The organism is Azotobacter armeniacus, assembly GCF_054779355.1.
Window position 1 is genome coordinate 16,936 of sequence record NZ_BAAGYK010000026.1, and the last position, 55,029, is coordinate 71,964.

At 66.8% G+C, this 55,029-nt stretch carries 53 protein-coding genes, 1 pseudogene and 2 CRISPR repeat arrays (1 of these 56 only partly in view); of the genes and pseudogenes, 25 read left to right on the forward strand and 29 right to left on the reverse strand.

The window, feature by feature from the left end:
• Positions 1-86: 86 nt before the first annotated feature.
• The 6 genes and pseudogenes from ACYVD0_RS05590 to ACYVD0_RS05615 all read left to right on the forward strand — a co-directional run bounded on the left by ACYVD0_RS05590 (position 87) and on the right by ACYVD0_RS05615 (position 5,556).
• Entirely contained in the window at positions 87-347 is a 261-nt protein-coding gene (locus tag ACYVD0_RS05590; protein ID WP_460425947.1) for a transposase, read from the forward strand.
• 425 nt (positions 348-772) lie between these two features.
• Positions 773-1,003 carry a hypothetical protein gene (locus tag ACYVD0_RS05595; protein WP_460425889.1) on the forward strand — a complete coding sequence of 77 codons (231 nt, stop codon included), beginning with the start codon at positions 773-775 and terminating at the stop codon, positions 1,001-1,003.
• Between the two features lie 181 nt (positions 1,004-1,184).
• Positions 1,185-1,415: a hypothetical protein gene (locus ACYVD0_RS05600; protein ID WP_460425890.1), complete on the forward strand. Its 231-nt coding sequence runs from the start codon at positions 1,185-1,187 to the stop codon at positions 1,413-1,415.
• 512 nt (positions 1,416-1,927) lie between these two features.
• A pseudogene (locus tag ACYVD0_RS05605) lies at positions 1,928-3,232 on the forward strand (IS1380 family transposase).
• A gap of 443 nt (positions 3,233-3,675) precedes the next feature.
• Positions 3,676-3,906, forward strand: coding sequence for a hypothetical protein (locus ACYVD0_RS05610; protein WP_460425891.1), 231 nt, complete (start codon positions 3,676-3,678; stop codon positions 3,904-3,906).
• 450 nt (positions 3,907-4,356) lie between these two features.
• Positions 4,357-5,556 carry an FHA domain-containing protein gene (locus ACYVD0_RS05615; protein WP_460425892.1) on the forward strand — a complete coding sequence of 400 codons (1,200 nt, stop codon included), beginning with the start codon at positions 4,357-4,359 and terminating at the stop codon, positions 5,554-5,556.
• Here the strand turns inward: ACYVD0_RS05615 and csm6 are convergent.
• The gene (gene csm6 / locus ACYVD0_RS05620; protein WP_460425893.1) at positions 5,490-6,722 is read right to left on the reverse strand and encodes a CRISPR-associated ring nuclease Csm6; all 1,233 of its coding nucleotides are present in this window, start codon (positions 6,720-6,722) and stop codon (positions 5,490-5,492) included. The two genes, ACYVD0_RS05615 and csm6, sit on opposite strands and share 67 nt — an antisense overlap.
• Before the next feature lie 156 nt (positions 6,723-6,878).
• On the opposite strand from csm6, the gene csx16 reads away from it, so the two are divergent.
• Positions 6,879-7,184: a CRISPR-associated protein Csx16 gene (gene csx16, locus ACYVD0_RS05625; RefSeq protein WP_460425894.1), complete on the forward strand. Its 306-nt coding sequence runs from the start codon at positions 6,879-6,881 to the stop codon at positions 7,182-7,184.
• On the forward strand, positions 7,169-8,020 hold the full coding sequence (locus ACYVD0_RS05630; RefSeq protein WP_460425895.1) for a hypothetical protein: 852 nt from the start codon (positions 7,169-7,171) through the stop codon (positions 8,018-8,020). The genes csx16 and ACYVD0_RS05630 overlap by 16 nt, the downstream gene beginning before the upstream one ends.
• 65 nt (positions 8,021-8,085) lie before the next feature.
• Positions 8,086-8,675: direct repeats of the CRISPR family, unit length 36 nt; unit sequence GTCCTAATCCCTTATCAAACAGGGCTCAATTCAAAC.
• Between the two features lie 155 nt (positions 8,676-8,830).
• Here the strand turns inward: ACYVD0_RS05630 and cas2 (ACYVD0_RS05635) are convergent.
• The 11 genes from cas2 (ACYVD0_RS05635) to cas10 form a co-directional block, all read right to left on the reverse strand.
• Positions 8,831-9,106, reverse strand: coding sequence for a CRISPR-associated endonuclease Cas2 (gene cas2, locus ACYVD0_RS05635; RefSeq protein WP_460425896.1), 276 nt, complete (start codon positions 9,104-9,106; stop codon positions 8,831-8,833).
• Positions 9,103-9,891, reverse strand: coding sequence for a CRISPR-associated endonuclease Cas1 (locus ACYVD0_RS05640; RefSeq protein ID WP_460425897.1), 789 nt, complete (start codon positions 9,889-9,891; stop codon positions 9,103-9,105). The genes cas2 (ACYVD0_RS05635) and ACYVD0_RS05640 overlap by 4 nt, the downstream gene beginning before the upstream one ends.
• A complete protein-coding gene (cas1, locus tag ACYVD0_RS05645) occupies positions 9,863-10,858 on the reverse strand; it encodes a CRISPR-associated endonuclease Cas1 (protein WP_460425898.1) in 996 nt (331 codons plus the stop codon). Before cas1 ends, ACYVD0_RS05640 begins: the two co-directional genes overlap by 29 nt.
• A 23-nt stretch (positions 10,859-10,881) precedes the next feature.
• Positions 10,882-11,166: a CRISPR-associated endonuclease Cas2 gene (gene cas2, locus ACYVD0_RS05650; protein ID WP_460425899.1), complete on the reverse strand. Its 285-nt coding sequence runs from the start codon at positions 11,164-11,166 to the stop codon at positions 10,882-10,884.
• A gap of 178 nt (positions 11,167-11,344) precedes the next feature.
• Positions 11,345-11,729: direct repeats of the CRISPR family, unit length 36 nt; unit sequence GTCTTAATCCCTTATCAATCAGGGCTCAGTTCAAAC.
• Positions 11,730-11,806: 77 nt separating this feature from the next.
• Entirely contained in the window at positions 11,807-13,021 is a 1,215-nt protein-coding gene (locus ACYVD0_RS05655) for a PDDEXK family nuclease (protein ID WP_460425900.1), read from the reverse strand.
• A complete protein-coding gene (cas6, locus tag ACYVD0_RS05660) occupies positions 13,022-13,939 on the reverse strand; it encodes a CRISPR system precrRNA processing endoribonuclease RAMP protein Cas6 (RefSeq protein ID WP_460425901.1) in 918 nt (305 codons plus the stop codon).
• Positions 13,936-15,546 (reverse strand): RAMP superfamily CRISPR-associated protein, encoded by a 1,611-nt coding sequence (locus ACYVD0_RS05665; RefSeq protein ID WP_460425902.1) that lies wholly within the window; start codon positions 15,544-15,546, stop codon positions 13,936-13,938. The genes cas6 and ACYVD0_RS05665 overlap by 4 nt, the downstream gene beginning before the upstream one ends.
• Positions 15,543-16,529, reverse strand: a complete 987-nt coding sequence (gene csm4, locus ACYVD0_RS05670; protein WP_460425903.1) for a type III-A CRISPR-associated RAMP protein Csm4 — start codon at positions 16,527-16,529, stop codon at positions 15,543-15,545. Before csm4 ends, ACYVD0_RS05665 begins: the two co-directional genes overlap by 4 nt.
• Before the next feature lie 10 nt (positions 16,530-16,539).
• Positions 16,540-17,250: a type III-A CRISPR-associated RAMP protein Csm3 gene (gene csm3, locus ACYVD0_RS05675; RefSeq protein WP_460425904.1), complete on the reverse strand. Its 711-nt coding sequence runs from the start codon at positions 17,248-17,250 to the stop codon at positions 16,540-16,542.
• 30 nt (positions 17,251-17,280) lie between these two features.
• Complete coding sequence (gene csm2 / locus ACYVD0_RS05680; protein WP_460425905.1) at positions 17,281-17,733, reverse strand: type III-A CRISPR-associated protein Csm2; 453 nt, start codon at positions 17,731-17,733, stop codon at positions 17,281-17,283.
• 18 nt (positions 17,734-17,751) lie between these two features.
• A complete protein-coding gene (gene cas10, locus ACYVD0_RS05685) occupies positions 17,752-20,388 on the reverse strand; it encodes an HD domain-containing protein (protein ID WP_460425906.1) in 2,637 nt (878 codons plus the stop codon).
• Positions 20,389-20,718: 330 nt separating this feature from the next.
• On the opposite strand from cas10, the gene ACYVD0_RS05690 reads away from it, so the two are divergent.
• Positions 20,719-21,084 (forward strand): aminotransferase class V-fold PLP-dependent enzyme, encoded by a 366-nt coding sequence (locus ACYVD0_RS05690; RefSeq protein WP_460425907.1) that lies wholly within the window; start codon positions 20,719-20,721, stop codon positions 21,082-21,084.
• 44 nt (positions 21,085-21,128) lie between these two features.
• Here the strand turns inward: ACYVD0_RS05690 and ACYVD0_RS05695 are convergent, their stop codons facing one another.
• The gene (locus tag ACYVD0_RS05695) at positions 21,129-23,645 is read right to left on the reverse strand and encodes a heavy metal translocating P-type ATPase (RefSeq protein WP_460425908.1); all 2,517 of its coding nucleotides are present in this window, start codon (positions 23,643-23,645) and stop codon (positions 21,129-21,131) included.
• A gap of 385 nt (positions 23,646-24,030) precedes the next feature.
• On the opposite strand from ACYVD0_RS05695, the gene ACYVD0_RS05700 reads away from it, so the two are divergent.
• The gene (locus ACYVD0_RS05700; RefSeq protein ID WP_460425909.1) at positions 24,031-24,321 is read left to right on the forward strand and encodes a hypothetical protein; all 291 of its coding nucleotides are present in this window, start codon (positions 24,031-24,033) and stop codon (positions 24,319-24,321) included.
• A gap of 220 nt (positions 24,322-24,541) precedes the next feature.
• Here the strand turns inward: ACYVD0_RS05700 and ACYVD0_RS05705 are convergent, their stop codons facing one another.
• The 8 genes from ACYVD0_RS05705 to puuE form a co-directional block, all read right to left on the reverse strand.
• On the reverse strand, positions 24,542-25,633 hold the full coding sequence (locus ACYVD0_RS05705) for an enoyl-CoA hydratase/isomerase family protein (RefSeq protein ID WP_460425910.1): 1,092 nt from the start codon (positions 25,631-25,633) through the stop codon (positions 24,542-24,544).
• A complete protein-coding gene (mmsB, locus tag ACYVD0_RS05710; RefSeq protein ID WP_460425911.1) occupies positions 25,630-26,526 on the reverse strand; it encodes an HIBADH family dehydrogenase in 897 nt (298 codons plus the stop codon). The genes ACYVD0_RS05705 and mmsB overlap by 4 nt, the downstream gene beginning before the upstream one ends.
• 18 nt (positions 26,527-26,544) lie before the next feature.
• Positions 26,545-28,056, reverse strand: a complete 1,512-nt coding sequence (locus ACYVD0_RS05715; RefSeq protein ID WP_460425912.1) for a CoA-acylating methylmalonate-semialdehyde dehydrogenase — start codon at positions 28,054-28,056, stop codon at positions 26,545-26,547.
• A 195-nt stretch (positions 28,057-28,251) separates the two neighbouring features.
• Positions 28,252-29,442 carry a urate hydroxylase PuuD gene (locus ACYVD0_RS05720; RefSeq protein WP_460425913.1) on the reverse strand — a complete coding sequence of 397 codons (1,191 nt, stop codon included), beginning with the start codon at positions 29,440-29,442 and terminating at the stop codon, positions 28,252-28,254.
• A gap of 37 nt (positions 29,443-29,479) precedes the next feature.
• Positions 29,480-29,980: an ureidoglycolate lyase gene (locus tag ACYVD0_RS05725; protein WP_460425914.1), complete on the reverse strand. Its 501-nt coding sequence runs from the start codon at positions 29,978-29,980 to the stop codon at positions 29,480-29,482.
• Positions 29,981-30,111: 131 nt separating this feature from the next.
• Positions 30,112-31,107, reverse strand: a complete 996-nt coding sequence (alc, locus tag ACYVD0_RS05730) for an allantoicase (RefSeq protein WP_460425915.1) — start codon at positions 31,105-31,107, stop codon at positions 30,112-30,114.
• A gap of 9 nt (positions 31,108-31,116) precedes the next feature.
• Positions 31,117-31,632 carry a 2-oxo-4-hydroxy-4-carboxy-5-ureidoimidazoline decarboxylase gene (gene uraD, locus ACYVD0_RS05735; RefSeq protein WP_460425916.1) on the reverse strand — a complete coding sequence of 172 codons (516 nt, stop codon included), beginning with the start codon at positions 31,630-31,632 and terminating at the stop codon, positions 31,117-31,119.
• A complete protein-coding gene (gene puuE / locus ACYVD0_RS05740; protein ID WP_460425917.1) occupies positions 31,629-32,558 on the reverse strand; it encodes a polysaccharide deacetylase family protein in 930 nt (309 codons plus the stop codon). The genes uraD and puuE overlap by 4 nt, the downstream gene beginning before the upstream one ends.
• A 122-nt stretch (positions 32,559-32,680) precedes the next feature.
• Here puuE and uraH point away from each other — a divergent pair, with 122 nt between their 5' ends.
• A complete protein-coding gene (gene uraH, locus ACYVD0_RS05745; RefSeq protein WP_460425918.1) occupies positions 32,681-33,031 on the forward strand; it encodes a hydroxyisourate hydrolase in 351 nt (116 codons plus the stop codon).
• A 77-nt stretch (positions 33,032-33,108) separates the two neighbouring features.
• On the opposite strand, the gene guaD is transcribed toward uraH, so the two are convergent.
• The 7 genes from guaD to ACYVD0_RS05780 form a co-directional block, all read right to left on the reverse strand.
• Entirely contained in the window at positions 33,109-34,416 is a 1,308-nt protein-coding gene (gene guaD, locus ACYVD0_RS05750; protein ID WP_460425919.1) for a guanine deaminase, read from the reverse strand.
• 145 nt (positions 34,417-34,561) lie between these two features.
• The gene (gene xdhC / locus ACYVD0_RS05755; RefSeq protein ID WP_460425920.1) at positions 34,562-35,404 is read right to left on the reverse strand and encodes a xanthine dehydrogenase accessory protein XdhC; all 843 of its coding nucleotides are present in this window, start codon (positions 35,402-35,404) and stop codon (positions 34,562-34,564) included.
• A gap of 93 nt (positions 35,405-35,497) precedes the next feature.
• A complete protein-coding gene (xdhB, locus tag ACYVD0_RS05760) occupies positions 35,498-37,891 on the reverse strand; it encodes a xanthine dehydrogenase molybdopterin binding subunit (RefSeq protein ID WP_460425921.1) in 2,394 nt (797 codons plus the stop codon).
• Positions 37,884-39,332: a xanthine dehydrogenase small subunit gene (gene xdhA / locus ACYVD0_RS05765; protein ID WP_460425922.1), complete on the reverse strand. Its 1,449-nt coding sequence runs from the start codon at positions 39,330-39,332 to the stop codon at positions 37,884-37,886. Before xdhA ends, xdhB begins: the two co-directional genes overlap by 8 nt.
• Positions 39,333-39,515: 183 nt before the next feature.
• On the reverse strand, positions 39,516-40,463 hold the full coding sequence (locus ACYVD0_RS05770; protein ID WP_460425923.1) for an adenosine deaminase family protein: 948 nt from the start codon (positions 40,461-40,463) through the stop codon (positions 39,516-39,518).
• 125 nt (positions 40,464-40,588) lie between these two features.
• Positions 40,589-41,629 (reverse strand): aldo/keto reductase, encoded by a 1,041-nt coding sequence (locus ACYVD0_RS05775; protein WP_460425924.1) that lies wholly within the window; start codon positions 41,627-41,629, stop codon positions 40,589-40,591.
• A gap of 148 nt (positions 41,630-41,777) precedes the next feature.
• Positions 41,778-42,017: a hypothetical protein gene (locus ACYVD0_RS05780; RefSeq protein ID WP_460425925.1), complete on the reverse strand. Its 240-nt coding sequence runs from the start codon at positions 42,015-42,017 to the stop codon at positions 41,778-41,780.
• Between the two features lie 347 nt (positions 42,018-42,364).
• On the opposite strand from ACYVD0_RS05780, the gene ACYVD0_RS05785 reads away from it, so the two are divergent.
• Positions 42,365-42,676, forward strand: a complete 312-nt coding sequence (locus ACYVD0_RS05785) for a hypothetical protein (protein WP_460425926.1) — start codon at positions 42,365-42,367, stop codon at positions 42,674-42,676.
• Between the two features lie 23 nt (positions 42,677-42,699).
• Here the strand turns inward: ACYVD0_RS05785 and ACYVD0_RS05790 are convergent, their stop codons facing one another.
• Entirely contained in the window at positions 42,700-43,545 is an 846-nt protein-coding gene (locus ACYVD0_RS05790; protein ID WP_460425927.1) for an SIR2 family protein, read from the reverse strand.
• Between the two features lie 490 nt (positions 43,546-44,035).
• Between ACYVD0_RS05790 and gstA the strand changes: the two genes are divergently transcribed.
• From gstA to ACYVD0_RS05855, 13 genes are all read left to right on the forward strand, one after another.
• The gene (gstA, locus tag ACYVD0_RS05795) at positions 44,036-44,644 is read left to right on the forward strand and encodes a glutathione S-transferase family protein (protein ID WP_460425928.1); all 609 of its coding nucleotides are present in this window, start codon (positions 44,036-44,038) and stop codon (positions 44,642-44,644) included.
• 323 nt (positions 44,645-44,967) lie between these two features.
• The gene (locus ACYVD0_RS05800; RefSeq protein ID WP_460425929.1) at positions 44,968-45,306 is read left to right on the forward strand and encodes an HMA2 domain-containing protein; all 339 of its coding nucleotides are present in this window, start codon (positions 44,968-44,970) and stop codon (positions 45,304-45,306) included.
• Positions 45,293-45,988: a ferritin-like domain-containing protein gene (locus ACYVD0_RS05805; RefSeq protein ID WP_460425930.1), complete on the forward strand. Its 696-nt coding sequence runs from the start codon at positions 45,293-45,295 to the stop codon at positions 45,986-45,988. The genes ACYVD0_RS05800 and ACYVD0_RS05805 overlap by 14 nt, the downstream gene beginning before the upstream one ends.
• 1 nt (position 45,989) lies before the next feature.
• On the forward strand, positions 45,990-46,367 hold the full coding sequence (locus ACYVD0_RS05810) for a hypothetical protein (RefSeq protein ID WP_460425931.1): 378 nt from the start codon (positions 45,990-45,992) through the stop codon (positions 46,365-46,367).
• On the forward strand, positions 46,364-46,702 hold the full coding sequence (locus ACYVD0_RS05815; RefSeq protein ID WP_460425932.1) for a hypothetical protein: 339 nt from the start codon (positions 46,364-46,366) through the stop codon (positions 46,700-46,702). The genes ACYVD0_RS05810 and ACYVD0_RS05815 overlap by 4 nt, the downstream gene beginning before the upstream one ends.
• 4 nt (positions 46,703-46,706) lie before the next feature.
• Positions 46,707-47,225 (forward strand): hypothetical protein, encoded by a 519-nt coding sequence (locus ACYVD0_RS05820; protein WP_460425933.1) that lies wholly within the window; start codon positions 46,707-46,709, stop codon positions 47,223-47,225.
• Positions 47,225-49,402 (forward strand): heavy metal translocating P-type ATPase, encoded by a 2,178-nt coding sequence (locus tag ACYVD0_RS05825; protein WP_460425934.1) that lies wholly within the window; start codon positions 47,225-47,227, stop codon positions 49,400-49,402. Before ACYVD0_RS05820 ends, ACYVD0_RS05825 begins: the two co-directional genes overlap by 1 nt.
• A gap of 27 nt (positions 49,403-49,429) precedes the next feature.
• Positions 49,430-49,660 carry a FeoA family protein gene (locus ACYVD0_RS05830; protein ID WP_460425935.1) on the forward strand — a complete coding sequence of 77 codons (231 nt, stop codon included), beginning with the start codon at positions 49,430-49,432 and terminating at the stop codon, positions 49,658-49,660.
• A complete protein-coding gene (gene feoB / locus ACYVD0_RS05835) occupies positions 49,657-51,999 on the forward strand; it encodes a ferrous iron transporter B (RefSeq protein WP_460425936.1) in 2,343 nt (780 codons plus the stop codon). The genes ACYVD0_RS05830 and feoB overlap by 4 nt, the downstream gene beginning before the upstream one ends.
• A gap of 11 nt (positions 52,000-52,010) precedes the next feature.
• A complete protein-coding gene (locus ACYVD0_RS05840) occupies positions 52,011-52,235 on the forward strand; it encodes a FeoC-like transcriptional regulator (RefSeq protein WP_460425937.1) in 225 nt (74 codons plus the stop codon).
• Positions 52,236-52,263: 28 nt separating this feature from the next.
• Positions 52,264-52,821 (forward strand): hypothetical protein, encoded by a 558-nt coding sequence (locus tag ACYVD0_RS05845; RefSeq protein WP_460425938.1) that lies wholly within the window; start codon positions 52,264-52,266, stop codon positions 52,819-52,821.
• Positions 52,818-53,969, forward strand: coding sequence for a glutaredoxin family protein (locus tag ACYVD0_RS05850; RefSeq protein WP_460425939.1), 1,152 nt, complete (start codon positions 52,818-52,820; stop codon positions 53,967-53,969). Before ACYVD0_RS05845 ends, ACYVD0_RS05850 begins: the two co-directional genes overlap by 4 nt.
• A gap of 148 nt (positions 53,970-54,117) precedes the next feature.
• Positions 54,118-55,029: the 5' portion of a catalase gene (locus ACYVD0_RS05855; RefSeq protein ID WP_460425940.1), read on the forward strand. The gene runs 450 nt beyond the window's last position; only the first 912 of its 1,362 coding nucleotides appear in the window; the start codon lies at positions 54,118-54,120; its stop codon lies off the right edge, out of view.

Here is a 55,029-nt window from a genome sequence, read left to right on the forward strand (position 1 = left end):
AGGGACTGGTTCAGGCCGGATCTGGCCCTGACCTGCTTTCCCGGTTGCTCGGCGCTGCCCTTGGCTGAGCTGGACATATTCCGCACCTGCCAGTCCTCGATACACACCACCTATGCGGAGTCGCTCCGGTCATTGCCGTCAGCATCGTTGCCGAGATCGGCGACTTCTCGCGCTTCGAGTCGCCGCGAGACCTCATGGCCTACCTTGGCCAGGTGCCCGGCGAACATTCGAGCGGGGCGTCCATACGGCCCCGCGGTATCACGAGGCAAGACAACCGCGTACTGCCTCCCTGTTGTACGAGGTGGCCTGGTGCTACCGGTTCGTGGCGAAGGTCAGTGCAACGATGAAGGCACGGTTGCCTGCGGATATTCCGCAACGCGCAAGCGACATCGCCTGGAAGGTGCGGATCCGGCTCTGCGGGTGTTACCGCAAGCTATTCGCCCGAGGCGCCAGTGGCACATTACTTATACAGCTATAAAAATAATATAATATAACTTTAATCTCTTAAAGTTCTCTTCTTCATCCGTTCGTCGGCAATGGGGAAACTTTAAATGTCATCCCATTCTCAAAATGATTGACAGAACCGAGATGAGTTATCTGTTCAATCAGTTAGCATCAATGCAGCTCACAGATTAAACAGGTAGAGATACAGGCAGCCAAGGCAAATCAATTGTACCGGCTGCTTTAGAGAACTATTAATCGATAGAAAACTATTAATCGATCGGCTTGCCCTTAATAAAGCAGGCAGTAACATGAAAAAACAGGGGGCAGCATGAGTGTCGGAGGAACAGGCAGGAAAGGAGGTGGTGCTATTGCCTTTTTTTATGGCAAAAACTTGATTAAACAAAAAGGTGACTATAATAAAAAAGGACAACACGCTCGAGAATTCATCAAGCAAAGGAAAAAATCAAATAGCGAAGAAAAAGTTCATGGGGGGTTGCACATAAGCAACTGCACAATGACCGTCGATGAGGCATACCGCAAGGGCGGTGAGGTCACTTAGGCGGCTCACAATCACGATTTCCATCAGGAAATCGGATACGAGGGCGGCGAGGTAGTGCAAGGGCAGCCAATGTGTCAGGGGGCTGCTTGAGCGAGAAAAAGTCAAAATTAACTTAAGCCCACGCCCAAACACTCGAACGAACTGAATCAGGAGTTCATCATGGCTACTCGTCAACCGGAAAATGAAAACCAACCAGGCCAACGTGGCCAAGGCCAGAGCGCAGGCCAGCAAGGCGGTCAACAAGGCCAGCAAGGCCAGCAAGGTGGGCAACAAGGCCAGCAAGGCGGTCAACAGGGCCAGCAAGGCGGTCAGCAGGGCCAGCAAGGCGGTCAACAAGGCCAGCAAGGGCAACAAGGCCGGCAAGGTGGTCAACAAGGCCAGCAAGGTCAACCAGGTCAGCGTAGCAACCTGACCGAGGAAGAGCAGCGTAGACAGAGAGAGGAAGAGCAGCGTAGAGCTCAGGGCGGCAGCCAGGGAGAGCAGGACCAGACCAAGAGGCACTAATAGCTTGCCGGGTTGATTCAATCAGCCAGTAGTTTTCTGGCAAATGGCAGGGTGAATGGTCCCGAGCAGCGAATCGGGACCATTCACCCTGGAACAAGTTAAGCTCCCATGGCGGATGTTTGACGCCCGCTACCGAAAGCGAGCACAGCGCCGTTTTCGGTGGCCCCCTCTCATTCTTCACCAACTCTCCTGTCACTTTCCGCACCTGTTCGGCGTGGGCCGCGATTCGGGTTCGGTCCTGTGTGTTCGCCAAGGTTGCCCGCAAGGGCAGCAACTGAGCCGGGGTATCCACCGCGACGGAAACCCTTGCTAGCCTGGATTTCTCACGGCTGCATAAGAGGGTCTCTAAACAGAAACGGCTGAAAGCCTTATGATTCCTGTCGCCAAACAGAGCCCCATAAGTCTTCAGCCGCGCACAAAATGCCACCAGAAAAACTCCACTTTTTCGCCTCTCTCTCGTCGGCTCGTCGAGGCCTCTTTCTCCGGTGGTCACATCACTTCGGACGCGGGGCTGTTGTTGCTGCGCGAGGTCGACCGTCAGCATGGCCTGACCCGCCGGTTGGCCAGGATCGTTCCCGGTCGGCGTGCTCCTGGCCGTATCCGGCACCCGTTGTCGATGCTGCTCGCCCAACGCATCTACGCACTGGCCGCCGGCTACGAGGACCTCAACGATCATGACGGCTTGCGCCATGACTACGCGCTGCAGACTGCGGTCAACCGCCCGCAACCGCTGGCCGGCAAGTCCACCCTGGGGGTCTGGAACAGCAAGCCGATCGCGAAACGGTGGTGCAAGCCCATCGCCTGCTGTGGGAGCACTTCATCGCTCAGCATGACCAGGCACCCGCCGAGGTCATGCTCTATTTCGATGCGACCGATGTGCCGGTGCATGGCGATCAGGAGGGCCGCTTCTTCCACGGCTATTACGACCACTACTGCTTCCTGCCGCTGTATGTCTTCTGTGGCCGCCATCTGCTGGTGAGCTATCTGCGCCCGAGCAACATCGACGGCGCCCGGCACAGCTGGGCCATCCTGGCGCTGCTGGTGAAGTTCATCCGTCGCGTCTGGCCCGCTACCCGCATCGTGTTTCGCGGCGACAGTGGCTTTTGCCGGCATCGCCTGCTCGACGGGTGCGATCGCAAGCGGGTGGACTATGTGGTGGGGCTGGCTCGCAACCCGCGCTTGCAGAGGATGGCGGCTCCTGCCATGCAAGCGGTGGCCGACGCCTACCAGGCAACCGGACAGAAGATGTCTGGCGTGTATCGCTTCCTCTACCGGGCCGGCAGTTGGCGCCGGCGCCGCATCGTCGTATCCCGCCTGGAGCAAGGCGGGCAGGGCGCCAATCCACGCTTCATCGTGGTCTCCCGCTTCGTGGAGGATGCCGCCCGGCAGTACTACGAAGACTACTGCGCCCGTGGCGAGATGGAAAACCGCATCAAGGATCAGCAACTGGATCTGTTTGCCGATCGCACCTCCAGCCCGCGCTGGTGGAGCAACCAGTGGCGGCTGATGCTGTCGGCCTTCGCCTATGTCCTGTTCGAACGGTTGCGGGATCATCTCAAAGGCACCGAACTGGCCCGCCAGAGCATCCACAACCTGCGCCTGAAACTGCTCAGGAACGGTGCGGTGATCATTCGCAACAGCCGACGCATCCGGGTGTTGATCAGCGAAGCCTATCCGCACCGGGAACTCTTCGCCGGACTGATGGCCCGTCTCAAGCCGGCCTGACCAGGCGGGCGCCTCCGGCCCGGCGCAAGGGGGAAAAGGGGGCGCTGCGCCTGGTCAGCAGGAATTGAGCGAAAAGCGATCATTTTGTGGCATGGAGGGAAAGATGCCGGCTTGCCGCCGCTTCAACAGCCTATGACTGCCGGCTTCATGAGAAATCCGGGCTAGGCGCTGGGAAGGACCTTCCCGCTTTTGAGAGTGGTGAAAAGTAACTCAAGGACTATCTTACTTAGTGCTTCCCTCAACTTTTGGGGATGCACCTGCAAGATGTTTGGATCGCCGTCTATTCATTGAAGCTGCGCCTGAGAGGCCGGCAGCAGTATCCAATCAGTATGCCTTACAGAAACGGATAAAACTATGCGTGCCCTATTTTCGTGGCAAGCGGAAATTCTCTGACTATGTTGCAACAGCTGTTACAGTAACTCCCATCAAGGAAGAAAGAAAAAATGGACAACGGCATCCTCAGCGACACACTCAACAGCATCATCGGTACCACCGACCATGGTCTCTTCAGTGGCGACGACGGCTTACTCAGCGGCAACACGGCTGAGAGTAACTTGCTCAGCGGCAACACGGCTGAGAATAATTTGCCCGAGATTGTAGCTCTTGGGGTTTCCACCAATTTTTCAATTTCTGGGGTTTTCACCGATATCCCGGAATTGGATTTTAGCGTCTGACGCCAATGAGGGGCATCATAGCCCTTCTTTGCGGTATATCTTGGCGAGTACATGAGTGACAGTTCGATTGTATATTGAATGAATAAGGTAATCTCCCCGGCTTAGCCGGGGAGCGCCTTGGGTACTTACCTCAAATTCAAGGAATACGGCCTGTCCCGTGTGCCGGAAGCCTGGGAGCGGCTGCAGCTCGACTGATCGCGCAGGGCGAGGCCGAGGAGGGCCTGCCGGCGCGGCTATCGGCTGCCAGGCGCTGTCCAAACTGTGCGCTCCTTCACCTTCCCGGTGTCGTGCCCGGCAACCGGCTGCCTGGGTGGTGGCGGCGCGGTATGCTGCTAGCAAATGGCCATCTTTTCATCGATCCCACTCGCCAACGCCTTCATCGAGACCTTTTTACAGCCATGTCGATCACCACGTCTCCCGATCCCGGCCTGGGATATGCGACGGGGCCGGGTGCGCGAGCACAACGAAGACGCGCTGCTGTGCTGCCCGAGGCTGCGCCTGTGGGCGGTGGCCGATGGCATGGGCGGCCACCGGCGCGGCGAGGTGGCCAGCGCCCTGGCGCTGGATACCCTGTGCCGGCTGACCAGCCGCTGTCAGGACCTGCGCGGCGCCATCCAGGGCGCCAATGCTGCCATCCTCACGGCCGGCGAGGCCGAGGAGGGCAGTCACGGCATGGGTACCACCCTGGTCGCGGTGCGCTTTGCGGGTGCGGATTTCCAGCTCGTCTGGGTTGGTGACAGCCGCGCCTACCGGATTGGCGCCGACTCCATCGAGCAGCTGACCTGCGATCACAGCTGGGTGCAGGCGATGATCGACGCTGGCCGGCTGACCCCCGAGGAGGCTGGCCGCCATCCCCGGCGCAACGTCGTGACCCAGTGCCTTGGCCAGAGTCGCCAGGCATTCGAGGTGGAGCTGGTGCAGGGCCGGCTGGGCAGCGGCGAGCTGCTGTTGCTGTGCAGCGACGGCCTGACCCGCGAGCTGAGCGACGCGCAGATCCAGCAGCTGTGCGCCGGAGCCGCCACCCTCGACGCTCTGGTCGGCATGGGCGGCAACATCATCCATGACATCGATCAACTGGCCGACGGTCGCCACTACTTGGCCATGGAGTACCTTCCCGGTGGCGACCTGGCCAGCCACAAGGGCGAGCTGTGCTTCGGCGACCCCGAACTGTCGCGCCGTCACGGCGAGTTCTTCCTCAAGGGCGATGTACTGGAAATCAAGGACCTGGCTTCGGCCAACGGCCTCTACGTCAACCGCAAGCGGATTGAAAACGCCGTCCTGCAGCCCGGCGACCAGGTGCGCATGGGCTCGGTGACCCTGCTGGTGATCGGCCCCAAAGTCGAGGTGCAGCAGACCGAGGACGCCACGCTGTTCATGGAAGCGGCCGACCTGCCCAAGCCGGAGAAACCCAAGGCGAGCGGCCGCTCGCCTGTCGCCAATCCCCTGCACACCGCCGCCCGGGCTGCGGCCGCGCCCCAGCCCGAGCAGGCCGGCTCCAGCCGGGGCTGGTGCTGGCCCTGCTGGCCGGCGGAGCGCTGCTGGCGGTGGCGGCGGGGCTGGTGGTGCTCTTTCGCTAGGAGCTGTCACCGGGTTTCGAACGATGCGGCTTCGCTGATGCGGATCTGCCCTTCGCAGAGCGGGATGCCATAGCCGCCGCCCGGTACGCGGTTGCCGGGCTGCAGGCGTTCGCCCGTTTCACTCCAGATGATTTCCGGCAGCAGCCAGCGGGTGATGCTGCCGGGCAGGCGGCGTTCGAAGCTGCTCTGCAGGGTGTTCTTGCGCTGGTCGAACCAGCGGGCCGGGATGCCGTCGGCAATCGCCGACAGCGTGGAGTCCTTGAAGCGGCCATGCAGCTCGTTCCAGTCCTCCAGAACCGCGAACTGGTCGGCGGTCGAGCCTCCCGCGGGCAGGCCGCAGAGCGGCAGAAGCTCGTCCAGCAGGCACTTGAGCAGCCCCGTGCAGGGCGTGCGGTGAGCGGGGCGGGTGATGTCCTTGTGGCCCTCCAGCGTGGCGCGCACGCACAACGCATAGAAGGCCAGCTCCAGCAGTCCCGGCTCGATGGCGGCCAGCGTCTGGCCGAGTTCGTCCGTGACGGTCACCCGTGCCGCCTGCAGATCGAGATGCAGGTGCAGCAGTTCAGGCTGGTCGCCTAGGTTGATCAACCGCACCAGATCGCGGAAGCGGATCTCCGTACCCACCTCCTGCAGCAGGCCGGGCAGGCTGTGGCGATGGCGGATGAACGGAATGTCGGCCAGCTCCACCTGTGCCTGGGCCGGCTCCAACCGGCTGCCGTCGGGCAGGCGGATGGCGGCCTGTTCGCGGCTCGGGTAATAGAAATCCGGATGGCCTTCGAAACTGGGGCTGACCAGCACATGGCTGAGCTTGTCCTGGGCGCGGCCGAACAGGCTCATGGCATAGCCCAGGTAGAAGGTCATGGTCTTGCGGCCCCCGGCAAGCGAGGCGTGCAGGCTGCTCCGCGGATCGGCCGTGAGGTCGCGCACCCTGGCCAGGATGAAGTCCGCCAGAGCCTCGTGATCCTCCAGGTTGCGGGCGTCGTCGACCGGCTGGCCATCCGGCGTGCTGACCACCCATGACTGCCGCTCGTCCAGCACAGGCAGCGGCCTGCGCAACTCGTTGCATAGACGGGCCAGATGCCCGTGCTCCAGCAACCCCTGGCGGGCCTTGGCGGCGCCGATACGGGTGGTGATCAGCTCGATCCGCGAAGGCCAGGGCAGGCCTTCGCGGTGGATGGCATACAGCGTTTCGGTGATCACCTGCGGCGACATGCCGGTCACCGCCAGCAGTATGGATTGCATGGGCTGTTCGAGCTCCTCCGCCGCCCGCCTGCGGCAGGGCGGCACCAATCTCCGTGCGCCGGAGCGGGCGTCCGCTCTGGCTGTGCCGGCAAGCTTGCCAGATAGCTGGCGTGGCGGGCAAAGGGCACAATCGGCGTCTTTGCAGAGGAGTTCAGCATGACCACCTGGTTTGTCAGCCGCCATCCCGGTGCCCATGAGTGGCTGCAGTCGCAGGGGGTTCGCGTGGATCGGCGCGTCGAGCATCTCGACACCGGCCTGGTCGAGCCCGGCGATCTCGTCTGCGGCAGCCTGCCCGTGCATCTGGCGGCGCTGCTGTGCGCACGGGGCGCGCGCTACATGCACCTGATCGTCGATCTGCCGGCACAGGCGCGCGGCCGCGAGCTGACGGCGGACGAGCTGCGCGCCTATGGCGCTCGGCTGGCCTGTTTCGAGGTGAAGGAGATAGCATGCGGCGCCGAGTGAAGCGCTGGCTGCGCGACCTGCCGACCGTGGCATTGTCGCTGTTCAGCCTGATGGCGCTGGGCTGGGTGACCGACGGCCTGAACGGCACCCCGGTGCTGCCGGATCTCTTCTCCCCCTGGTGGCCGGAGCTCTATGAGCGGCAGGCAGTGGGGCCGCATGCCCAAGGGTTGGGATTCTGGCTGTGGCTGTTGCCCCTGGCACTGCTCGTGCTGGTGCTGCTGGCTTCGTCGATGGCCGCTCTCGGGCGATTGCGCCGTCCGCTGGTGCAGGAGGTGGCGGCACCGCAGTCGGTGCGGCCGCGCCGGGTGCTGGTGGCCATGCTCTCGCGTCTGGACCCGGTTCCGCTGGAGGCGTTGCGGCAGGCGCTGGCATCCTGGCCGGCCGAGGCGCGCAGCCTGGAGAACCTGTTCGCCCACCTGGCGGGGCAGCCGGCCTGGAATGGCGAACCCCTGCTGCGCGGGGTGCATGCCCATCTGCAGCGCCTGGAGCGCCTCTACCTGCTGGTGACGCCGGAGTCGCAGGCGAGTTCCGGGCCGCTGGTCGAGCTGCTGGGCGAACTGATCCCAGGGCTCCGCATGGACGAATGCCCGGTCCGGGACGGCAGCGATCTGCACCGTATCTACCAGGTGCTCATCCGCCTGGAGCGGCGGCTGGACGGCGAGGGCATCGCGGCCGACGAGATCGTCATCGACGCCACCGGCGGACAGAAGCCCTACAGCATGGCAGCGGCCTTCGCCACGCTGCACAACGAACTCAGCCTGCAGTATGCCCGTTGCGACGAGCGTGGCTGGTGCGTGCAGGAATATATGGTGGAGGCCATCCGCCCGAGCCGCTGACCATCGCCTCCCGCCTGTAAAAAAGGAAGCCCATCCAGGCTATTGGCCGGATGGGCTTTTTGCGTTTCGGCATCCCTTATCAAACAGGGCTCAATTCAAACTTCGTGCTCGACGAGTACGACACGCTCGATCCGGCGTCCTAATCCCTTATCAAACAGGGCTCAATTCAACCCCGGAATTTGTTCTTCCGCCCCGCCGGCACTGTGTCCTAATCCCTTATCAAACAGGGCTCAATTCAAACAGAAAGGAATCACACCATGCGCATGCGGACTTGTCCTAATCCCTTATCAAACAGGGCTCAATTCAAACCAGCCCTTGACCCTTATTGGGGAGACATCGCCCGGTCCTAATCCCTTATCAAACAGGGCTCAATTCAAACAAGTGTTCGCCATCATGCTGCTGGACAGCAAGCAGTCCTAATCCCTTATCAAACAGGGCTCAATTCAAACAGCCGGACGACAAAGATTCGGCCATCCCGTCAACGTCCTAATCCCTTATCAAACAGGGCTCAATTCAAACTTTGCCGTCTTCGAGCCTGGTCCCTTTCCCTTGTCCTAATCCCTTATCAAACAGGGCTCAATTCAAACCAGACGGGTAGCACATTCGGCAAAGACATCCGGTCCTAATCCCTTATCAAACAGGGCTCAATTCAAACCCCAACTAGCCAATTTTCCCCTTTACAATCAATAGGTTGCAAAGGGGGTTGCCGGGAATTCGGTTTTTCGAAAAATTGCTCATTTTTTAAACAGCTCGGCATCGGTATCGACCGTCCCCGAGTCTGCCCTGTTGCCGGGCGGCAGGCAAGGGCGGTCAGCGCAGGGCGAGGATTTCATGAGGCAGGACGGCTTCGCCGAGGCGCTGGATGCTTTGCGGATCGCGCAGGCGGTAGACGCGCACGTCGTCCTCGGTCGCGTCGATCAGCCGGGCGATGCGCACGATCAGGGCGTCGAGGTCGTCCCGTGTGGCGGTCAGCACGAAGACCGAATACTGGTAGGGCACGGCGACCTTGCAGCAGGTGCGGAAGACCCGCACCAGGCGCCGTGGGTCGCAGATGTCGTAGCACAGCAGGTAGGTGGCGGGCGTCATGGTTGATGGGCCTCCAGTGGGGCGTCCTGAAAGAGCGCGGTGCGTTCCAGCTGCTGCTCCAGCAGGCGCAGGGCGCGCTCGATGCGCAGGTCCATGCCCCAGCCTTGCCAGGCGCGCAATAGGTTGGCGTGCGGGGAGCCGTCTGGGCTGCGACTGCTGTCGCTCCAGTATTCGAGCAACTTCAGCTGCGCCAGGTTGACCAGCGGTTGCTCCAGCGCGTCCACCAGCTGGCCGACCGGCTGGCTGAACAGGGACAGCCGGCGGGCCAGCAGGGCATCCTCGATGGCGCTGCGGGCCAGGGCGTGCAGTGCCGGCTGATGCTGGCGCAATTGTCCGCGCAGGCCGAGGCGGGCGGCCAGCTGGCCGGCGAGGTTGGCCAGCCGTTGTCGGCGCAGGGCCGGCGTGCCGTGGCGCATGCCCAGTTCGGCATACCAGTGGGCCAGCAGGTTGTCGTGCCAGTCCTGCCAGGCCTGCTGCAGGTCGGGGTCGCAATCCTTCGCCTCCAGCCAGTGATGCAGCGGGGAGGGCAGGCCGCCGGGATGCAACAGCTGGGCGATCAGCTTGCCGTTGGCAGTCAGAAAGCTCACCGGGATGCCTTCGCCCGAGCACCAGAGCAGGGTGGCGAAATGCGGCGCGGGGTCGCCGCTGCAGAGAATGCGGCTGAGGCGGCGCAAGGGGAACCATTGCTCGCTGCGTCCGCGCAGGGCCAGGCGCAGGGCCGGGCCGTCGCGGCGCAGGCTGGCCACCCGGTCCAGCTCAATCAGCAGTGTCCGTCTGGTACTCATCGGTCAAGCCCTCGGGAAGTTGCAGGGGAAGTGCCAGCAGCTCTTCGGCCCAGGCGCTTGCGGTCTGGCGCATGGCCTTGCGCCATTCCCGCGCCTGGACTTCCCAGGCTGGGTAGAAGACCTGCCGGCCCTGCTTGTCCAGCAGGCAGGTGCCGGGCTGGGGCTGGCTGAAGTGCTCGGGCCGCAGCTGTCGCTCGCGCAGCAGCTCCCAGGCCCAGGCGTCGGCGGGGCAGCGCCAGAGTTCGACCAGGTCGCAGGCCAGGGATTCGCGCGACCAGGCCGGCCGGTGCAGGAAGCCCAGCGACGGGTCTAGGCCGGCGCTGCACAGGGCATGTACGGCATCGCCGTGGAGCATGCTGTAAGCCAGCGAAAGCAGGGCGTTGACCGGGTCCGGCGGCGGTCGGCGCTGGCGGCGGGTAAAGCCCCAGGCGGGCGCCACGACGGCGGCGAAACCGGCGAAGTAGGCCGCTGCCGCTGCACCCTCGATGCCGAGCAATGCCTCGCGTCTGTCGGCCCCGCGGCTACTTTCCAGCAGCTCGCGCAACTGCCGGGCCGCGCGGTGCAGAGCCAGGCGCTGGTCCGGGCGGGCCACTTGCCAGCGGCGTAGCTGGCGCCATTGGCGATACAGCTTGGCGCGCACCAGGCGGCGCGCCGCATCGGTAAGCCAGGCCGTGTCCAGGCTCAGGGCGTACTGGCGGACCCGGCGCTGGGCATGGCCGTGGCGGTAGGGTTCGGTGAGAGTGACGGCCTGCTGGCCGCGTCCCTGCAGCAGCACCAGACGCACGCCATGCCTGGTCAGGGCTTGCAGCACCCGGCTGGAGAACTCGGTGTTGGCGCCGATGGTCACGGACTCCAACTGCGCCAGGGGCAGGCTGGTGGCGCGCGGGCAGTCCGGCACGCGGATGAGCAGGCGCCCGGCTTCCACCTCTAGGCGGGTGTCGCGGCGGTCGATGTAGAGCTGGCGCATGCTGGCCCTCCGTTGGCGGCTGGTCAGCCGACGTAATAGAACTCGGGATCGCTGGGCGGCACGGCGATGCCGAGCGTGTAGACGCTGGCTTCGGCCGGCAGTGGCGCGATGAGGAAGCGGTCCTCGTCCAGATCCATGGTGCCGGCCATGCGTTCGAGCAACTCGTGGCGCTCGGCGGTGCTCAGGTAGCACTCGAACACCGACTTCTGCCCGCCGCAGGCGTAGTCCTTGAGGATGTGCAGGCAGCGACGCAGACGCCTGGGTTCGCGGATGTCGTAGGCGGCGATGAACAACTGGCGCTGGCTCATGGCGGTGGCTCCGTGGCATTTGCGGAGAGCATGCCAGCGCGGGGATGGCGAGAGTCTGGTGACAAGCTTGTCAGGCGGGGCGGAGGGAGGTCGTTTCGTGGATGGGTGAGGTATCCCTTATCAGTCAGGGCTCGGTTCAAACTGACCCTGAAGCGCGACTGCGACGGGAACCTGAGTTGTCTAAATCCCTTATCAATCAGGGCTCGGTTCAAACCATCGTGGTTGGCGAATGGGCTTGGAGCATCTGGTCTTAATCCCTTATCAATCAGGGCTCAGTTCAAACGGCGCGGCTGTGTTTGCCTGCTACCTGCTAGACAAGTCTTAATCCCTTATCAATCAGGGCTCAGTTCAAACCGCTGTTCGCGGAGAATGCGCAGATCGTGCCGGAGTCTTAATCCCTTATCAATCAGGGCTCAGTTCAAACGCCACCAAGGAGAAGACTGATGAACAACGTCGAAGTCTTAATCCCTTATCAATCAGGGCTCAGTTCAAACTATCGGAGCAGTGATGCCGGAGCCTGAGACAGCGTCTTAATCCCTTATCAATCAGGGCTCAGTTCAAACAGTCTCGTCGATTTTCGCCTTCCAAATCAATAGGTTGCAGATGGGGTTGGCGGAAGTTCCGGGTTTTGGAAAGTTGCTCATTTTTTGATCGGGTCCTGGGCGGTTGCTGGCCAGCTGCCTTCGGCCAGCCAGGTGCGCAGCCAGTGGCGCAGTTCCCTGAGCTGGGCGGCCTCGCAGGTACGGATGGCGTGGCTGCCGGCACGGGCGCGGGTGTCCACCTTGCGGCCGGCGCGGGTTTCGTGGTGCAGCGGCTGGGCGCTGACCAGCAGGCGTTCGCCAAGGGCGCCGCCGGCCTGGGTGGCCAGGCTGTCCAGTTTGTAGATGATCTCCGCGTCGCGCTGGTCGTTGTTGCCGAGGGCGCCCGACTTGCATTCGATCAGCAGCAGGCGGTTGTGGTGCAGGATGGCGACGTCCATCTCGTTGCGAAGGTCGGCGCCTGGGGCGCTGTCATCGGTGAATTGCAGGCCGATGGCCACTTCTTCGGCACCCTGGTCGCGGGCGCCGTGCCAGACGAACTCTTCCAGCCAGCCGCCGGTCAGGTAGCGCCGGGCGCTTTCGCCGCTCGGGCGGAAGCGGCAGTCGTCGCCATGTTCGCTCTGCAGCAGATCGAGCCTTTCGGCCTGGAGCAGGGCCTCCCGCCAGAGGCCGCGCGGCGCATGGGCCAGTTGCAGCACGGGGATGGACTGGCGTTCGTCGGCCAGTTGCCGGTTGAACTGGCCGATCAGGCCGGCCAGCTCTTCGGCATTTTCACCGAGCAGACGGCTGAGCGGCTTGCGCTGCCGGGCCTGTTCCAGCCAGTGCTCATCCCGGTCCAGACGCTGGCGCAGGGTCTTGCCTTCGGCCTTGAGGCAGAGGGTGAGGTCGAGAACGCTGTGCATCGGCTGCTCGCGTTCGCCGGCGGGGTGCAGTTGTTCGAGGCGCTGGTGGCGGGTGTCGGTGTAGTAGATGCGCTGGCCGCCGTGGGCGAAGACGTCGAAGAAGGCCAGGGCCATGAGCTTGTTGCCGCCGGTGGCGTTGTAGTGCAGGCGTGCCAGGGGATGGCGGCTGCGCAGGCCTTCCTCGACTTCCATGGCGAACAGGCGCAGAGCGTCGTAGCCGTTTTCCGGCAGGCCGTCGATGCGTTCGATGTCGTCGATTTTCCACCCGGCCTGCTGAAGAGCGCGGGCGAAGCGCCCGGCCTCGGCGCGCATGGGCGCGGAGACCAGCAGGACGACGCGCTCGGGCCGTTCCTGCAGGAGCGGAATCAGGTTGGCCAGCGGTTGGCCGGTGACGATGCACAGATGAATATCCATTCAAGCCGCCTGTATCCGATAGTGGCCGAGGCCGAAGGTGGCGTTCTTGCCCAGGTGCAGCCACTGGCCGAGGTGCAGCAAGGGTAACAGCTCGTCCAGTTCGCCGGACAGGCGCAGCTCGCCGAGTAGGCCGCCGAGGGTCATTTCCTGCTGCTGGCGGTTGGAGTAGCGGGTCCAGTCGAACCAGCGCAGCTCGCTCTGCAGCTCGATGTGCGCGGCGCGTTCGACGAGGGCCGGGAAGTCGATGCGCGGCTGATCGGGCTGGTGCAGGTCGCGCAGGGCCTGTTCGCGGCGGGCCAGGGCGACGAGCAGGGTGCGGGCGTCCAGCTCGCGGCGGCCGACACGCTGGCCGTCCTTCTGCAGGCGCAGCGGGGTAAGCAGCTGCAGGCGCAGGTGCCGGCCGGCGGCCGGCGGCGGCAGCGGCTGCGGGCGGTGCTCGCGCAGCTGGTTGTGGCCGGCGCGGTAGACCGGCTCGGGGTCGTCCTCGCAGTGCACTTCGAGCAGCAGGCAGCGGCTGCGTGCCTTGCCGAGTCCTTGGGCGAGAGCGCTTTCCCAGGCGAGGGCGATCAGCGGCAGCTGCCCGAGCGCCTGGCCGATGAGGATCATGGCGAACTCGAAGCTTTCCCCGCCTTCCAGAACCCGCGCGCCGGGAGCCGGCGGCTCGATGACGTAGGGATTGGGCGCGCGGGTGAGCAGCAGGCTGTGGCGTTCGCTCGGGGCGGGCGCTTCGAAGATCAGCGGGTAGGGACAGGTGGCCTGCAGCGGGCACTGGTTGCAGTCGTTCAGGCGGGTCATGCAGGCGATGCGCCGCAGGGCATGACCGAAGGCGCCGCGCAGCAGCGAGCCGGCGTAGTCGGGCAGGCGCAGGGCGTCGAGCACTCGGACGCGGAAGCGGTAGCGGGCAACGGGCAGGCTCATGCGCTTTCTCCCAGTCTCTGCCAGAGCTCCTTGACCTTGGCGTTCTTGCGGCGGTCGACGCCGAGGTGCTCGAAGCAGTGGCCGAGCAGGTCGCGCAGGGCGGACTTGTCCGGCGTGCTCCAGTTTTCGGCGGCCAGTATGGTTTCGCGCAGCTCCTGGCCGAGCGGGCTGCCGAGGCCCTTGCCGCGGCTGGCCTGGTCGCCGGCCAGTCGTTCGGCCAGCCCGGCGATGCGCCGCTGTTCGTCGCTGAGTTGCGCCAGCGCTTCGGCGCGGCGGACTTCGGCTTCGCGTTCGGCGGCGCGGGCGGCTTCGCGTTCGCGGGCCTCGGCGATGCTGCGTTCGGCTTCAAGGCGGGCCTGTTCGCGCAGCTGCTGCCAGCGTTGCAGGCCGGCAGCGCGCTGGCGGGCGGGCGCGGCCAGTTCGTCGAGGGCGGCATGGGTCTGCGGCAACGGCGCGTCGGCGAACTCCAGCAGCACCCAGCCGAAGGGCAGCAGGCCCTGCTGCTGGTTTTTGTCGGCGGCGGCCAGGCGGATTTCGGTGGTGTTGGCACGGTTTTCCGAGGTCATGCGGCCGTCCTTCTTGCCGGTGAGGATCTTGATCTGGCGCAAGCCGTCGAGGGTCTTGTCCTCGGCGCCGCTGTGCCTGCCGAGGCGCAGGAGGATGGCGCGGTTGCCTTCCAGGGCTGCGCCGAGTTCGCCGTCGAGCAGGCGGCCCATGGTCTTGCACCACTGCCGGTCGAGGTAGTCCCGCTGTTCGCCGAGCTGGTACAGCTCGCGGCGCAGCCGTGGCAGGTAGTAGCGGTTGCAGCTGGTGGCCAGCTCGGCCAGGGTCTGCGGTACGCGCCGGCTGGTCTGGCGCAGGCTGCCGTCGAGCAGGCGCAGGTCCAGTTCGAAGGCATGCAGGCGGGCGGCGCCGATGCATTCGAGCTGATTGTAGATGGCGGCCGGCTGGCGCTCCGGCTGCGGATTGCGCTTGCGGCTGACCGAGTACCAGATCTCGCCGGCCGGCAGTTCGTGGCGGTAGGCAGCGTCGCTGACCTTGAGCAGGTAGAAGGGGTCTTCGTCGACCTGGCGGTAGTCGAGCAGACGCTTTTGCAGATCGCCGGCCTTTTCCTGGGGCTGGGCCTTGGCACCGTCGTTGAGCTGGTCCAGCCAGGCGGTGCGGATGGCGCCCTTGACGGCGCTGCCGGGAATCACCGGCTGCTGGTCGAAGGGGGTATGGAAGGTGCGGCGGATTTCCAGCTGGTTGTGGCTCTTGCGACCGCCCTGCTCGCGCTGGGCGACCTGGCCGACGCGGCTGTCGTAGAGGTTGGCGATGCCCGGCTGGACCCAGACGCTGTGGCTGGCGAGGGGGACCAGGCGCTCGGTCTGCTGGTGGATTTCCCGCTGGATGGCGCGCAGGGATTCGTCGTCGCCCTTGGCTGCCAGTTGCGCCAGCTTGTTGACGCCGGCGGCGCCGAGGGCGCGGATCAGTTGGTGATCGGCGAAGGCGTGCAGGTAGCCGTCGCGGATCACGTAGCCGGTGGGCTGGTAGTCCTCGCCGCAGCCCAGGTGCAGCGGGCTCAGGGTGCTGAGGCGGCAGGGGATGTGCTGGAAGGGGGGCTTCATGGACGGGCTCCGGTGTCCAGGGCGACCGCGACCACCGGGGCGTAGCCCTGGTGCACGGTGCCGGCGATGGTCAGGGACAGGCCGCTCAGGCCCTGGCCGCAGAACACCTGGTCGGCGGGTGGCGTGGCTGGAGTGAGCAGGGCGGCGCTGTCGGCCAGCAGCAAGGGGTTCTTGTAGGGGCTGCCAGCCTGCACGGCCTGGTCGCCGTGGCGGCCGAAGCGCACGTGGGGGCGGTAGTAGCAGTGTTCGGTTTGCCAGGCGCCGCCCTGGGGCGCGCAGGGCGCCAGGGTCAGCCAGGCGTTGGCGGCGGCGGGGTGCGGCCAGGCGTGTTCCTGCAGCGCGGCGACGACGAACTTGCCGAGCCCGGCGCTGGCGTCCTTGCCGTAGCCGTGGCTGCCGAGGCGGGTCAGCAGGTCGGCGAGGGCGGTTTCGTCCAGGCGTTCGTCGCAGCAGGCGTACAGCTCCACCTCCAGGGCTGGGTGATGCCAGATCAGTTCGCGCTCGTAGGGCGCGAAGCCGTCGCCCTTGCCGGTGGTACCGGTCAGGCGGTTCAGGCTGTTGTGGCCGCGGGCCTGCCGCAGGCTGAGCGGCTGGCTGCGTTCGGCGTCGTCGCGGCCGATCAGGCGGGCGATGTCGCGGTCGCTGCCGGCGAAGCGATGCCAGTCGTGCAGCGGCCGGGCGAGAGCGGCCTGGTCGATCCAGCGCTGGGCCTTGATCTTCTTGCGTTGCTCGGGGTCGCCGAGGTCGTAGCCGAGCAGGCCGAGCGGCACCTCCGGGCGCGGCAGGTAGCCGGCAGGAAAGGCGTCGGACAGCACCAGGAAGGGCCGGCCCTCGGTATAGCCGTGCAGCAGTTCGCCGAGCGCCGCCTCGCCGAGGGCGTGGCGCAGGGTCCAGCAGCTCTGGCCGAACAGGGTGTCGCCGCGCAGCGGGGTGGCGAAGGCGGTCAGCGGCCGGATGCGGATGCGGTACAGGCGGTGGCGCATGCCGGTGTCCTCAGGCGAAGGGCTGGGTGGCGTCGAAGCGGGTCTGAATGTCTTCGCCGTCGAGGTGCAGGCCGGCGAAGCGGATCTTGCCGTAGCCGCGCGAGCTGGAGCCGCCGATGCCGTCCAGTTCGAGCAGCTTGAGGCCGGCCAGGACCACATCGAGCAGTTCGGCGGAATCGCCGTCCAGCTGCTTGACGGTGAGGCGGAAGTCGAAGCGCGCGCCGGCCGGGACGCGCTCGGTCTGCCGCGGGTGCTCGGCCACGCCGCGGATGCGGTCGATCAGGTTCTCGCTCTTGGTTTCGGTGAGCAGTTCGCCGGGCTGACGTTCGCTGAGCCAGTCGCGGGCCAGGGCGCAATCCCAGAAGGACAGGCGGGTCGGGCCGAGGCGCGCGGTGGTGCCGTCGTCGGCGTCGCCGGAAAGGCCGAAGAGGCAGGCGATCTGCCCGGCGGCGGCTAGTTTGGCGCCCTGCAGCTCGCGCAGGGCCCTGGCCGAGACCGGCTTGCCCTGGCACTCGCCGACCACCCCGGCACGCCATTCCAGCAGGCTGCGCATGCGCCCCTTGAGGCTGGAGCCGGGGATGTAGGGCTCCTGGGTGTAGGGATGCTTGATCACCGGGTTGTCCAGGCCGCCGATGTGCATCTCCTGGTTGCCGGCGCCGATGTGCAGGCCGCTGACCAGTTCCAGGCTGCCTTGCAGGGTGCGGATGTCGTTCAGTTGCATGGGGGATTCCTTGTTCCGTGCGGTGGGCGCTTATTTGTTGTCGCCGTAGACCTTGAAGAAGCCCATGAAGGCCTCGAAGAACAGCTTGCAGTGGCGCAGGCTCCGGTAGTCGTTGACCTGGCCGAGGCAGTGGCGCATCAGTTCGAAGAAGTTGTCGTCGACCAGCTTGCGGCCCTTGGCGTAGGCCACCTTGGCGTTGAGCATGCGGATTAGCGGCAGGTGCTGGGCGAACTCGTCGGTGCTCATGCGCCGGGCGCGCTGCTCCCACATGACGATTTCGTCATAGAAACCGCGCAGTTGGCTGGCCTTGTTGGCCTCGCGCTGCTGGGGCTGGGCGATTTTCTTCGCGATCCGTTCGGCGTCGGCGTCGAACAGGCTGACCGAGGGGGTCTTGAGGTCGATGCCGCGCAGCTCGATGTCCGGGCCTTGCGGGGCGCACGGACCGCCCTGGCCGTTGTTGCGGTGATTGCCTTGGTAGCTCATGAACGGGGCTCCTTGTGCTTATTCGCGGTTGAGATAGAGGTGGGTGGTGAGCGCCACGCGGTAGGCGCCCTGAAAGCGGCCGATGCCGTTTTCGCCGAGTCGCTCGATCAGCAGGAGGAACAGCGCCTGGCGCTCGGTGCGATCGAGCTGGCGGTTGCCCTGCAGCAGGCGCCAGGTGCGATAGGAAAGACGCGAGCGCCACAGGCCGTGCTCGATGTGACGGTGGTCGCTGGCCAGGTCGGCGAGGCCGAGCAGGTCGTAGAGGTAGGCGGTGGGCAGCGCGCTGCGCTCGCGCAGGACATCCAGCTCGTCCGCCGCCTGCAGCAGGGCGCGGTAGGCCGGCCAGTCGAGGGTCTGCTCGAAGCAATGCACGGCATTCTTGCCTGAGCGGGCCTTGGCTTCCTCCAGCGCCTGCTCGGCCATGCGCGCCAGCTGTGGCACCGGCAGACCTGGCTTGCACACGCACAGGCCGACCGAGAAGTGCAGTCCGGGGTTGTGCGCCACGTAGTCGGCGAAGCTTTCCTGCAGGCGTTCGGCCAGGCGCATCAGGCTGTGCCAGGGGCCGATCAGGAAGAAGTCGTCGCCGCCGGCGAATACCGTGTAGGTGTCGGGGAATTCGCTGCGGCACAGCCAGGGCAGCCAGGTGGAGAAGAAGGCGTTGACCTGCCGCGAGAGGGCCGCCATGCGGGCGAAGGTGGGCGAGGCAAGGCCCCTCTGGAAGATCGTGCCGAGGTTGTCGACATCGCCCTTGAGGATGCCGAGCCCTTCGATGCCGGCCCATTTGCCGTTCGGCAGCGGTCGGCGGTCTCCACAGGCCAGGTGGTCGAACTCCTTGAGCCGACCGGACTCCGCCGGCTCCGGCAGGGCTCGTTCGCCGTAACGCCCCATGTCGGCGTCGGCGGCGAACTGGGCCACGTAGCCGTTGATGGCGCGACGGGCGTAGCCGTTCCACAGCGGGGCATCGGCGCTGGCCGGCAGGGAGAAGTCGAACAGCCGGCGCAGGTTGCCGCTGCGCGCCTCCTGTCCGAAACGGCCACTGGCTTCCTCGTGGGCGGTGAAGTGCAGGCGGTAGCCGAACAGCGGCACCCTGAGGCTGTTCTCGCCGTCGGAGAGCGGCTCGCGGGTCAGCGCCAGGCGCTCGCGCTTGCCGGCGATCAGCCGGCCGATGGCGATCTGGTCGGCGGCCAGGGCGCTGAGTTGCAAGTCGCCGTCCTGCTGGTCAGCCGGCCCCCAGCCGGTGATGTCACACACGCCACCGGCTTCCCCCACCTTCGCCAGGTAGTCGGTGAACACCGCCGGTTCCGGAGTCTCGCCGCACAGGCCGAAGGCCCGGTGCTTGGCCCGTTCGAGCTGGGCGAACAGGCGGGCCATGAGGTCGCGGAAGCCGCCCTCGCGGCCGCGGGTGACGAACTGGTTGCAGCTGGCCGCCGTCCAGGCCAGGCCGAGGCCGGACTGGCCATAGCTGTGTTCGAGGAACCAGGCGTCGATCTCCTGCTGCAGTCGCTGCAGGCTAGCGAGGGTTTCCGGCGTGTTGGGCGCGACGAGGAGGAATTTGCCGGCGGCGTTGAGGATCTGCGAGGTGCTTGGCAGGTCCAGCGCCTCCAGCACGCGTAGGGCGGCGCACTCGGCGATCAACGAGACGTACAGCGAGCGGCCGCGCAGCAGGCGCGCGGCGTTCTTGCTGGTCTGGCTGCCGCTGGCGAAGACGAAGGCCTGGATGCCGAAGAAGTCGCCCTGGATCAGCAGGAGTTTTTCCTCGTCCCAGTCGGCGCGGCTGCGCATGCCGTCGCGGGCCGCGCTGCGATTGTGGTCGTGATCGGCGTGGTAGCGCCACAGGGCGGTGGCCAGGGCGGCGGTGGTGCGCGAGTGGTCGTACAGCGAGACGTCCGGGCGGGTGCCCTTCACCGTGGCCGAGGGAATGGCGTGGGTGAAGGTCTGCCAGAGGCTGTCGAAGTGGTCGAGCCAGAGCGGCAGGCTTTCCCGGTGGCTGGCCGGGATCTGCTCCAGGGCGCTCAGGAAGTTGTCCCAGAGACGGGCGTATTCGGCCTGGGCGAGGCCGTTGTCGTCGCTTTCGCAGACCTCCCTGCGCTGCGGGAACAGCCCGGCGGGCGAGAGCGGGCGCAGGGGCTGGCGGAAGGCGAAGGCGGCGGAGCTGGCCGGATGTTCGCCATTCAGGCGGATGCCTTCGAGCAGGTTGAGCTGGCGGGCCTGGTAGTGGTTGCGCCCGGTGTCGGTGATGTCCTCGGCGTTGTTGTAGCGCTCGAAGGCCTCGCGCTCGAAGCCTGAAGCCACCCGGTCGGCGGTGGCGACGATCCACTGCAGGAAGCTCTCCGGCCTGTGGTGGGCGGCGGCCGCGTTGATTAGCGAGTCCTCCGCACCGGGCCGGTTGACGGCGGCGAAGGGGCTGAAGTCCTGCCCCTTGAGCGCTGGCAGGTGGCGTTCGATCAGGTCGAAGGCCAGGGCACTGTAGGCGGCGTGCACATGGGTGTAGCACTTGTGGCCGGCATTGTCCCGGTACGGGCAGTAGAGCTGCTTGTGGGTGTCCAGTGTCTCGTCGGAGACGGGCAGGCGCGCGCGCTCGGCGAACTTGCCGAGATCGTGCAGGTAGGCGGCGAGCGCTACGCGGCTGGAGGCGAGTAAGCGTTGTTCAGGCATCCATGGGTTCCTGTTCGGTTGACCGCTTCATCCGCCGGATGGCGGAGGTTGTTCGAGGGATTGCCGTGCGTGGCCCGGATTGCGCGCATGGCGATCCGTGCGGAGCAGACGGGGCGGTCTGTCACTGTCGGGCTGTCGGCTTGGTTGGGGAGCGGGTGCGTGCGGAGGGACGGGGTGGCCTTCCTTGCCGGGCGAGCATCATCCTGAAGTTTCCTGGGTATCTTTTGCGATGATTACACATTGTAATCCTGCTCCTCGGCGTTCTGTCGCATTGCCTGTAGACGAGCCTCTTCGTCGGGCTGGCTGGCTGATATCTTCACGCGAGCCGGCTTGATAAGCCGAAGTGACAAGCTTGTCTGGGCTATTCAGAGGGGCGGCGCCGGCGGATGTCGCCGATGGCCTGGACCTCGGCTCGCCCGAGGCCTCTCGGCGATCCCCGGGCAGCGGCTGATCGGCACCGCGGCGAACAAGGCCAGCGTGCTGTCCTTCGTGCTGCAGGGCTACCGCACCGAGGAGGTCGGCGCCGCCCTCAACCGCGAGGGCATCGCCGTGCGCTCCGGCCACCATTGCGCGCAGCCGATCCTGCGCCGGTTCGGCATGGGGACCACGGTGCGGCCGTCACTGGCGTTCTACAACACCTTCGAGGAGATCGATCTGCTGGTGAGTACCGTGCAGCGCCTGGCGACACGGCGCTGAAGGCCATCCCCCGGCTGCGCCGCCGGGATTCTTGTTCTCCCTGTTCAGCCTTGCCGTGCGGTCGTGGCGTCCGGCCGGCGCAGCGCCGGCCGAAAACGCTTCAGGCGCAGCGCGTTGCTGAGCACAAACACGCTGGACAGGGCCATGGCACCGGCGGCGAAGATCGGCGAGAGCAGCATGCCGTTGACCGGATAGAGCACACCGGCGGCCAGCGGGATCAGCGCGGTGTTGTAGGCGAAGGCCCAGAACAGGTTCTGCCGGATGTTGTCCAGCGTTGCCTTGGACAGGGCGATGGCGCTGGGCACGCCGCCCAGGCTGCCGGACATCAGCACCACGTCGGCGGCCTCGATGGCGATGTCGGTGCCGCTGCCGATGGCCAGGCCGACATCCGCCGCGGCCAGCGCCGGGGCATCATTGATGCCGTCGCCGACGTAGGCGAGGCGGCCATGCTGGACCTTGAGGCGCTTGACCGCTGCGACCTTGCCGTCCGGCAGCACCTCGGCCACCACCTCGTCGATGCCGAGCTGACGGGCGATAGCCTCGCCGGTGCGGCGGTTGTCGCCGGTGATCATCGCCACCTTGAGGCCCAGTTCATGCAGGGCGCGGATCGCTGCCGGGGTGCCTTCCTTGAGCGGGTCGGCCACCGCGAGCATGGCCGCCAGCCGGCCGTTGATGGCGGCGTACAGCGGGGTCTTGGCCTCGTCGCCGAGGCGTTGGGCATCGCTGGCGAAGATACCGACGTCGAGGTCGAGCTGCGCCATGAAGCGGTCGGCGCCGATTTCCACCCGCGCATCGTCCACCGTGGCGCGCACGCCGTAGCCGGTGACCGATTCGAAGTTTTCCAGCAGGCCGAGGGCAAGGCCTTCGGCCTGTGCCGCGCCGACGATGGCGCGGGCGATGGGGTGTTCGGAGCGGTCTTCGACGGCAGCGACCTTGCCCAGCACCACGCTGCGTTCAAAGCCGGGCGCAAGGATCAGGTCGGTCAGCTCGGGTTTGCCGCGGGTCAGGGTGCCGGTCTTGTCCAGCGCCACGACCCGGGCGTCCTTGAGCAACTGCAGGGCCTCGCCCTTGCGGAACAGCACGCCCAGCTCGGCAGCGCGGCCGGTGCCGACCATGATCGAGGTGGGTGTGGCCAGGCCCATGGCGCAGGGGCAGGCGATGATCAGCACGGCCACTGCGTTGACCAGGGCGAAGGTCAGTGCCGGCTGCGGGCCGAATAGCATCCAGACGAGGAAGGTGAGCAGCGCGGCGAGCATAACCGCCGGGACGAACCACAGGGTGACGCGGTCGACCAGCGCCTGGATCGGCAGCTTGGCACCCTGGGCCTGCTCGACCATTCGGATGATCTGCGCCAGCACGGTGTCGCCGCCGATGCGGGTGGAGCGCAAGGTCAGCGCGCCGTTCTGGTTGATGGTGCCGCCGACCACCTCGGAACCGACGGTCTTTTCCACCGGCACCGGTTCGCCGGTGATCATCGACTCGTCGACGAAGCTGGTGCCTTCGATCACCTCGCCGTCCACCGGTACGCGCTCGCCGGGGCGTATTTCGAGCAGGTCGCCGATGCGCAGCGCATCGATGGCTACTTCCTGCGCCCGATTGTCGCGGCGCACGCGGGCAGTCTTCGCCTGCAGGCCGATCAGGCGCTTGATGGCTTCCGAGGTGCGGCCCTTGGCGCGGGCTTCGAGGAAGCGGCCGAGCAGGATCAGGGTGACGATCACCGACGCCGCCTCGTAGTAGACATGCACGGTGCCGGCCGGCAGCAGGCCGGGGGCGAAGGTGGCGACCAGGGAGAACAGGTAGGCGGCGCTGGTGCCGACCGCCACCAGCGAGTTCATGTCCGGCGCGGCGCGCAAGAGGGCCGGCATGCCCTTCTGGAAGAAGCGCAGGCCGGGGCCGAACAGCACCAGTGTGGTCAGGACGAACTGCAGGACCCAGTTGGCCTGCTGGCCCAGCGTCTGCAGGATCAGGTGGTGCAGGGCAGGGATCAGGTGCGCGCCCATCTCCAGCAGGAACACCGGCAGGGTGAAGACGGCGGCCAGGGCCAGGGCGCGCCTGAGCGAGGCCAGTTCGGCGCCGCGCCGCGCCTCCTCGGCATCGAGCAGGTCGCCGGCGGCTGCCAGCGGCTTGGCCGCGTAGCCGGCGCGTTCGATGGCGGCGATCAGTGCAGCAGTCTGCATGCCCCGCAGCACGCGCACCTGGGCGCGCTCGCTGGCCAGGTTGACGCTGGCAGCGGTCACCCCGGGCACCTTGTGCAGTGCGCGCTCGACGCGGCCGACGCAGGAGGCGCAGGTCATGCCGGAAATGCTCAGCTCGACGGTGTCTTCGGCGACTTGGTAGCCGGCCTTGTGCACCGCGGTGATGGCAGCGGTGACGTCGGGGATGCTTTCGAAGGCGACCTCCGCCCGCTCGCTGGCCAGGTTGACGCTGGCGCCCGTCACGCCGGACACCTTGTTCAGGGCGCGCTCGACCCGACCGACGCAGGAGGCGCAGGTCATGCCCTCGACCGTCAGGCTCAGATGCGCACCCTCGTTCGGACGGCGGGCGCTGGTTGCTAAATCCATGTGGGCCTCCTTGGAAATGCCGGCGATGAAAATCTCGGTTGCCGGCCACCTTAGAGCTTCTGGTAGTGGCAAGGTCAAGCTCGGGGGCAGCCAGCCGCCTGGAGCTTGTCCCAAATCATCGGTTGGTGCGGAACTGGCTGGCAAAATGCCATGGATGCAAGGACGACCCCGGACATGAGTGTGCCCGGATTCCCGCTTCGGGCCAGGGAGGGAATCAATCCATCAGTTTTTCAATCGACATTGTTTTGCCATTGCCGTGTTCCGCTGCAAGGGACCCCGGCATTCCGGATGCCGCGATGCTTACGCGCTGTGCAGCCCCCAGGTGATCTGCGGACAGTGGCAATGGCAAAGACCAGTGAAACGTTCCTCGGAGGGAACCGCCATCATGAAAACGCCCGGCGTCCTAGCTCTGACCCTCAGCCTGTTGGCCATTGACGGCGTGCCTCTCGCCAAGGCCAGCGACGAGCCTGAAGAACAAACCACCGGCAAGTCGCTGGGCGGCATGAATGGCATGATGATCGGCGCCATCGGCGGTCCGATCGGCCTGCTGATCGGTGCCGGCGTCGGCCTGCTGCTCGGCGACAGCGCGGAGCATGTGGCCGAGAGCACCCTGCTCGGCACCGGCAAACCCCAGCCCGTCGAAGCCGCTACTTCCAGCGAAACCATCACTCAGTGAAAACCAGCCGGCCCGGTTCTCGACCGGGCCGTTTTTCCTTGGCACTACACGACGAGCCGGCCGCACAGGTTCGTGCCTGGGAGCGTAGCGAACGGCTGCAGGCGTTGGGGCTGTCGTTGGGGCTGTGGGTGATCCTCAGTACCACATCGGACCCCATTCCCCCTCTGAAAAAAGGGGGGTGAGGGGGATTCAAGCCAAGGGGATTGGCCAGGAGCTCCCCTCACATCGCCCGACCCACCCGCTCCTCACCGGGCCTGAAGTCGGTAAAGAAGGCCTGGATCCGTTCGGGCCTGACTTCGGCGAGGGTCGGCGGGTTCCAGCGGGGGGACTTGTCCTTGTCGAGCAGCAGCGCCCGCACGCCTTCCATGATGTCGCCCTGGGCGAACCATTGGCGGTCCAAGTGCAGTTCCAGGGCGAAGCAGTCGTCGAGGGACAGGTGGCGGCCGCGCTGCAGCAGTTCCAGGGTCACGCAGAGGGCCAGCGGCGAGCGGTTGTCCAGCAGTCGGACGGTTTCCTCGGCCCATGCGCGGTATTCCGGGCGGTGTTCGGCAAGCAGCGAGGCGCGGATGGTCGGGATGTCCGGCAGGGAGAAGTGGGTTTCGATGGCCGGATGCAGCTTTTTGAGCTCCGCGCCCGGCAGATGCCGCTTGCCGAAGGTGGCCAGCAGGTTGCCCAGCGCCTGGCGCGGGTGCACATCCCAGCTCAGCGTGTCGAGGCTGCGCTCCAGTTCGGCGAAGCCCTCGCTGGGCAAACACCAGTCGGCCAGGCCGGCGTAGAGGGCGTCGGCGGGGGAGAGATGTACCCCGGTGACGCCCAGGTAGAGGCCCAGGGCGCCGGGCAGGCGGGAGAGGAAGTAGCTGCTGCCGACGTCCGGGAAGTAGCCGATGCCGACTTCCGGCATGCCCATCCGGGTCCGCTCGCTGATAACCCGCAGCACGCTGCCCTGGACCAGACCCATGCCGCCGCCGAGGACAAAGCCGTTCATCAGCGCCAGCACTGGCTTGGGGTAGCAGTGAAGGTAGTTGTCGAGAGCGTATTCTTCTTTGAAGAACGACAGGTAGCGGCCGTCCTCGGCCTGGAAGCTGTCGTACAGCGCGCGCATGTCGCCGCCGGCACAGAAAGCCTTCTCGCCGGCGCCGCGCAGCACCACGGCAAGGATCGTCGGGTCCGCCGCCCAGGCTTCGAGCTGGCGGTGCAGGGCGCAGACCATGGACAGGGTGAGGGTGTTGAGGCTGGCCGGGCGATTCAGGGTCAGGTGGCCGATGCGGTTGCTCTCCGTAACCAGTACGGGACAGTCGGAAAGTTGCGTCATATATGATCGTCCTTGTTGTAGAGGTGGATAATCGCGGAGAAGTCCAGGGCTGCGTTGCCCTGGACGACGAAGACTTGGTAGAGCTGCTGGGCGAGAGCGCCGAGGAGTACCGGCTGGCCGACCTGGCGGGCGGCCTCGCTGGCCAGGCCAAGGTCCTTGAGCATCAGGTCGCTGCGAAAGCCGCCGCTGTAGCCGCGCGTGGCGGGGACGTCGTCCAGTACGCCGGGGAAGGGGTTGTAGGTGTCGGAGCTCCAGCAGCGGCCGCTCGAGCTGTTGATCACGCCGGCCAACACCCTGGCGTCCATGCCCAGTGCCACGCCCAGGCTCATGGCCTCGGCGGCGCCGATCATGGAGATGCCGAGCAGCAGGTTGTTGGCGACCTTGGCCACCTGGCCGTTGCCGGCGTCGCCGCAGTGGACGATGTTACGGCCCATGGCGGCGAGGATCGGTCGGGCCCGCTCGAAATCCTCCGCGGCGCCGCCGACCATGAAGGTCAGGGTGCCGGCCGCGGCGCCGGCGGTACCGCCGGAGACCGGCGCATCGAGCATGGGGTTGCCGTGCGTGCGGGCGGCGGCGGCGACTTCGCGGGCGCTCAGCGGGTCGATGGTGGAGCTGTCGATCAGCAGGGTGCCCGGGCGAACCTGGTCGAGCAGGCTGCCTTCGCCCAGGTAGACTGTTTTCACCTGGACGGCGGCGGGCAGCATGGTGATGATCGGGTCGGCCTCGCTGCGCGCCACGGCGGCGGGCGAGTCGCAGGCGCTCGCGCCGGCTTCGGTCAGGGCGGCAACGGCTGCTTCGGAGAGATCGCAGACGCTCAGCCGGTGGCCGGCCTTGAGCAGGTTGTGCGCCATCGGCGCCCCCATGTTGCCGAGTCCGATGAAACCGATGTGCATGACGATTTCCTCCTCGGCTCACTTGAGGCTGATGGTGGTGTTCACCGGACCGCCGACTTCGCCCTCGTCGAACCAGCGCTGGGTGACGGTCTTGGTCTGGGTGTAGAACTGCACGATCTGCTTGCCGTAGGGACCGAGGTCGCCGAGCTTGGAGGCCCGCGAGCCGGTGAAGGAGAAGATCGGCACCGGTACCGGGATGGGCACGTTGATGCCCACCTGACCGACGTCGATCTCTTCCTGGAAGTGCCGGGCGGCGGCGCCGGAGCGGGTGAACAGGGCGGTGCCGTTGCCGTGGGGGTTGGCATTGACGATGGCGATGGCCTCGTCGAGATCCTCGGCCTGCATCACGCAGAGCACCGGGCCGAAGATCTCCTCGCGGTAGATGGTCATCTCCGCGGTCACCCCGGAGAAGACGGTCGGGCCGACGAAGTTGCCCTGCGGATAGCCGGGCACCCGCGGGTGGCGGCCGTCCAGCTCCAGCAGGGCACCTTCCCGCACGCCGCGCTCGATCAGGCCGCAGACCCGCTCCAGGGCAGGGCGGGAGATCAGCGGGCCGAGGTCGGTGCCGGGCTCGACGCCAGCGTTGACCCGGAGGCCCGCGGCCTTCGCCACCAGCTCCGGCAGCCACTGGTGTGCCTCGCCCACCAGGATCGCCACCGACACCGCCATGCAGCGCTGCCCGGCCGCGCCGAAGGCGGCGCCGGTGAGGCTGGCGAGGGTCTGTTCGTGGTGCGCGTCGGGCAGGACGATGGCGTGGTTCTTCGCGCCCATCATGCACTGCACGCGTTTGCCGGCCTGGCTGGCGCGCCGGTAGACCTGGGTGCCGACGCGGGTTGAGCCGACGAAGGAGACGGCCTTGATGTCCGGGTGGCCGCAGAGCCGGTCGACTACTTCGGCGCCGCCGTGGACCACGTTGAGCACGCCTGGCGGCACGCCGGCCTCCAGGGCCAGTTCGGCCAGGCGCATGGCGACCATCGGGTCCTGTTCGGAAGGCTTGAGGACGAAGGTGTTGCCGCAGGCGATGGCCATCGGGAACATCCACAGCGGGATCATCGCCGGGAAGTTGAAGGGCGTGATGCCGGCGCAGACGCCAAGCGGTTGTAACAGGGTATAGGTGTCGACGCCGACGGCCACGTTGTTGGCCAGCTCGCCGAGCTGCAGGTTGCCGATGCCGGCGGCGTGTTCGACCACCTCCAGGCCGCGCAGCACGTCGCCCTCTGCGTCGGCCAGGGTCTTGCCCTGCTCGGCGGTGAGGATCGCCGCCAGCTCCTCGAGGTGCTCGCGGATCAGTTGCTGGTATTTCAGGAAGATCCTGGCGCGGGCAGAGATCGGCGTTCTGCGCCAGGTCTTGAAGGCCGCGCGGGCGCTGGCCACCGCCGCATTCAGCTCCGCCTCGGTGGCGAAGGGCACGTGGGCCAGGAGTTGCTGGGTGGCCGGGTTGACGACGTCGCGCCACTGCCCGCTGGTGGACTCGAGGAAACGGCCGTCAATCAGCAACCTGACGTGGGGAATGGCGCCTTGCTCGCTCATGGGGAACCCCCGTTTTTGTTTTTATCTCGTCCGACGCAGGGCGGACTCTGTCTAGGAGGCTAGCAGTGGGACACTGCCGCTGCCATTGGCGGTATTGCCAATTGCGCCGGCGCTGAAATGGGCTAGCTCCAGTGCAGACTGTGAGGCATGGCGGCGGGCGAAGTACCATCGGAGGTCAATGAATGCGCGCCCGGTTCAGTCGATCCGCGCCCCTGCGGCGATCCAGGCGCCGATCAGCGCGCGCTCCTCCGGGGTCATGCCGGTGACGTTGCCGAGCGGCATGAGCTGGCTGGCCACCGTCTGGGCGTGAATCTTCGGCGCCAGGCTGCGGATCTGCTCGGGGCTGTCGAGCATCACTCCGCCTGGCGCGCTGGCGAACAGCGGGCTGCTTGGCCGGGCGGAGTGGCAGACCGTGCAGCGCTCCTGGATCACCGCGGCGATCCGGGCGAACTGGCCGGCCTGTACCGCGGCGTCGGCGGCCGGCGCGGGCGTCTGCCGCGGCGCACTGACGAAGGCCAGGCAGAGCAGCCCCAGGGCCGCGGCCGGCAGCGCCCAGGCGAAGCGCTGGCTGGCGTGGCGGGTGTTGAAGTAGTGACGAACCAGCACGGCGAGCGCCGAGAGGGCGGCAAGGATCGCCCAGTTCCACGGGCTGCCGTAGGTGCTGGGGAAGTGGTTGCTGATCATGGTGAACAGCACCGGCAGGGTCAGGTAGTTGTTGTGCCGCGAGCGCAACAGGCCCTTGGCAGGCAGGCGTGGGTCCGGCTCGCGGCCCTGCTCGATGGCGCTCACCAGGTCGCGCTGCGCCGGCATGATGATGCGGAATACGTTGCCGACCATCAGGGTGCCGATCAATGCGCCGGTATGGATGTAGGCGGCCCGTCCGCCGAACGCCTGGCTGTAGCCCCAGGCGGCGAGGACGATCAGTGCGAACAGCACAGCGCCGAGCAGCGCCGGGCGGCGGCCCAGCGGCGAGTCGCACAGGCGGTCGTAGACGAACCAGCCGGCGAGCAGCGAGCCGAAGCCGAGGGCCACTGCGGCCGCCGGGTGAAGGGTACTGTCGGGGGCGAGCAGGTAGAGGCCGGGATTCAGGTAGTAGACCGCCGTGAGCAGGGCGACGCCGGACAGCCAGGTACTGTAGGCCTCCCACTTGAACCAGTGGAGCTTCTCCGGCATGCGCGGCGGGGCCAGCTTGTACTTTTCCAGGTGATAGATGCCGCCGCCGTGGATCGCCCACAGATCGCCGGCGAGTCCATCGCGGGGATTGCGCCGGTCGAGGTTGTTCTCCAGCCAGACGAAATAGAAGGAGGCGCCGATCCAGGCGATGCCGACGATCATGTGAATCCAGCGGATGGCGAGGTTCAGCCATTCGGTCAGGTGTGCTTCCACGCGGAATACCTCTGGCCCGCGGCAGCGGGCCTGTCTGTCACGGACGACGAAGGAGCAGTTGCTTGCTTTCTCCGAAGAAATGCTCGTCGCAGTTGGGGCCGGCGCCGCTGCGGTCGATCACCAGGAATTCGTCGTCGTCCGCCAGCGCCAGCACCGGGTGGTGCCAGACTCCGCGCTGGTAGTTGACCCCCTGGCGGCCGTTGCTCAGGAAGGCCCGGACTTGCTGCGGATCCGGGGCCTCGCCGGCCGGCGCCACCACGATCAGGAAGGGATTGCCGCGCAGCGGCACGAACGCCTGGCTGCCCAGCGGGTGGCGCTCCAGCATGCGGATGGTCAGCGGCATCGGCAGCGTGCGGGCGACGAAGATGCTGACGATGGCCTGGTCCTCGGGCGTGCTGGTCTGCACCCTGGCCAGGGCGTGGTAGCGGCGGGTCGAGCCGTTGTTGATCATGAAGTAGTCGCTACCCTCGGTTTCGATCACCTCGCCGAAGGGGGCGAAGGTGGCCTTGGTCAGGGGTTCAATGGTCAGGGTGCGCATGGGCTTCTTTGCTCCGCTTCGCTTTTCTCTCTCCCTTGGGGGAGAGCGCCGGGGTGTGGGGAGAGGGCTCAGGCGTCCATGCCCCTCTCCCTGACCCTCTCCCCGGCGGGGAGAGGGGACTGACAAGTGCCTTACTTCACCACCTTTCCGAACAGCCGCAGCCGGCTGACGCCGCCGTCGGGGAAGACGTTCAGGCGCACGTGGGTGATCGGCCCGAGCCTGGCGATCTCCTCGACGAACTCGTGTTCCTGATGCATCTGCAGTTTCTGGCTTGGCAGCAGCTCGCGCCAGAACAGGCTCTGGGTCTCGATCTGGCTGTCGGTACCGCCCTTCACGTAGGCCGCCTGGATCGAGCAGCTGTCTGGGTAGTTGCCCTTGAAGTGCAGGGTGTCGACGACGATCCGCTCGATCTTGCCGGGATGGCCCAGGGCGATGATCACCCAGTCGTTGCCCGGCGTGCGGCGGCGCGCGGTTTCCCAGCCGTCGCCCATGTTCACCCCGCGCCCCGGGTTGAGCAGGTTGCCCATGCGCCCGAAGTGCTCGTCGGAGCAGGCCAGTGCGCGGCCGCCATTGAGCGCGGCGGCCAGGTCGATCGACTCGTCGGCGCCGATCGCGCTCCAGTCGCGGTGCGGAATGCCATAGACGCGCAGGCGCGCTACGCCGCCGTCCGGATAGATGTTGAAGCGCAGGTGGCTCCAGGGGCGCTGGTCGGCGATGGCGTGGTAGTGGTGGCTATCGCCCTGAAGCTCCACCGCCGGCAGCACCTCGACCCATTCGGTATGCTCGTCGGGATCGCCTTCGACGAGGAAGCAGGCCTCCAGCGAGGCGGACGGTGGGTAGTTGCCGGTGAAATGGCGGGTGTCGATGTCCACGCCCTTGATCATGCCCGGCACGCCGAGGCGCAGCACCGCGTAGTCGTAACCCTCGAAGCGCTTGCGCCGCGACTCCCAGCCGTCCATCCACTTGCCGTTGTCGTCGTAGACGCCTTCCCTCCACACCGGCTCGCCGGGCTGGAGCATCCGGTCGACGGCGGCGAACCAGTCGTCGGTGACGTGGATGGCGCGGGTGCCGAGGCGGGCGTCGGCGAGGTTGAGGTATTTCTCGAAGGGCGCGGCGTACTTTTTCATCTCGGATCCTTACAGCGCCTGCAGGCGGAACAGGGCGATCTTGTCGATTTCGGCCAGGGCGCGAGCGAATTCCTGCTCGGGCGTGTTGTTCAGGCGCTCCTCGAAGGCGGCGAGGATCTGCTGTCGGTTGCTGCCCTTCACCGCCATGATGAAGACGAAGCCGAAGCGCGCCTTGTAGGCGGCGTTGAGGCGATTGAAGCGGGCGAACTCCTCGGGCGTGCAGTCCTGGATGCCGGCGCCGGTCTGCTCGGCGCTGCTGGCGGCGCTCAGCTCACCGCGCACCGCGGCCTTGCCGGCCAGGTCCGGGTGGGCCTGGATCAGCGCCAGCTGCGCTTCGCGGGGCGCCTTGCGGACGACCTGTGCCAAGCGTGCATGGAGGTGCTCGATGTCGTCGTCTGCGGCATCGATGCCTTGGACGAACAGCGCCTCGGCGATCCACGGCGAGTGCTCGTAGACGCCGCCGAAGGTTTCGACGAAGGCCTCGCGGGACAGGCTCGAGGGCTTGACGGTGGCGAAGGCGGTCATTGGCCGGCTCCCTGGAAGGGGTGGGTGGCGTGCCAGTGGCGGGCGATATCGATGCGCCGGGCGAACCACACCCGGTCATGGCCCTTCACGTAGTCGACGAAGCGCTGTAGCGCGGCGAAACGCGCCGGGCGGCCGAGCAGGCGGCAGTGCATGCCGATGGAGAGCATCTTCGGCGCGCCGGCCTCGCCCTCGGCGTAGAGCACGTCGAAGGCGTCCTTGAGGTAGGTGAAGAAGTCGTCGCCGCTGTTGAAGCCCTGCACCTGGGTGAAGCGCATGTCGTTGGTGTCCAGGGTGTAGGGAATCACCAGGTGCGGCTTGTCCGCGGTGGACGCAGAATCCCAGTAGGGCAGGTCGTCATCGTAGCTGTCCGAGTCGTAGAGAAAGCCGCCTTCCTCGCGCACCAGCCGGCGGGTGTTGGGGCCGATGCGCCCGGTGTACCAGCCGAGCGGGCGCTCGCCGGTCAGCTGGGTGAGGATGGCGATGGCCTGGTCCAGGTGCGCCTTTTCCTCGGCCTCGTCCATGTACTGGTAGTCGATCCAGCGGTAGCCGTGGCTGCAGATCTCGTGGCCGTCGGCGACCATCGTCCGGATCGCCTCGGGATGGCGCTGGGCGGCCATGGCCACGGCGAAGATGGTCAGTGGAACGCCCTCGCGGCGGAACAGCTCGAGCAGGCGCCAGACCCCGGCGCGGCTGCCGTATTCGTAGAGCGACTCCATGCACAGGTTGCGTACGCCGGGCAGCGGCTGGGCGGCGACCATCTCGGAGAGGAAGGCCTCGGACTCCTGGTCGCCGTGGAGGATGCAGCGCTCGCCGCCCTCCTCGTAGTTGAGCACGAAGGACAGGGCGAGGCGCGCCTCGCCCGGCCACTGCGGGTGGGGCGGCTGGCCGGCGTAACCGATCAGGTCGCGGGGGTAGGGGCTGGTCACGGGACTCTCCTGTCGGCGGGTGTCTGGGCTTGAAACTATCGGGACAAAGGTATTTCCTGCAAATCTACCGCTCATCCGGACGCAGGAGGAAGGGGCCGGCCCGCAGGACGCCCCGCAATGCCATGGCCAGACTGACCACCCACGTGCTCGACACCACCCACGGCTGCCCCGGCGCGGGCATCGCCATCGAGCTCTACCGCCTGGACGGCGAGCAACGGCAATTGCTGGCGCAGGCCGTGACCAACGCCGACGGCCGCTGTGACGCGCCGCTGCTGCAGGGCGAGGCGTTTCGCGCCGGCGTCCACGAGCTGTACTTCCACGTCGGCGACTACTATCGGCGCCGTGGGCTGAGTCTGGCCGAACCGGCCTTCCTCGACGTGGTGGTGCTGCGCGTCGGGCTGGGCGGCGAGGGGCATTACCACGTGCCGCTGCTGGTGTCGCCCTACGGGTATTCGACCTACCGGGGGAGTTGAGGGAACGGACTGCGTCCTGGCCGCGAAGCCGCCAGTGCTCGGTGCTGTCGGTGGAAAACGCTGCGCGGTTTTCCACCCTACGGCTGGGGCTGGTCGCGCTGATGCACCGAGCGTCCGGCGGCGAAGGTTTCCCGCACCGCGCGGTCGTCGCCGAGGATCATCAGGGCGAAGAGCTTTTCCTGCAGGGTTCGGGCCTGCTCCAGGCGCTGGGCGAGCAGCGGCGTGGCGCGGCAGTCGAGGACCACGAAGTCGGCATCCTTGCCCGCCTGCAGGTTACCGATGCGCTCATCCAGATAGAGTGCCCGGGCGCCGCCGAGGGTGGCCAGGTACAGCGCCTTGAGCGGATCGAGTTTCTGACCCTGGAGCTGCAGCACCTTGTAGGCTTCGTTGAGGGTCTGCAGTTGCGAGAAGCTGGTGCCGCCGCCGACATCCGTACCCAGGCCGACGCGCACGCCGTGGCCTTCCAGCTTCGCCAGGTCGAACAGGCCGCTGCCGAGGAACAGGTTGGAGGTTGGGCAGAAGGCCACCGCCGAGCCGCTCTCGCCGAGGCGCCGGCATTCGTCGTCGCAGAGGTGGATGCCGTGGGCGAACACCGAGCGGGCGCCGAGCAGGCGGTAGTGGTCGTAGATGTCCAGGTAGTCCCGGCGTTCGGGGAACAGTTCCTTCACCCAGTTGATCTCCGCGCGGTTCTCGGAAAGATGGGTTTGCAGGTAGAGACCGGGGTATTCGCGCAGCAGCCGGCCGGCCAGATCCAACTGCTCGGGCGTGCTGGTCGGGGCGAAGCGTGGGGTAACGGCGTAGTGCAGGCGGCCCCTGCCGTGCCAGCGCTCGATCAGCGTCTTGCTCTCGTCGTAGCCGGAGGCGGCGCTGTCTCTCAGGTAGTCCGGGGCGTTGCGGTCCATCAGCACCTTGCCAGCGATCATCCGCAGGTCGAGTCTTTCGGCCTCCTCGAAGAAGGCGTCCACCGATTGCGGATGCACGGTGGCGAAGACCAGTGCGGTGGTGGTGCCGTTGCGCAGCAGCTCGGCGAGGAAGAAGCGCGCCTGCTGGCGGGCGTGCTCCAGGTCGGCGAAGCGGCCTTCGGCGGGGAAGGTGTAGGTCTCCAGCCAGTCGAGCAGCTGGGTGCCGTAGGAGGCGATCACATCCACTTGAGGGTAGTGGATGTGGGTATCGACGAAGCCGGGGACGATCAGCGCGTCTCGGTACTCGACCACCTCGACCCCGGCCGGCAGGGTCGGCAGCAGGCTGGCGGCGTCGCCGATCTGCGCCACCTTGCCGTCCTCGACCAGCAGCAGGCCGTCTTCGAAGTACTGGTAGGAATGCTCGATGCCGACTTCGCGGGGATCGGCGAGGCAGTGGAGCAGGGCGGTGCGATAGGCGTGCATCGGACGGTCCCTCATGTGTTGACGGTGGTTTCCCGTGGGGCCGGTACGTTTGCCCCCTCTCCCTGGCCCTCTCCCCAAAGGGGCGAGGGAATGCTCGTGCCGGTCTTGCCCGGCGGGAAGAGGGAATAGGCGACCGCTGGCCAGTTCAGGCCGGGGTGCGCCGCGAAGTCGGCAGCAGCTTGGCGATGCTCTCGCCGCCCTTGGTCTCCTCACCGAAGCGGGCGTTGTAGGTGGCGATCACCTCGCCGGCGATGGAGATGGCGATCTCCAGCGGCAGCTTGCCCTTCACCTCGGGCAGGCCCATCGGGCAGCGCATGCGCTGCACCACCTCAGGGGCGAGGCCGCGCTCGTGCAGGCGGTGCTCGAAGCGGGCGCGCTTGCTCTTCGAGCCGATCAGCCCGAAGTAGGCGAAGTCGTTGTCCCTGAGGATGGCCTCGGCAAGCTGCAGGTCGAGCTGGTGATCGTGGGTCATGACGATGAAGTAGCTGCCAGCGGGCATCCGCTCGACTTCCTCGAGCACCTCATCGTTGACCACCCGTTCCACCCCGGCGGGGACGGGATCGGGAAATTCCTGCTCGCGCGCGTCGATCCAGCGCAATCGGCACGGCAGGCCGGCGAGCAGCGGGGCCAGGGCGCGGCCGACGTGGCCGGCGCCGAACAGGGCGATGTGCGCCTGCGGCTGGCCCATCGGCTCGAACAGCAGCACGGTGGCGCCGCCGCAGCACTGGCCGAGGCTGGCGCCGAGGGTGAAGCGCTCCAGGCGCGCGGCGCGGCTGCGGCTCTCCAGCATCTCGCGGGCGATCTGCATGGCCTTGAATTCCAGGTGGCCGCCGCCGATGGTGTCGTGCAGCCGCTCGCGCTCGACCACCAGCTTCGCCCCGGCGTTGCGCGGCGTGGAGCCCTGCTCCTCGACGATGGTCACCAGCACGCAGGGCTCGCCGCGTTGCTTGAGGTCGGCGAGGGCGTCGATCCAGGTCGTGTTGCTCATGGTTTGGTCCTTGGTACGGTGGAAAACCGCGAAGCGTTTTCCACCGTATCCATCTTCGGGGGCTCAAGGTGGACAAGCAAAGCGTTGTCCACCCTACGCCGATTCGCCCGCGTGCTCGTGCACCGCACCTTGGGGCTGGTGCAGCTTTTTCATCCGCTCCACGCCCCAGAGCACCCGCTCCGGGGTTGCCGGGGCGTCGATGGCGGGCTGGACGCGGTAGTCGGCCAGGCTGGCCACGGCGTCCTTGATCGCGCACCACACCGCGATTCCGAGCATGAGCGGCGGCTCGCCCACGGCCTTGGAGTGGAACACCGTGTCCTCCGGGTTGCGGCGGTTCTCCACCAGCTTCACCCGCAGGTCCGCCGGCACGTCGGCGACCGTGGGAATCTTGTAGCTGGCCGGTCCCGTGGTGAGCAGCTGGCCCTGGCCGTCCCAGACCAGCTCCTCGGTGGTCAGCCAGCCCATGCCCTGGACGAAACCGCCCTCCACCTGGCCGATGTCGATGGCCGGGTTCAGCGAGGCGCCGACGTCGTGGAGGATGTCGGCGCGCAGCAGGCGGTACTCGCCGGTCAGGGTGTCGACCAGCACTTCCGCGCAGGCCATGCCGAAGGCGTAATAGTAGAAGGGCCGGCCGCGCCCCTGGCTGCGGTCGTAATAGATCTTCGGCGTGCGGTAGAAGCCGGTGCTGGAGAGCGACACCTGGCCGACATAAGCCGCCTGGATCAGCTCCTCGAAGCTCAGGTAGCGGTCGCGGATGCGCACCTGGCCGTTCCTGAACTGCACGTCTTCCTCGCCGACCTGCCAGTGGCGGGCAGCGAATTCGACCAGGCGCTGCTTGATCGTCTGCGCGGCTTCCTTGGCCGCCCTGCCGTTCAGGTCGGCGCCGCTGGAGGCGGCGGTGGGCGAGGTGTTGGGCACCTTGCCGGTGTTCGCGGGGCTGATCTGGATGCGTGAAATGTCCACCTGGAACACCTGGGCGACCACCTGGGCGACCTTGGTGTTGAGGCCCTGGCCCATCTCGGTGCCGCCATGGTTGAGGTGGATGCTGCCGTCGGTGTAGACGTGCACCAGCGCGCCGGCCTGGTTGAGAAAGCTGGAGGTGAAGCTGATGCCGAACTTCACCGGGGTCAGCGCCAGGCCCTTCTTCAGCACCGGGCTTTGTGCGTTGAAGGCGCGGATCGCCGCGCGGCGGCCGGCATACTCGCAGCTTTCCTCCAGCTCGGCAGTCATCTCCTCGAGCAGGTTGTGCTCCACCGTCTGGTGGTAGTGGGTGATGTTGCGCTCGGTCTTGCCGTAGTAGTTGGCCTTGCGTACCGCGAGCAGGTCCTTGCCGAGGTGGCGGGCGATGGCGTCCATGATCTCCTCGATGGCGAGCATCCCCTGGGGACCGCCGAAGCCGCGGAAGGCGGTGTTCGAGGCGAGGTTGGTCTTGCAGCGGTGGCCGTCGATCAACGCCTCGCCCAGGTAGTAGGCGTTGTCGGCATGGAACATGGCGCGGTCGACGATGGCCCCGGAGAGGTCCGGCGAATAGCCGCAGTTGGCCGCCAGCTGGATGTGCACGCCGTGCAGGCGGCCGTCGTCGTCGAAGCCGACCTCGTACTCCACCTGGAAGGGATGGCGCTTGCCGGTGATCCGCATGTCCTCCGCGCGCGGCAGGCGCATCTTGGTCGGGCGCCCGGTGAGGCGGGCGATCACCGCGCACAGGCAGGCCGACCCGGCGGCCTGGGTTTCCTTGCCGCCGAAGCCGCCGCCCATGCGGCGCATGTCCACCTCCACCTTGTTCATCGGCACGCCGAGCACCTCGGCGACCAGCTTCTGCACCTCGGTGGGATGCTGGGTCGAACTGTGGACCAGCATGCCGCCGTCCTCGGTGGGCATCACCGAGGCGATCTGCGTCTCCAGGTAGAAATGCTCCTGACCGCCGATCCGCAGGCTACCGGTGAGGCGATGGGGCGCGCTGGCCAGTGCCGCGGCGGCATCGCCGCGCCTGTGGCTGTGGCTGTCGAGGACGAACTGCTGGCGGCGCAGGGCCTCGTCCACCTCCAGCACCGGCTCCAGGTCCTCGTACTCGACGATTGCCGCCAGCGCCGCGCGGCGGGCGTTCTCCAGGCTGTCGGCGGCCACCGCCAGCACCGGCTGGCCGAGGTACTGCACGCTGCCGTCGGCGAGCAGCGGATCGCCGGGAAACACTGGGCCGATGTCCAGCCGGCCGGGCACATCGGCGCTGCTGATGGCGATGGCCACGCCGGGGATCGCGTAGCAGGGCGCGGTGTCGATCCGCAGGATGCGCGCATGGGCGCGTTCGGACAGGCGCGCGTAGACGTGCAGTTGGTTGGGGAACTCCAGGCGGTCGTCGACGTAGAGCGCTTCGCCGGTCACGTGCTTGGCCGCGCTCTCGTGCCTGACATTGCGACCGACGCCGTTGACCAGTTCCGCGCGGAACAGCGCGGCGAGTTCTTCCTGAGTATGGGGCGTGAGATTAGACATGGGCGGTCACCCTGGTCTGGAGTGCGGGTGTGTGCACTTCGAGGAAAGCCTTGCGCAGCAGGTTCTGCGCGGCGAGCAGGCGGTACTCGCGGCTGGCGCGAAAATCGCTGAGCGGGTCGAAGTCCCCGGCCAGCGCCGTGCAGGCGCGCTCGACGTTGGCGGCATCGAACGGCTGGCCGACGAGCGTCCGCTCGCAGGCTGCGGCGCGCTTGGGAATCGCCGCCATGCCGCCGAAGGCGATGCGCGCCTCGCGCACCTGGCCCGCCTCGATTTGCAGGTTGAAGGCCGCGCAAACCGCCGAGATGTCGTCGTCCAGGCGCTTGGACAGCTTGTAGGCGCGAAACGCCTGGCCGGGCCGGGCGCGCGGCACGAGGATCTTCTCGATGAATTCGCCCGGCTGCAGGGCGGTGATCCGGTAGTCGAGGAAGTAATCCTCCAGCGCGAGCAGGCGGGTGGCCTCGCCCTTGCGCAGCAGCAGGCTGGCGCCGAGGGCGATCAACAGCGGCGGTGCGTCGCCGATCGGCGAGGCGTTGCCGATGTTGCCGCCCAGGGTGCCCTGGTTGCGGATCTGCAGGGAGGCGAAGCGCTGCAGCAGCGCGCCGAAGTCCGGGTACTCGGCGGCCAGCGCCGCGTAGCAGTCGGTGAGCGGCGTGGCGGCGCCGATCTCGAGCGTCTCGGCGCCGATTTCCACTCGCTTCATCTCCTCGATACGGCCGAGGTGGATGGTCAGCGGCAGGGCGCGGTGCTGCTGGGTCACCTCCAGCGCGAGATCGGTGCCGCCGGCGAACAGCCGCGCCTCGGGATGGGCCGCGCAAAGCGCCGCCAACTCGGCGATGCTGATCGGCAGCAGGCAGCGCCGGTCGCCCTCGGCGAGTTCGGCACTTTCCCGGGCGATGGCCTTGAGGGCTGCAATGGTTTGCGCCTCGGTGGCGTCGAATTGATCCGGCTGCGGCTGGCTGCAGGCCTGTTCGGCAGCGGCGAGGATCGGCCGATAGCCGGTGCAGCGGCAGAGATTGCCGGCCAGGGCCGCGCAGGCCTGCTCCCGGTCGGGGCCGCTGGCGTTCTTCTGCAGGGCGAACAGCGACATGACCACGCCGGGGGTGCAGAAGCCGCACTGCGAGGCATGCTGGTCGACCACCGCCTGCTGCACGGCGTGCAGCTGCTCCTGGTGCTTGAGGTTTTCCACCACGATCAGCTGCTTGCCGTGCAGGGCGGCGACGAAGGTCAGGCAGGCGTTGAGGCTGCGGTAGCGGAGGCGTTCCCGTCCGCCCTCGTCGACCAGCTCGCCGATCACCACGGTGCAGGCGCCGCAGTCGCCGGAGGCGCAGCCTTCCTTGGTGCCGGTTTGGTGCAGGTGCTCGCGCAGGTAGCGGAGCACCGTGAGGTTCGGGTCGAGGGCGCGCTCGCTGCGCAGTTCGCGGTTGAGGAGAAACTGGATCACGGCATCCTCCGGATGTTCGACTGTGCCGCGGCCTGGGCCGCGAAAGTGCGCCGGCACGAAAATCGTAGGCTGGAAACTCGCGCAGCGATTTCCCACCATGACTGCGGCCGTGGTGGGAAAGGCCAGCGGCCGCTTCCCACCTTCATACAATAGCCATGCACCGGGCTCCCAGGGACATTCTCCTCAGACCAGGCGGGCATCCAGGCTATTCTGCGCCAGGCGTTCGGCCTGCTCGCGGGTCATGCCGAGGCTTTCCTGCAGGGCTGCGAAATTCTCCGTGACATAGCCGCCGAAGTACGCCGGGTCGTCGGAGTTCACCGTCACCTTCACGCCCATTTCCAGCAGCTTGAGGATGTTGTGCTCGGCCATGTCCTTGAATACGCAGAGCTTGACGTTGGACAGCGGGCAGACGGTCAGCGGAATCTGCTCGTCGATCAGCCGCTCCAGCAGCTTCGGGTCCTCCGCGGCGCGCACGCCGTGGTCGATGCGCCGTACCTTGAGCAGGTCGAGAGCTTCCCAGATGTACTCCGGCGGACCTTCCTCACCGGCATGGGCGACGGTGGCGAAACCCTCGGCGCGGGCGCGGTCGAACACCTGGCGGAACTTGCGCGGCGGATGGCCCTTTTCCGAGCTGTCCAGCCCCACGGCGATGAAGGCATGGCGAAAGCGCAGGGCCTGGTCGAGGGTCTTGTGGGCTTCCTCCTCGGAGAGATGGCGCAAGAAGCTGAGGATCAGCCCGCTGCTGATGCCGAGCTGCTTGCGGCCGTCTTCCAGGGCCTGGCCGATGCCGCTGAGCACCGCCTCGAAGGGAATGCCGCGGTCGGTGTGGGTCTGCGGGTCGAAGAAGGGCTCGGTGTGGATGACGTTCTGCTCCCTGCACTTTTGCAGGTAGGCCCAGGTCAGGTCGTAGAAGTCCTGTTCGGTGCGCAGCACGTCTGCGCCCTGGTAGTAGAGGTCGAGGAATTCCTGCAGGTTGCGGAAGGCGTAGGCCTTGCGCAGGCTTTCCACGTCGGCCCAGGGCAGGGCGATCTTGTTGCGTTTGGCGAGGGTGAACAGTAGTTCCGGCTCTAGCGAGCCTTCCAGATGCAGGTGCAGTTCGGCTTTGGGCAGGGCATTGAGCCAGGCGTACATGGGATGGCCTCTTGTCGTCGGTGGCAGGCTGGGCAGGGCGGCTTGTCCTGGCCCTGCGCGTAGTGTCTAGCTTGCCTCTTGTCACTGCGCCCTGCCACTGCCGCGTACCTGACGGGCTGCCTTGCTCAGGGTGCCGGATTGGGCTGCCCGGTGTGGATGTGCTCGATGCCGGCCAGCAGCTCGTCGCTCAGCCGGAGATCCAGGCTGGCGATGTTGCTGTCCAGCTGTTCGAGGCTGGTGGCGCCGATGATGTTGCTGGTCACGAACGGCCGGCTGGTGACGTAGGCCAGGGCCAGTTGCGCCGGGTCGACGCCGTGCTCGCGGGCCAGGGCGATGTAGGCGCTGGCCGCGCGGCGCGCCTGCGGGTTGTTGTAGCGCTGGAAGCGCTCGAACAGGGTCAGCCGCGCCTTGGGCGGGCGCGCGCCGTTCTCGTACTTGCCGGAGAGCAGGCCGAAGGCCAGCGGAGAGTAGGCGAGCAGGCCAACCTGCTCGCGGATGGCGATTTCCGCCAGGCCCACCTCGAAGCTGCGGTTGAGCAGATTGTAGGGGTTCTGGATCGACGCCGCCCGCGGCCAGCCGCGGGTTTCGGCCAGGTGCAGGAAGCGCTGCACGCCCCAGGGCGTCTCGTTGGACAGGCCGATATGGCGGATCTTGCCGTTCTTCACCAGGGCGTCGAGGACCTCCAGCGTCTCCTCGATCGGGGTGAGGTGGGCGTCCGGCTCGTGTTGGTAGCCGAGCTGGCCGAAGAAGTTGGTCTGCCGGTCCGGCCAGTGCAACTGGTAGAGGTCGATGTAGTCGGTCTGCAGGCGCTTGAGGCTGTCGTCCACCGCGGCGATCAGATTGGCGCGGTCGAAATGGTTGCGGCCGCCGCGGATATGGCCGATGCCATTGCCCGGCGCCGCCGCCTTGCTGGCGACGATCCAGTCGCCCCGCCCGCCGTGGCGCCTGAAGTAGTTGCCGATGATGGTTTCGGTGGCGCCATAGGTTTCCGCCTTCGGCGGCACCGGGTACAACTCGGCGGTATCGATGAAGTTGATCCCGGCCGCCTGGGCGCGGCGGATCTGCTCGAAGCCCTCGGCTTCGCTGTTCTGTTCGCCCCAGGTCATGCTGCCGAGCGCCAGCGCGCTGGCCTGGAGGCCGGTCCTGCCGAGTGGGCGATAAATCATCGGAAAGCTCCTGTGGAATGAATGAAGGGAGCAGGGTATCCGATATGCAGAGCCGCGCGGCAGCGCAGTGGCCGGTCACTCATGGGGCCGGTGGAAGAGGCGGCGGCGCCAGCCGTTCCGGGGCGCCCTGCGGCGAGGGTATCGACAATCAGTCGTTCTCGCTCCAGAGATACTGATCGATTTCCTGCATCAGGTAGGCGTTGCTCCTGATGTTGCGCGCGACCGATTCGGCTTCCTCCTGGCTGTAGCCATTCAGGGTGAAACTGGTTCTGCCCACCGGGGCCGTTTCATAGAACAGGCGCACTTCCAGCAGCCAGGTATCGGCGCGATGCGGCTCGGGCAGCAGGCGCAGATACGCCTTCAGCTTTTTCTCGAGCGGGACGATCAAGTTGAAAACTTCCACCGATGCAGGCGATGAATTCACCTCACCCATTTCTCTCCCCTTGTCCATTGCAAAGCCCGCTGCTCGTACGCCGGGCTTTCCGGTTCATGATTTTCTTCCGCCTGCGCCTGGAGGTGCCGCCCGGCTTGTCGTTGCCGTTCGACGAGCGGTTTGGCAACATCCGGGCACCTCGTCGAGGTGCCTCGCGGGATCGACTGGCGTGAAGCCGAGCCGCTGATCGGGCCGCATTAGACCAGATCGTCATCAGCCTTGATACCGTCATGCAACGGTCGGTTTTGCAACCGATTTTGAGGATTACTGTTTCGGGAGCGGCGGAAGTACGGAGCGGGATCATGAATATCTGGGCGCTGGACAAACATCAGGACATTCGCCATGTGCTGTTGCTGCTGAGCGAGCAACTGGGGCCGGGGGCGTTCATCATCGATGCCGCGACATCGCTGGACCCCAGGGCGGTTTATCTGGTGCACAGGGAGGAGGCCGGGGTACGTGCCTGGCTGTACACGCTTGGCCAGAATCCAGGTCACTATGGCGTGCATCTGGAATACCCGCACGCCACCGACACCTACGAAAATCTGGCGTTGCCGGAACTCGTGGCGATGCTCGCCGTGCATTTCGACGTGCCGACGATCCAGCCGCTGCCCTGATTCTTCTGGCTGGAACAGGGCCGCTACGCGGCACCCAGTCGCTCGGCGAGCCAGGGCAGCACCTGCTCGCAGGGCTGTTCGATCTTCAGGTTCAGCAGGTCGTCCGCGCGCGTCGTGCCCTGGTTGATGGCCAGCAGCGGCTTGCCCTGCGCGGCAATCGACCGGCACAGCCGGAAACTGGAGTAGGTCATCACGGTCGAGCCGATGACCAGCAGCGCCGGTGCCTGCTCGATGCTCAACGAGGCTGCGTCGGTCTGCTCGGCCGGCACGCCCTCGCCATAGAACACCACATCCGGCTTGAGCAGGTCGCTGCCGCAGCAGGGACACCAGGGGATGCGGAATCCTTCCAGACAGGCCTCCGCCAGCCGGGCATCGCCATCCGGGGCCAGGACGGCCTCGATGCCCTGCAGGTAGGCGTTTTCCTCTTCCAGCAGTGTCTGGATCTCGCTGCGCCACAGGATCTTGCCGCAGTCGAGGCAGCGCACCCGGTGCAGGTTGCCGTGCAGTTCGATCACGCCGTCGCTGCCGGCCTGTTGGTGCAGCCCGTCCACGTTCTGGGTAATGAGGCCGGCAATCCGCCGGTCGGCCGCGAGCCTGGCCAGGGCCTGGTGCGCTGCATTCGGGCGCGCCTGCCGCACCCTGGGCCAGCCGATCATGCTGCGCGCCCAGTAGCGCTTGCGTGCCGCGGCCGAGCCGATGAACTCCTGGAACATCATGGGCGCCTTGCCGTGCCGGACGCCCTCCTTGTCCCGATAGGCCGGAATGCCGGAGGGCGTGCTGATTCCCGCGCCGGTCAGGACCAGCAGCGGATGCCGCGCCATGAGCTCGCACAGCTCCAGCAGGGGCGCGGGGGGATCGATGTCGTGCATGGGCTGTCTCCACATCTGTCGGCCCGGCGGAAAATCGGCCGGCCGGTCAAGCGATGTCTCGGCGAATGAAACAGGGCGAGACGGAAAATCGTGAGCATAAGGCAGAGCCGGCACGGTCGCTGGGCTGTACTGCTATCCTCCAGTTATCCACAATTTTTCCTTCGCTGGCGGTTGACAAGCAGGGGCTTGTAGTACCTTCAGGCAGGCTGGTTATCTCCCTCCGACATACTGGAAATGGCTTGATATTTCAGTCGGTTATGTGCTGGCAGGAGGCTTTGCCAGTGCGCTGATCAAAAAACGGTCAGTCGTCTGTGGGCCAGATTTCATCGGCCCTGCGGCCAGTCATACCGTATTTGTCCACAGCACAATCCACACCTTCTGTGGGTTACTTGAGGCCCGACGACGAAGGTGGGCGGCGGGATAGCGCGAGCGCCGGGAGCGGCCTAAGCTTGCCCGGCGAGCTGAGTAATTCGTCGATCGAGGAGAAACCATGAAGCTCTACTACACCCCGGGGGCCTGCTCCCTGGTTCCGCACATCGTCCTTTGCGAACTGGGCCTGCCCTACGAATTGGAGAAGGTAGATCTGAAAAGCCATAGCATCGAAGGTGGAGGGGATTACTACAACGTCAATCCCAAGGGTTATGTGCCGACCCTGCAGCTGAACGACGGCCAGCGGCTCACCGAAAGCGGGGCCATTGCCTTGTTCCTCGCCGAGAAGCTGCCCGAAGCCGGTCTGCTGCCGTCCAATGGCACCCTGGAGCGGTTCCGCGTCCAGGAGTGGCTGTTCTTCATCAGCAGCGAACTGCACAAGGAAATCGGCCAGCTGTTCAATCCGCAGATCACGCCCGAGTGGAGGGAGGCCGCGCTGGCCGCCCTCGATCGACGTCTGGCCTACGTCGACAAGGTGCTCACCGGACAGGACTACCTGAATGGTGCACGCTTCTCCGTGGCCGATGCCTATCTGTTCACCGTGCTGAGCTGGACCAAGCCGCTGGACATCGATCTTTCTTCCTGGCCGGCCCTGCGCGCCTTCCAGGAGCGCGTGGCGGCGCGGCCTGCCGTGCAGAAGGCAATGCAGGCGGAGGGGTTGCTCTCGTAGCGAGCGGGGCAATCGCCGGACGGGCAGGGCCGCCTTTGTCGAGAAGCGCCTGACACCTTGATCCAAACGCTTCAACCGTGGGATGGGCCGGGCCGAAGGCCGTAACCTACCCACGGTGCCGCCGCTCCCGCCAGTGCCCCGATGCGACCCCTTCGCGTTTTGACAGCTGCGGATAATGCTGCCATAGCTTTTGATCGGCGCCAGGACCGGCCTGCCGCCCGCTCCAGGGATTCGGCATGAGCGCCCGGCATCCGGGCGGCGGAGGGCGGGGGAACGAATTCCCCTCCAGCCCATTCGAATTTCCCTGGGGGGAGGTGTCCCCGATGCCCACCTTCGATGAGTTGCGCGGCTACCTCGTGTATATCCGCATCGTCCACCACATCCAGGGGCGCATCCGCCTCAAGCTGGTGACCGACTACGAGTCACTCGCCCGGCGGGGCCGGCAGGCCCGGCAATTCCAATCTATTCTGGATCGCACACCAGGCGTTCATTCGGTGCGGGTCAATGTGCTGGCCCGTTCGTGCTCCGTGGAATACGACCCGCAGGTGATTCCGGCCGAGGCCTGGGACGATTTCCTGGCCGGTGTCGAGTCGCCTGCCGCGGCCACCCTCGAGCGGATTCTGCGTGAGATCTATCGGGAGATCATGCATGAAAAACTATGACGAGCCGATTCTGCGCAGTCAGAGGATCGATCCCGCCGCCCCCTTTCCAATCCTGCACCAGGCCGTGCGTATCGCGCTCTACGACGAATACGCTGCCCACAGCTTCTATGCCAGGGTCGTCGAGGCGTTCGGTCCGCGTCCGCCCTTCGCCAATATCCTGCGTTCGGAGGAACGGCACATCGCCACGCTCTCGAACCTGTGCCAGCGCTTCGGCATTCCCCGCCCACTGAATCCCTTCCCGCAGGAAACCATGGTCGATCCCAGCTGGCTGGTCAACTGCGAGCGTGCCGTCGCCGGCGAGATCGCCAATATACGCCTTTACGAATACCTGCTCACCCAGGTCGCCGAGCCTGAAGCGCGCCGGGTATTTCAGAACCTGCAGGCGGCCTCGCTGGAGCGGCACCTGCCGGCTTTCCGCCAGGCGGTGCTGGAGGCCATGGCGCAGGAGCGCTACCACGCGGTCAGGGGCATCCCGCCACAGCAGGCCTATGTGCATCACGGTCCGCTCTCCGCCTTCATGGAAAGGGCGTTCGCCCATCTGGGCATCCATGCAGGACCACTCGGCATTTTCAGCCCCCTCTTGCGTCACAGCCATCCCGCCATGCTGGCCGGCATGGTGGCAGGCGGAGCAGGGATCTACCTGTTGAAGAACCGGCCCGGTCGAAATCAAAAGGAGAACTGAGATGTTCCATATCATTCCCTTTGCCGTCGGCATAGTGACGGGAGCTGTCGTACTCAAGCTGTTCAAAAGCGACAAGACCCAGGAGGGCCTGGAAAAGGCCCAGGGCAGCCTGCGCGGCGCCACCGTATCCAGCCTGGAGGCGATCGAGAGCGCTTCGGCGCGGGCGCGAGCCCGCCTCGGCGGGAAAGAGGGGGCGTCCGCGGCCTCCGGCGAGCCCGCGAGCCCTCTGAGTGAAGAAGAGGAGGCGGCCACGGCGCGGGCCGCAGCCGAACCGGTGACGGGCGCGCAAGGCGGAGCGGGCGCGCGCGAGCCCCATCACTGGACCGCCAGCGAGTCCCTGGAGGGCACTGAGGGCAAGCAGGGGGGGCGGACCCCATGAGATATCCACTCCTCGCCTATGGCCATTATGCGGCTTATCCACCGATCCCCATGGCAGCGCGCGGCGACAACGAATTCACCCGCGCTTTCGTTGCCAGCGCCTGCCTCTCGGCGTTCCAGGGCGTGTCCCATCCGACGTCGCCGGCCCAGCTCAAGCGGGTGCTGCGGCATGCCCTGCAGGGCGGCACGGCATTTGCCGCCGGAGCCCGGGCCGCGGCGGCAGTCCGCTATGGCGACTACTCCGGCGCACTGGTCAGCGCAGCTGTCGGCGCCACCGGCGTGCTGCTGATCGAACAACTGCTGCGTGATGCGGCTCGACTCGACGAGAAGGGGTAACAGGATGGCCAAGAAGCATAAGTACAAGAGGCAGCGCGACAGCGGGGGGCCATATTCCATGGGCTACGGCATGGGCTATGGCGACATGCCGCCCTATGCTGCCGGGCCGCAGTATGGCGAGGGCGGCGCCTATGGCGCCTATGGTGGTGGGCCGCAGCAAGGCTTCGATCCGCGCGACGGGATTTATGGCGGGGCCTACCACCACCGTCGGGGCTACGGCTATGGATACGGCTACGGCGCAGGCGCTCCGGGCGGCGGCTTTCCCGGCGCCGGCCTGTTCGATGCCGGTTTGCTGCAAGGCATGCCGGCCTTCCTGCAGTCGCGCAATGCCGAGCAGTTCCTGCTCGGCGCGGTGCTCGGCGTGACCGCGGCCTGGGTGCTGGCCGACGAGGAGCTGCGCGGCAAGCTGATCAAGGCCGGGATGAAGCTCTATGCGGGCGTCGCCGGCGGCTTCGAGGAGATGAAGGAGCAAATGGCCGACATCAAGGCCGAGGTCGCCACCGAGCGCCACGGAGAGGTCTGATGGACGGTGCCTGGTTCGCCCGGGTGCAGCCGCTGCACCGGACGGTCGGTCGGGTACGTTTCCGCTACCGCTGCCGGGCGGGCATGCCGCTCGATGCGCGCAGCATCGAGCACGAGGTCAGTTCCCTCAAGGGCGTACTGCAAGTGCGCGTCAATCCGACGGTGCGCTCGCTGGTGGTGGAGTTCGAGCCGGGCGTCACCGACGTCGACAGCCTGGCCAGCGCTATTCTCGCGCTCTCGCCATCGGGCCTGCCGCTGCCGGCCGCCAACCATCGGCACAGCGAGGCCGCGCGCCTGGGGGCGGTGGCCATGAGCGGCGCCACCCTGCTGGCGACCCGCAGCCTGCAGCCGAGCCTGCAGGCGCCGGTCTCCTTCGGTGCCGCCGTGCCCCTGCTCGGCGAGGCGGTCGACGACTTCCTCGAGAAGGGCATCACCTCCCATGTGCTGGAGGCCCTCGCGGTGGGGATCTCGATCAGCCGCAGCGATTTTCTCGCCGCCAACACCACCTCCTTCCTGCTGGCCCTCGGCGAATACCTCGAAGAGTCCATCGAGCGCCGCTCCGACGAGCTGCTGAAACACTTGTTGCGGCCGACGGAGGGCGAGGTGTGGGTCGAGCGCAATGGCGTCGAGACGCTGATCGATGCCGCCGAGGTGCAGGTCGGCGACAGCGTGATCGCCGCCACCGGCATGGTGATTCCGGTGGACGGCACCGTGCTCGGCGGCGAGGCGCTGGTGAACGAGGCGACCATGACTGGCGAGAGCGTGCCGGTGGTGCGCCGGCGCGGCGACCGGGTGCTGTCCGCCACCCTGATCGAGGAGGGCCGCCTGCGCATCTACGCCGAGCGGGTCGGGCGCCAGGCCGCCGCCGCGCGGATCGCCGACTTCGTCGAGCAGTCCCTCTCGGTGAAGAGCGAAACCCAGCTCGAAGCCGCGCGCCTGGCCGACCGCCTGGTGCCGATGGTGCTCGGCCTGGCCGGCCTCACCTGGCTGTTATCCGGCGACGGGCAGAGGGTCGCAGCGGTGCTGCAGGCCGACTATTCCTGTGCCCTCAAGCTCGCCACCCCGGTGGCGTTCAAGGCAGCGATGTACCGCGCCGGGCAGTCCGCGATCCTGATCAAGAGCGCCAAGGCGCTGGAGCGTCTGGCGCGGGCTGACACCTTCGTCTTCGACAAGACCGGCACCCTGACCACCGGCATGCTCAAGGTGACCGACTCGATCGCCTTCAACGCTGCCTATACCTCGGAAGACTTGACCAACCTGGCCGCCTCGGTCGAGGAGCACTACGTCCATCCGGTCGCCCAGGCGGTGGTGGCAGCGGCCCATCGCCTCGACCATCCGCACCACTTCGACCACCAGGCCGTGCAGTTCGTCGTCGCCCATGGCGTGGCGAGCGTGATCGACGGCCAGCGGATCGTGGTCGGCTCGCGGCATTTCATCGAGGACGACGAGGGGGTTTCCACTGTTGCCCATGCCGAGGTGATCGAACGTCTGCGCGCGGAAGGCAAGACCCTGCTCTACATCGGCTTCGGCGGCGAACTGATCGGGGTCCTGGCGATGACCGAGCGCGTGCGTGACAACGCCGCCGAAACAGTGGCGCGGCTGCGCGAGCTCGGCATCCGGCGCATTCTGATGCTCACCGGCGATCAGCCGGAGCGCGCCCGCGCATTGGCCGAAGATCTGGGCCTCGACGAGTTCCGCGCCGGCCTGCTGCCGGAGCAGAAGGTCGAGGTGCTGCAGCAGCTCGCTGCCGAGGGCGCGCGCATTGCCTTCGTCGGCGACGGAGTGAACGACGCGCCGGCGCTGAGCGGCGCCCTGGTCGGCATCGCCATGCACCACGGCGCCGACATCGCCCGCCTGGCCTCCGACATCACCCTCCTCGAAGACGACTTTTCCCGGGTCGCCGACGCCCGGGCGCTGGCCCTCGCCACACGGCGGCTGATCGATGGCAACTTCAAGCTCACCGCCGGCCTCAACACCAGCATCCTCGGCGCGGCGGCCTTCGGCCTGCTGACCCCGGTGGCCGCCTCGATGCTGCACAACGGCAGCACCATCGCCATCCTGCTGCGCGCGCTGGCCGGCGCCGGCCTGCCGCGCGAGCCCGGGGCACGGGCGAAGCGCCGCACCGCGATGCGCGCCGACACCCAGCATTCGACCGCTGGCCTGCAAACAGGCCACTGACCAACACCAGGAACAGGGAGGTTTGCCATGCTGCTCAGAGATCTGCACGTCGGCGAGCACGCCAGGGTTATCGGTTTTGCCGAAGGCGGCAGCGCTTATCGCCGCAAGCTGTTGTCGATGGGCCTCACGCCGGGTGCGGAAATCAGCGTCACGCGGGTGGCGCCGATGGGCGATCCGGTGGAAATCCGTGTGCGCGGCTTCGCACTGTCGCTGCGCCGGGACGAGGCCGACGCACTCTCGGTGGAGCGGCTGGAATGAAGATCCTCTACAGGATCGCCCTGGTCGGCAACCCCAACTGTGGCAAGACCACGCTGTTCAACGCCATGACCGGCTCGCACCAACGGGTCGGCAACTGGCCGGGAGTGACCGTCGAGCGCAAGAGCGGCGAGTACGGCTTTCGCGGGCTGCGCTTCGAGGTCGTGGACCTGCCGGGCACCTACTCGCTGGACGTGACCGACCAGGAGGTGTCCCTCGACGAGAAGCTCGCCCGCGACTATGTCCACGGCAACGAGACCGATCTGGTGATCAACATCGTCGATGCCGCCAACCTCGAGCGCAACCTTTACCTGACCAGCCAGCTCGCCGAGATGCGCGTGCCGCTGCTGGTGGTGCTCAACATGGTCGACGTGGCCGAGGCCCGGGGCATGACGCTGAACGCCAGGGCCCTGGCCGAGCGCCTGGGCTGCCCGGTGGTGCCGGTGGTCGCCTCGGAAGGCGAGGGCATCGAGACGCTCAAGGCGGCCATCGCCGAGGCCGTCGCCGGACATCGTGGCGCGACCGCAGAGGTCGCCTACGAGGCGGCGCTGGAGGAAGCGATCGCCAGTTTGGCGCCGCAGCTGGCGGAGACCGCCGCCCATGCCGGCACCTCGACGCGCTGGCTGGCGGTGCGCCTGCTGGAGGGCGACGATCTCGCCCGACAGACCGCCGGCAGTGCGCTGAGCGGGCAGGCGGAGGCGCTTGCCGCGAAGCTGGGCGAGGACCTCGACATCCAGGTGGCCGATGCCCGCTACGGGCTGGCCAACCGCCTCGCCGGCGAGGTGGTCGGCATCGGTGGCCGGGTCGGTCGCGACCTTACCGAGCGCATCGACCGCGTGGTGCTCAACCGCGCCCTCGGCATCCCGATCTTTCTGGCGATGATGTATCTGATGTTCATGCTCACCATCAACCTCGGCGGCGCCTTCATCGATTTCTTCGAACAGTTCGTCGGGGCGCTGCTGGTGGACGGTCTGGGTGCGCTGCTGGCCGGCCTCGGCGCGCCGGGCTGGCTGGAGCTGCTGTTGGCCCAGGGCGTCGGCGGCGGCCTGCGGGTGGTGGCGTCCTTCATTCCAATAATCGGCTTTCTGTTCCTGTCCCTGTCGCTGCTGGAGGATTCCGGCTACATGGCCCGGGCCGCCTTCGTGATGGACCGCTTCATGCGCTGGATCGGCCTGCCGGGCAAGTCCTTCGTGCCGCTGCTGGTCGGCTTCGGCTGCACAGTGCCGGCGATCATGGCGACCCGCACCCTGGAACACCGTCGCGACCGCCTGATGACCATCGCCATGGCGCACTTCATGTCCTGTGGCGCCCGCCTGCCGGTCTATGTGCTGCTGGCTGCGGCCTTCTTCCCTGAGGGTGCGCAGAACGTGGTGTTCGGCCTGTACCTGATCGGCATCGCGGTGGCAGTGCTGACCGGGTTGGTGCTGAAGAACACCCTGCTGCAGGGCGAGGCCACGCCCTTCATCATGGAGTTGCCGCCCTACCATGTGCCAACCGTGCGGGGTGTGCTGATCCATGCCTGGGACCGCCTGAAGCGCTTCATCTTCCGCGCCGGGCGGGTGATCGTGCCCATGGTGCTGGTGGTGAACGTGCTCAATGCGGTAGGCACCGACGGCAGTTACAGCAATGAGAACAGCGACCGATCGGTACTGGCGGCCGTGGGCCGCGGCGTCGCGCCGGCCTTCGCGCCGCTGGGGCTGAACGAGGACAACTGGCCGGCGGTGGTCGGCATCTTCACCGGCGTGCTGGCCAAGGAGGCGGTGGTGGGCACCCTGAGCGCAGCCTATGCGTCCCTGGCGGCAGGCCCGCAGGATGCCGGCGAGAGGGCACCCCGCGCCGTGGGGGCAGGCATCGCAGCCGCCTTCGCGACCATCCCCGCCAACCTCGCCGCGCTGTTCGACGGCTGGCTCAAGCTGCTGCCGGGCAGCACTTCCTGGCGCCGGGATGTCGCCGGCATCGAGGCGCAGAGCCAGAGCCTGCCGGACGCGGATCAGGCCCGGACCAGCGGCATCTTCGGCGCCATGGCGAGCCGCTTCGACGGGCGCGCCGGCGCCTTCGCCTACCTGCTGTTCATCCTGCTCTACATGCCCTGCACCTCGGCAACCGCGACGGTCTATCAGGAGTCCGGCCCCCGCTGGACGCTGTTCGTGGCGCTCTGGACCACCGGGCTGGCCTATGGCGTGTCGACCCTGTTCTATCAGGCGGCGACCCTGACGCGGCACCCGCTGTCCTCGCTGGTCTGGATCGGTGCGTTGCTGATCGGCTTCGGCCTGCTGCTCTACGCCATGCGCCGTTTCGCCGGGCGCGGCGGCGAGGCGGCGGCCGTTCCCCAGAGGACTTGAGGAGGAAGAGCATGATTCTGTCGGAGATCGGCCAGTACCTTCGCCAGCATGGTCGGGCCAGCCTGCGCGATCTGGCGACTGCCACCGGCAGCACGCCGGAGGCGGTCGAGGCCATGCTCGCCACCCTGGAGCGCAAGGGCCGCGTGCGTCGCCTGTCAGCCGGATCTACCTGCGGCACCTCCTGCTGCAAGTGCGATCCGGCCACGCTCGCGCTTTACGAGTGGATCGGCGAGTGATACCTCCTGAGCGCCGCGGAGGCAGCCGATGGATATCCCCCCCACGCTGCTGGTGATCGGCATCCACCGCGAGGAACTGGCCTTCGGCCAGGCCGTGGCCGGAGGCGTGGACCCGGCGCAGGTGGCGGTGCTGGAGATCCCGGAAGGGCTGTCCGGCCAGCAGCCTCCCGCCGCGCGGCGCTTCCAGTACGAGGCTCTGCACCGGGCGTTGTACCTGCAACTGCTGCCCCATGTGCTGAATCGTCACCGGCTGCTCGTCGATCTGCACAGCGGCTTTGATCCGCAGCTCGGCGCTGACCTGATCTGTGCCGATCCGGTGCTGTGCGCCTGCCTGCGCACGGCCGTGGCCGGTGCCGAGCGCCTGGCCGGCACGGAGGTCCGCGTGGTGCCCCTCGGCGACGAGGGTGCCGATCTGCACGCGCGCACCATCATCCCGCCGCAGGTGTGGCGCAACCCGGCGTTTCACTACCTGGGCCTGGAGATCTACCTGCCGGAGACAAGCCAGGCGTGGCCGAGCGCCCGCGAGCTGGCCCGCGAGCTGATCGCCATCGCTGCCGGTTGCGCCGGTCAGTACGATGCCCCATGAGCGCAATCCCGGACCGCGACGGCGTGGCCCCGCTATCGCTGCTGTGCCGGCTGATGCTGCTGTTCTTGCTGACAGGCCTGGCGCCGACGCTCGCCGCGCCGCCGGAGCACGCCGGTTCGCAGACGATGGAGGTGTTCGTGCGCGACGGCTGCCCGCATTGCAGCGCGGCCAAGGTGTTTCTCGTCGAGCTGGCTGCCGGGCGTCCGGAGCTGCGCATCGTCCTGCGCCCGGTGGACCGGGATGCCGCGGCCCGCGAGGACCTGCTGCGGATTTCCCGGAAGGCTGGGGTCTGGCCACCCGGGGTACCGACCTTCGTGATCGGCGAACGGGTTCTGGTGGGTTTCGACAGTGCCGAGCACAGCGGCGCCGAGCTGATCGCGCTGATCGACCGCCAGGCGGCGCCCGCCGACGCGGTCGAGACGGGGCTGTTCGGCACGCTCAGCGTGGAGCGCCTGGGGCTGCCGCTGTTCACTCTCGCCCTGGGTCTGCTCGATGGTTTCAATCCTTGCGCGATGTGGCTGCTGCTGTTTCTCCTTTCGCTGCTGGTGCGCCTGCATGACCGCCGGCGGATGGCGCTGGTTGCCGGCACCTTCGTACTGGTCAGTGGCGCGGTCTACTACACCTTCCTGGCCGCCTGGCTCAATCTTTTTCTGCTGGTCGGCGTTTCCACGCTGCTGGCCCGGCTCCTCGGCGGCCTGGCCCTGGTCATCGGCGCGGTCAACATCAGGGACGGTCTGCGGCCGGGGGGCGACTTCGCGCTGTCGATACCCGCCTCGGCCAAACCCGGGCTGTATGCCCGCCTGCGCGCCATCCTGCAGGCCGACAGGCTGCTGCCCGCGCTCGCCGGCATTGCCGTACTGGCCGTGATGGTGAATTTCATCGAACTGCTGTGCACCGCCGGCTTTCCGGCGATCTATACGGCGGTCCTCGCCCGACAGGCGCTGACTCCGACAGTCCACTACGCCTATCTGGGCCTGTATATCCTGGGTTACCTGGCGGACGATGCGCTGATGGTCGCGAGCGCGGTGTTCGCCCTCGGTGGACGCAGGCTGTCGGAGCGGGCAGGGCGCTGGCTGAAGCTCCTGAGTGGGGTGGTCATGTTGGCATTGGGCGGCGTCATGCTGCTGCGGCCCGGATGGCTGGGGTAGGGCGGGGCCTTCTCGCCGCTCCCGGCGACGCTTTCATGTTTCAGGGCTACTCTTTTTCCGAAGGGGGGAGGCCTTCCACTGGGTCCGGGAATCGAGGCGGCCCCAGACACCTCGTTTTTCTTGGATGGGAAAAGGAAGGAAAACCGGCATGACCGAGAAAAAGCTCACCACGGCGGCGGGCTGCCCCGTCGTCGACAACCAGAATGTCATGACCGCCGGCCCACGCGGTCCGCAACTGCTGCAGGACGTCTGGTTCCTGGAGAAGCTGGCCCACTTCGACCGCGAGGTGATTCCCGAGCGGCGCATGCACGCCAAGGGCTCGGGTGCCTACGGCACCTTCACCGTCACCCAGGACATCAGCCGCTACACCCGGGCGAAGCTGTTTTCCGCAGTGGGCAAGCAGACCGAGCTGTTCGTGCGCTTCTCCACCGTGGCCGGCGAGCGCGGCGCGGCCGACGCCGAGCGCGACATCCGCGGCTTCGCGGTCAAGCTCTACACCGAGGAGGGCAACTGGGACCTGGTCGGCAACAACACCCCGGTGTTCTTCCTGCGCGATCCGCTCAAGTTTCCCGACCTCAACCACGCGGTGAAGCGCGACCCGCGCACCAACCTGCGCAGCGCGAAAAACAACTGGGATTTCTGGACCCTGCTGCCCGAGGCGCTCTACAGCTTCATCAACGCTCAAAACGAGCGCTACTGGGTGAAGTTCCACCTCAAGTGCATGCAGGGCATCCGGAACCTGAGCGACGCCGAGGCGGAGGCAGCCATCGGCAAATGCCGGGAAACCCACCAGCGCGACCTCTACGAGGCCATCGAGGGCGGCGATTTCCCGAAATGGCAGTTCTGCGTGCAGGTCATGCCGGAGCAGGACGCCACCAAGGTGCCGTACCACCCCTTCGACCTGACCAAGATCTGGCCGCACAAGGACTACCCGCTGCAGGAGGTCGGCATCCTCGAGCTGAACCGCAACCCGGACAACTACTTCGCCGAAGTGGAGCAGGCCGCCTTCAATCCGGCCAACGTCGTGCCGGGGATCGGTTTTTCGCCGGACAAGATGCTG

Coding starts and splice junctions, on each gene's coding strand:
- feoB (WP_460425936.1), top strand. CDS start 49,657: ATGAAGATCCTCTACAGGATCGCCCTGGTCGGCAACCCCAACTGTGGC.
- ACYVD0_RS05595 (WP_460425889.1), top strand. CDS start 773: ATGAGTGTCGGAGGAACAGGCAGGAAAGGAGGTGGTGCTATTGCCTTT.
- csm4 (WP_460425903.1), bottom strand. CDS start 16,529: ATGCGCCACCGCCTGTACCGCATCCGCATCCGGCCGCTGACCGCCTTC.
- ACYVD0_RS05815 (WP_460425932.1), top strand. CDS start 46,364: ATGAGATATCCACTCCTCGCCTATGGCCATTATGCGGCTTATCCACCG.
- ACYVD0_RS05695 (WP_460425908.1), bottom strand. CDS start 23,645: ATGGATTTAGCAACCAGCGCCCGCCGTCCGAACGAGGGTGCGCATCTG.
- ACYVD0_RS05790 (WP_460425927.1), bottom strand. CDS start 43,545: ATGCACGACATCGATCCCCCCGCGCCCCTGCTGGAGCTGTGCGAGCTC.
- uraD (WP_460425916.1), bottom strand. CDS start 31,632: ATGACCGCCTTCGCCACCGTCAAGCCCTCGAGCCTGTCCCGCGAGGCC.
- guaD (WP_460425919.1), bottom strand. CDS start 34,416: ATGCACGCCTATCGCACCGCCCTGCTCCACTGCCTCGCCGATCCCCGC.
- cas6 (WP_460425901.1), bottom strand. CDS start 13,939: ATGAGCCTGCCCGTTGCCCGCTACCGCTTCCGCGTCCGAGTGCTCGAC.
- gstA (WP_460425928.1), top strand. CDS start 44,036: ATGAAGCTCTACTACACCCCGGGGGCCTGCTCCCTGGTTCCGCACATC.
- ACYVD0_RS05785 (WP_460425926.1), top strand. CDS start 42,365: ATGAATATCTGGGCGCTGGACAAACATCAGGACATTCGCCATGTGCTG.
- csm6 (WP_460425893.1), bottom strand. CDS start 6,722: ATGCAATCCATACTGCTGGCGGTGACCGGCATGTCGCCGCAGGTGATC.
- ACYVD0_RS05640 (WP_460425897.1), bottom strand. CDS start 9,891: ATGAGTACCAGACGGACACTGCTGATTGAGCTGGACCGGGTGGCCAGC.
- mmsB (WP_460425911.1), bottom strand. CDS start 26,526: ATGCACATCGGTTTCATCGGACTCGGCAACATGGGGGCGCCGATGGCG.
- uraH (WP_460425918.1), top strand. CDS start 32,681: ATGGCCAGACTGACCACCCACGTGCTCGACACCACCCACGGCTGCCCC.
- ACYVD0_RS05845 (WP_460425938.1), top strand. CDS start 52,264: ATGGATATCCCCCCCACGCTGCTGGTGATCGGCATCCACCGCGAGGAA.
- csm3 (WP_460425904.1), bottom strand. CDS start 17,250: ATGCAACTGAACGACATCCGCACCCTGCAAGGCAGCCTGGAACTGGTC.
- ACYVD0_RS05850 (WP_460425939.1), top strand. CDS start 52,818: ATGAGCGCAATCCCGGACCGCGACGGCGTGGCCCCGCTATCGCTGCTG.
- ACYVD0_RS05600 (WP_460425890.1), top strand. CDS start 1,185: ATGAAAACCAACCAGGCCAACGTGGCCAAGGCCAGAGCGCAGGCCAGC.
- ACYVD0_RS05665 (WP_460425902.1), bottom strand. CDS start 15,546: ATGAAGCCCCCCTTCCAGCACATCCCCTGCCGCCTCAGCACCCTGAGC.
- ACYVD0_RS05810 (WP_460425931.1), top strand. CDS start 45,990: ATGTTCCATATCATTCCCTTTGCCGTCGGCATAGTGACGGGAGCTGTC.
- ACYVD0_RS05800 (WP_460425929.1), top strand. CDS start 44,968: ATGCCCACCTTCGATGAGTTGCGCGGCTACCTCGTGTATATCCGCATC.
- ACYVD0_RS05705 (WP_460425910.1), bottom strand. CDS start 25,633: ATGACGCAACTTTCCGACTGTCCCGTACTGGTTACGGAGAGCAACCGC.
- ACYVD0_RS05825 (WP_460425934.1), top strand. CDS start 47,225: ATGGACGGTGCCTGGTTCGCCCGGGTGCAGCCGCTGCACCGGACGGTC.
- ACYVD0_RS05775 (WP_460425924.1), bottom strand. CDS start 41,629: ATGATTTATCGCCCACTCGGCAGGACCGGCCTCCAGGCCAGCGCGCTG.
- ACYVD0_RS05655 (WP_460425900.1), bottom strand. CDS start 13,021: ATGGATATTCATCTGTGCATCGTCACCGGCCAACCGCTGGCCAACCTG.
- alc (WP_460425915.1), bottom strand. CDS start 31,107: ATGAAAAAGTACGCCGCGCCCTTCGAGAAATACCTCAACCTCGCCGAC.
- ACYVD0_RS05830 (WP_460425935.1), top strand. CDS start 49,430: ATGCTGCTCAGAGATCTGCACGTCGGCGAGCACGCCAGGGTTATCGGT.
- ACYVD0_RS05700 (WP_460425909.1), top strand. CDS start 24,031: ATGAAAACGCCCGGCGTCCTAGCTCTGACCCTCAGCCTGTTGGCCATT.
- csx16 (WP_460425894.1), top strand. CDS start 6,879: ATGACCACCTGGTTTGTCAGCCGCCATCCCGGTGCCCATGAGTGGCTG.
- ACYVD0_RS05840 (WP_460425937.1), top strand. CDS start 52,011: ATGATTCTGTCGGAGATCGGCCAGTACCTTCGCCAGCATGGTCGGGCC.
- cas10 (WP_460425906.1), bottom strand. CDS start 20,388: ATGCCTGAACAACGCTTACTCGCCTCCAGCCGCGTAGCGCTCGCCGCC.
- ACYVD0_RS05805 (WP_460425930.1), top strand. CDS start 45,293: ATGAAAAACTATGACGAGCCGATTCTGCGCAGTCAGAGGATCGATCCC.
- csm2 (WP_460425905.1), bottom strand. CDS start 17,733: ATGAGCTACCAAGGCAATCACCGCAACAACGGCCAGGGCGGTCCGTGC.
- ACYVD0_RS05630 (WP_460425895.1), top strand. CDS start 7,169: ATGCGGCGCCGAGTGAAGCGCTGGCTGCGCGACCTGCCGACCGTGGCA.
- ACYVD0_RS05715 (WP_460425912.1), bottom strand. CDS start 28,056: ATGAGCGAGCAAGGCGCCATTCCCCACGTCAGGTTGCTGATTGACGGC.
- ACYVD0_RS05725 (WP_460425914.1), bottom strand. CDS start 29,980: ATGCGCACCCTGACCATTGAACCCCTGACCAAGGCCACCTTCGCCCCC.
- ACYVD0_RS05770 (WP_460425923.1), bottom strand. CDS start 40,463: ATGTACGCCTGGCTCAATGCCCTGCCCAAAGCCGAACTGCACCTGCAT.
- ACYVD0_RS05820 (WP_460425933.1), top strand. CDS start 46,707: ATGGCCAAGAAGCATAAGTACAAGAGGCAGCGCGACAGCGGGGGGCCA.
- cas1 (WP_460425898.1), bottom strand. CDS start 10,858: ATGCGCCAGCTCTACATCGACCGCCGCGACACCCGCCTAGAGGTGGAA.
- ACYVD0_RS05610 (WP_460425891.1), top strand. CDS start 3,676: ATGGACAACGGCATCCTCAGCGACACACTCAACAGCATCATCGGTACC.
- xdhB (WP_460425921.1), bottom strand. CDS start 37,891: ATGTCTAATCTCACGCCCCATACTCAGGAAGAACTCGCCGCGCTGTTC.
- xdhC (WP_460425920.1), bottom strand. CDS start 35,404: ATGAGCAACACGACCTGGATCGACGCCCTCGCCGACCTCAAGCAACGC.
- cas2 (WP_460425899.1), bottom strand. CDS start 11,166: ATGAGCCAGCGCCAGTTGTTCATCGCCGCCTACGACATCCGCGAACCC.
- cas2 (WP_460425896.1), bottom strand. CDS start 9,106: ATGACGCCCGCCACCTACCTGCTGTGCTACGACATCTGCGACCCACGG.